Origin of the sequence: uncultured Negativibacillus sp., from assembly GCF_944388365.1 — a bacterium.
In the GTDB taxonomy this organism is placed as follows: domain Bacteria; phylum Bacillota; class Clostridia; order Oscillospirales; family Ruminococcaceae; genus Negativibacillus.
In genome coordinates this window covers 1-57,671 of sequence record NZ_CALXIN010000006.1, presented here as the reverse complement: position 1 = coordinate 57,671, position 57,671 = coordinate 1, and the positions used below count along the sequence as shown (strand labels likewise).

General features: G+C 51.7%; 50 protein-coding genes and 7 tRNA genes (1 of these 57 running past the window's edge). 43 read left to right on the top strand and 14 right to left on the bottom strand.

Features of this window, described 5'->3' with window-relative positions:
* The 18 genes from tig to Q0L39_RS01885 all read left to right on the top strand — a co-directional run.
* Positions 1-1,292 carry the 3' portion of a trigger factor gene (tig, locus tag Q0L39_RS01970; protein WP_296626661.1) on the top strand. It extends 73 nt beyond the left edge of the window, so only the last 1,292 of its 1,365 coding nucleotides appear in the window; the start codon falls outside the window, past its left edge; it ends in the stop codon at positions 1,290-1,292.
* Positions 1,293-1,592: 300 nt separating this feature from the next.
* A complete protein-coding gene (clpP, locus tag Q0L39_RS01965) occupies positions 1,593-2,174 on the top strand; it encodes an ATP-dependent Clp endopeptidase proteolytic subunit ClpP (RefSeq protein ID WP_296626660.1) in 582 nt (193 codons plus the stop codon).
* A gap of 17 nt (positions 2,175-2,191) precedes the next feature.
* A complete protein-coding gene (gene clpX / locus Q0L39_RS01960) occupies positions 2,192-3,523 on the top strand; it encodes an ATP-dependent Clp protease ATP-binding subunit ClpX (RefSeq protein ID WP_296626659.1) in 1,332 nt (443 codons plus the stop codon).
* A gap of 217 nt (positions 3,524-3,740) precedes the next feature.
* Complete coding sequence (lon, locus tag Q0L39_RS01955) at positions 3,741-6,185, top strand: endopeptidase La (RefSeq protein WP_296626658.1); 2,445 nt, start codon at positions 3,741-3,743, stop codon at positions 6,183-6,185.
* Between the two features lie 34 nt (positions 6,186-6,219).
* Positions 6,220-6,834: a ribosome biogenesis GTP-binding protein YihA/YsxC gene (gene yihA, locus Q0L39_RS01950; protein ID WP_296626657.1), complete on the top strand. Its 615-nt coding sequence runs from the start codon at positions 6,220-6,222 to the stop codon at positions 6,832-6,834.
* Between the two features lie 51 nt (positions 6,835-6,885).
* Positions 6,886-8,184, top strand: coding sequence for a diaminopimelate decarboxylase (gene lysA, locus Q0L39_RS01945; protein ID WP_296626656.1), 1,299 nt, complete (start codon positions 6,886-6,888; stop codon positions 8,182-8,184).
* A 190-nt stretch (positions 8,185-8,374) separates the two neighbouring features.
* The gene (locus Q0L39_RS01940) at positions 8,375-8,674 is read left to right on the top strand and encodes a YerC/YecD family TrpR-related protein (protein ID WP_296626655.1); all 300 of its coding nucleotides are present in this window, start codon (positions 8,375-8,377) and stop codon (positions 8,672-8,674) included.
* Entirely contained in the window at positions 8,664-9,461 is a 798-nt protein-coding gene (locus Q0L39_RS01935) for a class I SAM-dependent methyltransferase (RefSeq protein WP_296626654.1), read from the top strand. The genes Q0L39_RS01940 and Q0L39_RS01935 overlap by 11 nt, the downstream gene beginning before the upstream one ends.
* A gap of 37 nt (positions 9,462-9,498) precedes the next feature.
* Complete coding sequence (gene hslO / locus Q0L39_RS01930) at positions 9,499-10,389, top strand: Hsp33 family molecular chaperone HslO (RefSeq protein ID WP_296626653.1); 891 nt, start codon at positions 9,499-9,501, stop codon at positions 10,387-10,389.
* Between the two features lie 320 nt (positions 10,390-10,709).
* A tRNA-Val gene (locus tag Q0L39_RS01925) sits at positions 10,710-10,785 on the top strand.
* A gap of 5 nt (positions 10,786-10,790) precedes the next feature.
* Positions 10,791-10,867, top strand: a tRNA-Asp gene (locus Q0L39_RS01920).
* A 17-nt stretch (positions 10,868-10,884) separates the two neighbouring features.
* Positions 10,885-10,960, top strand: a tRNA-Phe gene (locus tag Q0L39_RS01915).
* A gap of 4 nt (positions 10,961-10,964) precedes the next feature.
* Positions 10,965-11,040 (top strand) — tRNA-Gly (locus Q0L39_RS01910).
* A 4-nt stretch (positions 11,041-11,044) separates the two neighbouring features.
* A tRNA-Cys gene (locus tag Q0L39_RS01905) sits at positions 11,045-11,119 on the top strand.
* 326 nt (positions 11,120-11,445) lie between these two features.
* Positions 11,446-12,225, top strand: a complete 780-nt coding sequence (gene spo0A / locus Q0L39_RS01900) for a sporulation transcription factor Spo0A (RefSeq protein WP_296626652.1) — start codon at positions 11,446-11,448, stop codon at positions 12,223-12,225.
* 207 nt (positions 12,226-12,432) lie between these two features.
* Entirely contained in the window at positions 12,433-13,356 is a 924-nt protein-coding gene (locus Q0L39_RS01895; protein ID WP_296626651.1) for a sugar phosphate nucleotidyltransferase, read from the top strand.
* 16 nt (positions 13,357-13,372) lie between these two features.
* Positions 13,373-14,467, top strand: a complete 1,095-nt coding sequence (locus Q0L39_RS01890) for an aminoglycoside phosphotransferase family protein (protein WP_296626650.1) — start codon at positions 13,373-13,375, stop codon at positions 14,465-14,467.
* Between the two features lie 60 nt (positions 14,468-14,527).
* Positions 14,528-15,421, top strand: a complete 894-nt coding sequence (locus Q0L39_RS01885) for a radical SAM protein (protein WP_296626649.1) — start codon at positions 14,528-14,530, stop codon at positions 15,419-15,421.
* A 75-nt stretch (positions 15,422-15,496) separates the two neighbouring features.
* Here the strand turns inward: Q0L39_RS01885 and Q0L39_RS01880 are convergent, their stop codons facing one another.
* Positions 15,497-16,867: an MATE family efflux transporter gene (locus tag Q0L39_RS01880; protein WP_296626648.1), complete on the bottom strand. Its 1,371-nt coding sequence runs from the start codon at positions 16,865-16,867 to the stop codon at positions 15,497-15,499.
* 272 nt (positions 16,868-17,139) lie between these two features.
* On the opposite strand from Q0L39_RS01880, the gene Q0L39_RS01875 reads away from it, so the two are divergent.
* Entirely contained in the window at positions 17,140-18,111 is a 972-nt protein-coding gene (locus tag Q0L39_RS01875; protein WP_296626647.1) for a transglutaminase domain-containing protein, read from the top strand.
* 24 nt (positions 18,112-18,135) lie between these two features.
* Complete coding sequence (locus Q0L39_RS01870) at positions 18,136-19,194, top strand: P1 family peptidase (protein WP_296626646.1); 1,059 nt, start codon at positions 18,136-18,138, stop codon at positions 19,192-19,194.
* Between the two features lie 59 nt (positions 19,195-19,253).
* On the opposite strand, the gene Q0L39_RS01865 is transcribed toward Q0L39_RS01870, so the two are convergent.
* Together Q0L39_RS01865 and Q0L39_RS01860 are read right to left on the bottom strand one after the other, a co-directional pair.
* A complete protein-coding gene (locus tag Q0L39_RS01865; protein ID WP_296626645.1) occupies positions 19,254-22,280 on the bottom strand; it encodes an FtsX-like permease family protein in 3,027 nt (1,008 codons plus the stop codon).
* Positions 22,281-22,309: 29 nt separating this feature from the next.
* Complete coding sequence (locus Q0L39_RS01860) at positions 22,310-23,011, bottom strand: ABC transporter ATP-binding protein (RefSeq protein ID WP_296626644.1); 702 nt, start codon at positions 23,009-23,011, stop codon at positions 22,310-22,312.
* 350 nt (positions 23,012-23,361) lie between these two features.
* On the opposite strand from Q0L39_RS01860, the gene murE reads away from it, so the two are divergent.
* Positions 23,362-24,885, top strand: a complete 1,524-nt coding sequence (murE, locus tag Q0L39_RS01855; protein ID WP_296626643.1) for a UDP-N-acetylmuramyl-tripeptide synthetase — start codon at positions 23,362-23,364, stop codon at positions 24,883-24,885.
* A 21-nt stretch (positions 24,886-24,906) separates the two neighbouring features.
* Positions 24,907-26,019: a peptidoglycan bridge formation glycyltransferase FemA/FemB family protein gene (locus Q0L39_RS01850; protein WP_296626642.1), complete on the top strand. Its 1,113-nt coding sequence runs from the start codon at positions 24,907-24,909 to the stop codon at positions 26,017-26,019.
* Between the two features lie 55 nt (positions 26,020-26,074).
* On the opposite strand, the gene Q0L39_RS01845 is transcribed toward Q0L39_RS01850, so the two are convergent.
* From Q0L39_RS01845 to Q0L39_RS01835, 3 genes are all read right to left on the bottom strand, one after another.
* A complete protein-coding gene (locus tag Q0L39_RS01845) occupies positions 26,075-26,929 on the bottom strand; it encodes a MurR/RpiR family transcriptional regulator (RefSeq protein ID WP_296626641.1) in 855 nt (284 codons plus the stop codon).
* 277 nt (positions 26,930-27,206) lie between these two features.
* Positions 27,207-28,301 (bottom strand): mechanosensitive ion channel family protein, encoded by a 1,095-nt coding sequence (locus tag Q0L39_RS01840; RefSeq protein ID WP_296626640.1) that lies wholly within the window; start codon positions 28,299-28,301, stop codon positions 27,207-27,209.
* 196 nt (positions 28,302-28,497) lie between these two features.
* Positions 28,498-29,523, bottom strand: coding sequence for a DUF4349 domain-containing protein (locus tag Q0L39_RS01835; RefSeq protein ID WP_296626639.1), 1,026 nt, complete (start codon positions 29,521-29,523; stop codon positions 28,498-28,500).
* Positions 29,524-29,915: 392 nt separating this feature from the next.
* Here Q0L39_RS01835 and malQ point away from each other — a divergent pair, with 392 nt between their 5' ends.
* From malQ to Q0L39_RS01810, 5 genes are all read left to right on the top strand, one after another.
* Positions 29,916-31,469 carry a 4-alpha-glucanotransferase gene (gene malQ / locus Q0L39_RS01830; protein ID WP_296626638.1) on the top strand — a complete coding sequence of 518 codons (1,554 nt, stop codon included), beginning with the start codon at positions 29,916-29,918 and terminating at the stop codon, positions 31,467-31,469.
* 6 nt (positions 31,470-31,475) lie between these two features.
* Positions 31,476-33,737 (top strand): glycogen/starch/alpha-glucan phosphorylase, encoded by a 2,262-nt coding sequence (locus tag Q0L39_RS01825; RefSeq protein ID WP_296626637.1) that lies wholly within the window; start codon positions 31,476-31,478, stop codon positions 33,735-33,737.
* Positions 33,738-33,873: 136 nt separating this feature from the next.
* Positions 33,874-34,149, top strand: a complete 276-nt coding sequence (locus tag Q0L39_RS01820; protein ID WP_296626636.1) for a DUF3343 domain-containing protein — start codon at positions 33,874-33,876, stop codon at positions 34,147-34,149.
* A gap of 492 nt (positions 34,150-34,641) precedes the next feature.
* Positions 34,642-36,504 carry an ABC transporter ATP-binding protein gene (locus Q0L39_RS01815; protein WP_296626635.1) on the top strand — a complete coding sequence of 621 codons (1,863 nt, stop codon included), beginning with the start codon at positions 34,642-34,644 and terminating at the stop codon, positions 36,502-36,504.
* Between the two features lie 4 nt (positions 36,505-36,508).
* The gene (locus Q0L39_RS01810; protein ID WP_296626634.1) at positions 36,509-38,353 is read left to right on the top strand and encodes an ABC transporter ATP-binding protein; all 1,845 of its coding nucleotides are present in this window, start codon (positions 36,509-36,511) and stop codon (positions 38,351-38,353) included.
* 47 nt (positions 38,354-38,400) lie between these two features.
* Here Q0L39_RS01810 and Q0L39_RS01805 read toward each other — a convergent pair whose 3' ends face one another.
* Entirely contained in the window at positions 38,401-40,020 is a 1,620-nt protein-coding gene (locus Q0L39_RS01805) for a hypothetical protein (RefSeq protein WP_296626633.1), read from the bottom strand.
* 256 nt (positions 40,021-40,276) lie between these two features.
* Between Q0L39_RS01805 and Q0L39_RS01800 the strand changes: the two genes are divergently transcribed.
* A complete protein-coding gene (locus tag Q0L39_RS01800) occupies positions 40,277-40,597 on the top strand; it encodes a DUF1540 domain-containing protein (RefSeq protein ID WP_296626632.1) in 321 nt (106 codons plus the stop codon).
* 42 nt (positions 40,598-40,639) lie between these two features.
* On the opposite strand, the gene Q0L39_RS01795 is transcribed toward Q0L39_RS01800, so the two are convergent.
* The 5 genes from Q0L39_RS01795 to Q0L39_RS01775 form a co-directional block, all read right to left on the bottom strand.
* Complete coding sequence (locus Q0L39_RS01795) at positions 40,640-41,143, bottom strand: GNAT family N-acetyltransferase (protein WP_296626631.1); 504 nt, start codon at positions 41,141-41,143, stop codon at positions 40,640-40,642.
* Between the two features lie 18 nt (positions 41,144-41,161).
* The gene (locus tag Q0L39_RS01790; RefSeq protein WP_296626630.1) at positions 41,162-41,773 is read right to left on the bottom strand and encodes an ImmA/IrrE family metallo-endopeptidase; all 612 of its coding nucleotides are present in this window, start codon (positions 41,771-41,773) and stop codon (positions 41,162-41,164) included.
* A gap of 41 nt (positions 41,774-41,814) precedes the next feature.
* Positions 41,815-42,195, bottom strand: coding sequence for a helix-turn-helix transcriptional regulator (locus Q0L39_RS01785; protein ID WP_296626629.1), 381 nt, complete (start codon positions 42,193-42,195; stop codon positions 41,815-41,817).
* A 208-nt stretch (positions 42,196-42,403) separates the two neighbouring features.
* Positions 42,404-42,844, bottom strand: a complete 441-nt coding sequence (locus tag Q0L39_RS01780) for a hypothetical protein (RefSeq protein WP_296626628.1) — start codon at positions 42,842-42,844, stop codon at positions 42,404-42,406.
* A 134-nt stretch (positions 42,845-42,978) separates the two neighbouring features.
* Positions 42,979-44,058 (bottom strand): ATP-dependent 6-phosphofructokinase, encoded by a 1,080-nt coding sequence (locus tag Q0L39_RS01775; protein ID WP_296626627.1) that lies wholly within the window; start codon positions 44,056-44,058, stop codon positions 42,979-42,981.
* Between the two features lie 240 nt (positions 44,059-44,298).
* Between Q0L39_RS01775 and sigG the strand changes: the two genes are divergently transcribed.
* The 5 genes from sigG (at position 44,299) to Q0L39_RS01750 (ending at position 48,327) form a co-directional block, all read left to right on the top strand.
* On the top strand, positions 44,299-45,078 hold the full coding sequence (gene sigG, locus Q0L39_RS01770) for an RNA polymerase sporulation sigma factor SigG (RefSeq protein WP_296626626.1): 780 nt from the start codon (positions 44,299-44,301) through the stop codon (positions 45,076-45,078).
* Between the two features lie 90 nt (positions 45,079-45,168).
* A complete protein-coding gene (locus Q0L39_RS01765) occupies positions 45,169-45,675 on the top strand; it encodes a GNAT family N-acetyltransferase (protein ID WP_296626625.1) in 507 nt (168 codons plus the stop codon).
* Between the two features lie 15 nt (positions 45,676-45,690).
* Positions 45,691-46,053 carry a DUF1232 domain-containing protein gene (locus tag Q0L39_RS01760; protein ID WP_296626624.1) on the top strand — a complete coding sequence of 121 codons (363 nt, stop codon included), beginning with the start codon at positions 45,691-45,693 and terminating at the stop codon, positions 46,051-46,053.
* A 15-nt stretch (positions 46,054-46,068) separates the two neighbouring features.
* The gene (locus Q0L39_RS01755) at positions 46,069-46,839 is read left to right on the top strand and encodes a DUF5131 family protein (RefSeq protein ID WP_296626623.1); all 771 of its coding nucleotides are present in this window, start codon (positions 46,069-46,071) and stop codon (positions 46,837-46,839) included.
* A gap of 222 nt (positions 46,840-47,061) precedes the next feature.
* Positions 47,062-48,327 carry an amidase domain-containing protein gene (locus Q0L39_RS01750; protein ID WP_296626622.1) on the top strand — a complete coding sequence of 422 codons (1,266 nt, stop codon included), beginning with the start codon at positions 47,062-47,064 and terminating at the stop codon, positions 48,325-48,327.
* Between the two features lie 69 nt (positions 48,328-48,396).
* On the opposite strand, the gene Q0L39_RS01745 is transcribed toward Q0L39_RS01750, so the two are convergent.
* Together Q0L39_RS01745 and Q0L39_RS01740 are read right to left on the bottom strand one after the other, a co-directional pair.
* On the bottom strand, positions 48,397-48,855 hold the full coding sequence (locus Q0L39_RS01745; protein ID WP_296626621.1) for a hypothetical protein: 459 nt from the start codon (positions 48,853-48,855) through the stop codon (positions 48,397-48,399).
* Between the two features lie 93 nt (positions 48,856-48,948).
* The gene (locus tag Q0L39_RS01740; protein WP_296626620.1) at positions 48,949-49,323 is read right to left on the bottom strand and encodes a YccF domain-containing protein; all 375 of its coding nucleotides are present in this window, start codon (positions 49,321-49,323) and stop codon (positions 48,949-48,951) included.
* Positions 49,324-49,541: 218 nt separating this feature from the next.
* Here Q0L39_RS01740 and Q0L39_RS01735 point away from each other — a divergent pair, with 218 nt between their 5' ends.
* The 10 genes from Q0L39_RS01735 to Q0L39_RS01690 all read left to right on the top strand — a co-directional run bounded on the left by Q0L39_RS01735 (position 49,542) and on the right by Q0L39_RS01690 (position 57,576).
* Entirely contained in the window at positions 49,542-50,786 is a 1,245-nt protein-coding gene (locus tag Q0L39_RS01735; RefSeq protein WP_296626619.1) for a M24 family metallopeptidase, read from the top strand.
* 109 nt (positions 50,787-50,895) lie between these two features.
* On the top strand, positions 50,896-51,516 hold the full coding sequence (locus Q0L39_RS01730; RefSeq protein ID WP_296626618.1) for an AAA family ATPase: 621 nt from the start codon (positions 50,896-50,898) through the stop codon (positions 51,514-51,516).
* Positions 51,517-51,641: 125 nt separating this feature from the next.
* Complete coding sequence (locus Q0L39_RS01725) at positions 51,642-51,935, top strand: autorepressor SdpR family transcription factor (protein ID WP_296626617.1); 294 nt, start codon at positions 51,642-51,644, stop codon at positions 51,933-51,935.
* A gap of 38 nt (positions 51,936-51,973) precedes the next feature.
* Positions 51,974-52,672: a DUF1648 domain-containing protein gene (locus tag Q0L39_RS01720; protein WP_296626616.1), complete on the top strand. Its 699-nt coding sequence runs from the start codon at positions 51,974-51,976 to the stop codon at positions 52,670-52,672.
* A gap of 120 nt (positions 52,673-52,792) precedes the next feature.
* Positions 52,793-53,779 (top strand): transglutaminase domain-containing protein, encoded by a 987-nt coding sequence (locus Q0L39_RS01715; RefSeq protein WP_296626615.1) that lies wholly within the window; start codon positions 52,793-52,795, stop codon positions 53,777-53,779.
* A 142-nt stretch (positions 53,780-53,921) separates the two neighbouring features.
* Positions 53,922-53,997 (top strand) — tRNA-Val (locus tag Q0L39_RS01710).
* Positions 53,998-54,073 (top strand) — tRNA-Lys (locus tag Q0L39_RS01705).
* 251 nt (positions 54,074-54,324) lie between these two features.
* The gene (locus Q0L39_RS01700) at positions 54,325-55,083 is read left to right on the top strand and encodes a class I SAM-dependent methyltransferase (protein WP_296626614.1); all 759 of its coding nucleotides are present in this window, start codon (positions 54,325-54,327) and stop codon (positions 55,081-55,083) included.
* 42 nt (positions 55,084-55,125) lie between these two features.
* Positions 55,126-55,926: a pyrroline-5-carboxylate reductase gene (gene proC, locus Q0L39_RS01695; protein ID WP_296626613.1), complete on the top strand. Its 801-nt coding sequence runs from the start codon at positions 55,126-55,128 to the stop codon at positions 55,924-55,926.
* Positions 55,927-56,193: 267 nt separating this feature from the next.
* A complete protein-coding gene (locus Q0L39_RS01690; RefSeq protein WP_296626612.1) occupies positions 56,194-57,576 on the top strand; it encodes an MATE family efflux transporter in 1,383 nt (460 codons plus the stop codon).
* Positions 57,577-57,671: the final 95 nt, after the last annotated feature.

The window sequence follows — 57,671 nt, the reverse complement described above, 5'->3', positions numbered from 1 at the left end:
TCCAGGATGCGCTGAACAAAGCGTATAAAAAGAAAGTAAAATCCATTGCTCTGCCAGGCTTCCGCAAAGGTAAAGCTCCAAAAGCAATGATCGAAAAAATGTACGGCAAAGAGTTCTTCTACGACGATGCTATCAACATGGTTTACCCATCTGCTTACGAAGCAGCTGTTGCAGAGGCAAATATCGAGCCAGTTGACCGTGCAAACGTTTCTGATCTGACCGTAGAGCAGGGCAAAGGCTTCAGCTTCAAAGCAACTGTTACCGTAAAACCAGACGTTACCGTTAAGAACTACAAAGGCATCAAAGCTGAAAAGAACATCGAGTCCATCATGGCTGCTGATGTAAAAGCTGAGCTGGAAAGAATGAGAGAGAGAAACGCTCGCATGACTACCATCGACAGCAGAGCTGCAAAGAACGGCGATACCGCTGTCATCGACTTTGAAGGCTTCAAAGAGGGCGTTGCATTCGAAGGCGGCAAAGGCGAAAACTTCCCACTGGTTCTCGGTTCCGGTCAGTTCATCCCTGGCTTTGAGGAGCAGGTTGTTGGCCACAACACCGGCGACGAGTTCGATGTAAACGTTACCTTCCCAGAAGATTACCATGCAGAGGACCTCAAAGGTCAGCCGGTTGTCTTTAAAGTAAAACTCAACACCATCCAGGAAAAAGAACTGCCAGCACTGGACGATGAGTTTGCAAAAGACGTCAGCGAGTTCGATACTCTGGATGAGCTGAAAAAAGACGTTAAAGAAAGACTCCAGAAGGAAGCAGACAAAAAAGCACAGGTTGACATGGAAAACAGCCTGATCACCACCGTTATCGAGAACATGGAAGGCGAAATTCCAGAGTGCATGTTCGAGAACAAGATCAACGAGATGGTTAACGACTTCACCTATCGTCTGCAGTCCCAGGGCATGAACCTCGACCTGTACCTGCACTACACCGGTTCCACTATGGAATCCTTCCGCGAGACCTTCAAAGAGTCCGCTGAGAGACAGGTAAAGATCAGACTGGCACTGGAGAAGATCGCTGAGGTTGAAAACCTGACTGCTACCCCAGAGGACATCGAGGCTGAGTACGAGAAGATCGCTAAGAACTACGGCATCGACGCACAGAAGGTCAAAGGTGTTCTGCCAGAGAAAGAGGTTATCAAGGACGTTACCGTTAACAAGGCAATCGACCTGGTAAGAGATTCTGCTGACGTTACCGAGAAGAAGATCAAAAAGACCGCTTCCAAGTCCAAGAAAAAAGCCGAAGGCGAAGCAACTGAGGAAGCAGCTTCCGAAGAAGAATAATTTTGCCTCAAAACAGGTTTGATTTTTAAAAAACGTTCATAGATTATACAAGAACTGTCGTACCGTTTCGTGTATAATGAAAGACGTTTAGAAACAGCCGTTTGCGGCCGGCAGGAATAGCCGGCCGCATTTTTTGCGTGCTGTCAAAGGATAAAAAAACCAGATGTCGGCGATTAAAAGAGAGTGACTCCGGCAAGGATACATCTGGTAAGTTTTTATACAGAAAAATCAAAGGGCCGGTCCACACCCGCCCGTGACAAACCGATTTTGTTTTGATGAAAGAAAGGGAGGTTTTGTCAAATGGCATTAGTACCTTATGTAGTAGAACAGACCAATCGCGGAGAACGTTCCTACGATATTTTCTCCCGCCTGCTCAACGACCGTATCATCATGCTCTGTGATGAGGTCAACGATACCACCGCCAGCCTGGTTGTCGCACAGCTTCTGTACCTGGAAGGTCAGGACCCGGACAAAGACATCAGCCTGTACATCAACAGCCCGGGCGGTTCGGTCACAGCCGGTCTTGCCATCTATGATACCATCAAGTATATCAAGTGTGATGTTTCCACCATCTGCATGGGTATGGCAGCTTCGATGGGCGCATTCCTGCTCTCCGCAGGCACCAAGGGCAAACGTCTTGCCCTGCCAAATTCCACCATCATGATTCATCAGCCATCCGGCGGCGCACAGGGTCAGGCGACCGATATGCGCATCCACACCGAATGGATTCTGGATACCAAGAAACGCCTCAATCAGATGCTTTCCGAAGCAACCGGTCAGCCGCTGGAGGTCATCGAGCGCGACACCGAGCGTGACAACTTTATGACCGCACAGCAGGCACTGGAATACGGACTGGTGGACAAAATTATTGATAAACGGTAAGGATTGGTGTTTGTTCCATGCCAAAGAATGATGATAAGATGTTAAGATGCTCGTTCTGTGGAAAATACCAGGACGAGGTAGAGCGCATGATCGCAGGCCCAGGGGTATGCATCTGCAACGAGTGCATCGAGCTGTGCCAGGAGGTGCTGGACGGAGAAACCCGTTCCAGCGAGCGCTCCAAACCCAAAAAGGCAGCATCGGCAGCCGAAACCATGCCGATGCCAAAGCCGCAGGACATTAAGCGCGTATTGGACGAATATGTCATCGGACAGGAACGTGCCAAGCGTGCGCTGAGTGTTGCAATCTATAACCATTACAAGAGAATATTTTTGAAGGACAACGATGACAGTGTCGAGATCACCAAGAGCAACGTTCTGCTGGTTGGTCCGACCGGCGTCGGTAAAACCATGCTGGCACAGACGCTGGCAAAGACGATGAATGTTCCGTTTGCCATCGCTGATGCTACCACCCTGACCGAAGCAGGCTATGTTGGTGAGGACGTTGAAAACATCCTGCTTCGTCTGATTCAGGCAGCGGACTGGGACATCGAGCGCGCCGAGACCGGCATTATCTACGTCGATGAGATCGACAAGATCGGCCGTAAATCGGAGAACACCTCGATCACCCGTGATGTCAGCGGCGAAGGTGTACAGCAGGCACTCTTAAAAATCGTGGAGGGAACCATCGCCAACGTTCCACCGAACGGTGGCAGAAAACATCCGAACCAGGAGTTTTTGCAGATCGACACCTCCAAGATCCTCTTTATCTGCGGCGGTGCCTTCGATGGCATCCAGAAAGCGATCGAGAGCCGTGTTGCCAAGTCCTCGCTGGGCTTCGGCGCACAGATTCAGGATAAAACCCTGTTGGAGCAGGATGTGCTGCTCTCTCAGATTACCCCACAGGACCTGGTCAAATTTGGCCTGATTCCGGAGCTGGTTGGCCGTCTGCCAATCATCGCTACCCTGACCGCTCTGGACAAGGAAACACTGGTCCGCATCCTGACCGAGCCGAAAAACTCGCTGGTCAAACAGTACAAAAAGCTGTTTGAGCTGGAGGGTGTGACCATCGACTTTGAGAAGGAAGCACTGGAGGCAATCGCAGAGCGCGCCATCGAGCGTAAAACCGGCGCCCGTGGTCTGCGTGCCATCATGGAGGAAGTACTGGACGGCGTGATGTTTGAATCTCCGTCCGACACCACCATCAGCCGCATTCTGGTCACCAAACAGAGCGTGGAGGACAAAAAGTCCTTTGTCTATGAACATGACCCGCTCAAAAAGCCGGTGCGCATGATGATTCCAGTCTCTCCGGACAAGGAAAAATCCCACAAAGGCCGCAAGACATTTGCTTAAACCGGAAACATACTTTTTTTGCAAAGGAACGTCCACTGCTTTACAGGGACGTTCCTTTGCTATATAATGAAATGACCAGACAGTTTTATTTGTTGGATATGGAGGCATCCCTGGGGAGAGGGAGACTTCCGAAAGAGGAAAACAACATCATTTTCAGATAGATGTATCTTTAGAAACGGCGGCTTTTTCCCGCCGGAAAAAGGAAAGGTGATTAGGAATGACCCAAGAACAGATTCAGGTAACTCACGTTCAGACCCTGCGCCTGCCGGCAATCGCCATCCGTGGGCTGGTCATGTTTCCAAAGATGGTGCTGCACTTTGATGTAGCACGCCAGAAATCCATCCTGGCGCTCAATCGCGCCATGCAGGGCAATCAGCGCATTTTTCTGATGACCCAGAAAAGCAGCAGAGTGGAAAATCCGACCAAAGACGATCTGTACACCGTCGGTGTGGTCGCCAAGGTTAAACAGATTCTCAAAGCACAGGGCGAGGTTGTCCGCGTTGTCGTGGAGGGTGTCTACCGTGCGCGGATGTGCGAGCTCATCGGCGACGACCCGTTCTACGAGGTAATGTGCGAGGAACTTCCGATGAACCCTGTGGAGGAAGGCAAGCAGATGACCATCGACGCGTATCTGCGGGTGGTCAAGGACCTGTTTGAGGAATACTGCTACTATGCACCAAAGATGCCAAAGGATTTGGTGGTCAATATCATCGGTGCAGAAGATCCGGTTTATGTCAGCGAATATCTGGCGCAGAATCTGGGCTTCTCGATTGAGGACAAGCAGATGATTCTGGAGGAATCCAGCATCCGCAAGCGTCTGGAATTGCTGAGCACGCTGCTGCGCCGCGAAAATGAGATTCTTTCGATCGAGCGCAGCATTGCCGAGCGCGTCAAAGAGCAGGTCGACCGCAACCAGAAGGAATACTACCTGCGTGAACAGCTCAAGGCTATCCATGCCGAATTGGGCGACGACGAGGACAGCGACAACGAGATTGAAAAGTATCGTCAGAAGCTCAAGGAGATTCACCCTGACGAGGAGACCGAGAAAAAACTGACCGAGGAGATCAATAAGCTCTCCAAGATGATGTACAACAGCCAGGAAGCAATGGTCTCCCGCAACTATCTGGACACCGTCTTTTCGCTGCCGTGGAACAAGATGACCGAGGACAAGCTGGATGTCAACGCTGCCAAGGAAAAACTGGATGCCGACCATTACGGTCTGCAGAAGGTCAAAGAGCGTATTCTGGAAATTCTGGCAGTGCGCAAGCTCGAACCGAACATCAAGGGCCAGATCATCTGTCTGGTAGGCCCTCCAGGTGTCGGCAAAACCTCGATTGCAAAATCTATCGCCGCTGCCATGGGCAGAAACTATGTCCGCATGAGTCTGGGCGGCGTGCGCGATGAAGCAGACATCCGCGGTCACCGCAAGACCTATATCGGTGCAATGCCTGGCCGCATTGTGTCCGCCATCAAACAGGCAGACAGCATGAACCCGCTGATGCTGCTGGATGAAATCGACAAGCTGGGCAGCGATTACAAGGGCGATCCGTCCTCGGCGCTGCTGGAGGTGCTTGACTCGGAGCAAAACTTTGCCTTCCGCGACCATTATCTGGAGATTCCACTGGACTTGAGCAATGTCCTGTTCTTTGCAACCGCTAACGATCCGTCCGGCATCCCTGGCCCGCTGTATGACCGTATGGAAATTATCGAGCTGTCCAGCTATACCCGCGAGGAAAAGTTCCAGATTGCAAAACGTCACCTCGTTCCAAAGCAGGTCAAACGCCATGGCTTGAATGGACGCACCTGCCGCTTCTATGATGATGCGGTTTATTCGCTGATCGACCACTATGTCCGTGAGGCTGGCGTGCGTACCCTCGAGCGTGAAATTGCTTCGCTGTGCCGCAAGAGCGCCAAGATGATTGTTGCAGGCGAGAAAAAGAGCTGCTATATCAGCTCCAAGATGCTGGAATCGCTGCTGGGCCCGCAGAAGTTTAAGGACGACGATCTGGAGAAGGAAGATCTGGTCGGCGTCGTCAACGGTCTGGCGTGGACCGCAGTAGGCGGAGAGATTCTGCAGGCGGAGGTCGCTGTCACCGACGGCAGCGGCAAGCTCGAGCTGACCGGCTCGCTGGGCGACGTTATGAAGGAGTCTGCCAAGGCAGCCATCACCTGTGTGCGCGGCCTGTGCCAGAACTATGGCATCGACAAGGATTTCTATACCAACAAGGATATTCACATTCATTTTCCAGAGGGCGCAGTTCCAAAGGACGGCCCATCGGCTGGTGTGACCATCACCACTGCACTGGTATCCGCTCTCAGCGGTATTCCGGTGCGCCACGATGTAGCAATGACCGGTGAAATCACCCTGCGCGGACGAGTTCTGCCGATCGGCGGTCTCAAGGAAAAGACAATGGCAGCTTACCGCAACGGCATCAAGACGGTCATCATTCCAAAGGCCAATGAGCCGGACCTGTATGAGGTCGATCCGGTGGTCAAGGAGAATGTGACCTTCGTACCGGTCAAAGAGATCAGCGCTGTACTGGAAAAGGCGCTGGTGCCGGTGCTGCCGCTGTGTACACCGGACAAAACTCCTCCGGTCAAAGAAGAGGCTGTTTCGGTGGTGAACAAGGTTTCTGCACCAAAACCGCGTCTGAACGCATAAACGATCCATGTACGACAGAAAGGAAACGGCACCCATGAACTACCATAACGTCGTTTTTGAAACCTCCTTTGGACGGGCAGACCAGCTGTTTGCCTCCGATCTGGTGGAGATTGCCTTTGCAGGCCGCTCCAATGTCGGCAAGTCCAGCCTGATTAACAAGATTTTCAACCGCAAGACGTTGGCTCGCGTCAGCGCTGTCCCAGGCAAAACGGCGACCATCAACTTTTTCCGCTTGGAGAATGTGCGCTTTGCCGACCTGCCAGGCTACGGCTATGCCAAGGTATCGCAGGGAGAAAAGAAGCGCTGGGCGGACCTGATCGAAACCTATTTCAATTCTGACCGCCGCATCGGGCTGGTGTTCCAGCTGATCGACATGCGCCATGCGCCCACCAAGGACGATTTGATGATGATCGACTTTTTGATTGAAAACGAGCTGCCCTTTGTCGTGGTACTGACCAAAAAGGACAAGCTCTCTGCAAAACAGCAGGCGGAACGTCTGGCTGCACTGCAGACCGAACTTCCCTGTGCTGACCAAATCCATATGGTGCCGTTTTCCGCTGTCAAGGGAGACGGTGTAGAACAGCTGCGCGAAATCATTGAGGAAATTGCGCAGGAAGCACAGAACGAGGATGAAGAAAATGCCCTCTAACTATCGGGAGAGCATGAAAAATAGAGGATAAAACAGAGAGGAAGATGTGTAATGAAACAATCCGAGCGTCTGGGTGTCAATCAGCAGGGACATCTGACCATCGGCGGCTGTGACACCGTAGAGCTGGCAGCCCAGTATGGCACACCACTTTATGTGATGGACGAGGACGGTATCCGTGCAGCCTGCCGCAGCTACCGCGATTCGATCGAACGCTACTACGATGGCAGAGGAATGGTCTGCTACGCCAGCAAGGCTTTCTGCTGCAAGGAAATCTGCCGCATCATGGACCAGGAACAGATGGGTCTGGATGTCGTTTCCGAAGGAGAGCTGTACACCGCATTGCAGGCAGGCTTTCCGGCAGAACGCATCTGCTTCCATGGCAACAACAAGACCGACCATGAGCTGCGCTATGCGCTGGAAACCGGTGTCGGACTGATAATCGTGGACAACGAATATGAGCTGGTACGTTTAAACCGTATGGCAGAGCAGATGGAGAAAACGGTCAATATCGCCTTCCGTATCAAGCCAGGTGTCGATGCACATACCCATGATTTTGTCCGCACCGGCCAGATCGACAGCAAGTTCGGCGTCGCACTGGAAAACGGCGAAGCGATGCAGATCATCCGTCAGGCGCTGACCATGAAGCATGTTGTGCTCAAGGGCGTTCATTGTCACATCGGCTCCCAGATTTTTGAGCTGGAACCGTTTGAACTGGCAGCACAGCGCATGATTGAGCTGATGGCACAGGTCAAAGAGGAAACAGGCCATGTGATCGAACAGCTCGACCTTGGCGGCGGCTTTGGCATCTGCTACACCGAAGAGGATCAGGCACTGCGCTACGACAGCTATATGGAAAAGGTATCTGAAGTGGTGAAAGACTGCTGTCATCGCCTTGGATTCCCACAGCCTTTTGTGATGCTGGAACCAGGACGTTCGATTGTCGGTCCATCCGGCATCACCCTGTATACCGCCGGCTCCATCAAGGAGATTCCGAATATCCGCACCTATGCAGCGGTGGACGGTGGCATGACCGATAACCCGCGCTATGCGCTGTATCAGTCGGTATATGAGGCGGTAGTTGCCAACAAAGCGGCACAACCAAAGGAGATGACCGTCACTCTGGCGGGCAAATGCTGCGAGAGCGGCGATCTGCTGGGAGAAAAGATGCTGGTACAGAAGATGGAGAGCGGCGACATTGTAGCGGTGCTTTCCACCGGTGCCTACAACTATTCGATGGCATCCAACTATAACCGCATCTGCCGTCCGGCTGTGGTCATGGTGCATGACGGAGCATCCCGCGTGATCGTCCGCAGAGAGAGTCTGGAAGATCTGACCCGCAACGATCTGTAAAAAGCAGCAAACAGAGGCCCTGAGCACAAAACCAGGGCCTCTATGCTACCTGCACAAAAACCAAAAGCATAGTCATGCTAACATGATAATAATTTTTTATCTTTTGTAAAATCTCTGGCTTTATTCTTTACTTTAGTGTTATAAAATGCTAAAATTAGTGTCGATATATAAGGCAGGAGGACATCGGAAAATGAATTCAAAACTCAAGGAACTCAACGTCGAGCTTTTGTTTCAGGCGATTCTAAAGCTGGAAACGATGGAAGAATGTTACAAATTTTTTGAGGACCTGTGCACTGTGCCGGAGCTAAGAGCGTTGTCACAGCGCCTTCTGGTTGCCAAGATGCTGGACGATCATCGGGTATACAGCGATATCGTAGCAGAAACAGGCGCCAGCACAGCGACCATCAGCCGTGTCAACCGTTCGCTCAACTACGGCTGTGACGGTTACCGCATTGTTTTTGAGAGGTTGGAAAAGGATCATGAGTTATAATACCTTTGCCAATTTTTATGATGAACTGACCGACAACATCTCCTATCCGGCGCGGGCAGCTTATTTTGACAGCATCATCCGACGCTTTAACCCTGACGCCTCCATTTTGTTGGATCTGGCGTGCGGCACCGGTTCGCTTTCCATCGAACTGGCAAAGCTGGGTTATGACGTGGTGGGCACCGATGCCTCCCAGGAGATGCTCTCCGAAGCCATGCAGAAAAAGGCACGGGCGCTGTATGGCGAGGACTTTGAACGCGAGGAGCCAAGCGACCCGCAGATCGAAAAGGTTCTGTTTTTGTGCCAGCCGATGCAGGAGCTGGATATGTACGGAACCATCGACGCGGCAGTGTGCGCGCTGGACAGCCTCAACCACATCACCGATGCCGCAGTGGTGCAGAAGGTGTTTGATCGGGTCAGCCTGTTTATGAACCCAGGAGCGGTGTTTGTCTTTGATGTCAACAGCGTCTATAAGCACCGCGAGGTGCTGGGCAATCAGGTGTTTGTGTTTGACCGCGAGGATGTGTACTGCGTCTGGCAGAACAGCTACTGTGAAGAAGGATTTCAGGTTCAGATGGACCTGGATTTTTTTGAGTACGATGCACAGATCGACCGCTATACCCGCACCAGCGAGAGCTTTTGTGAGCGGGCATATACCGACGAGGAGATTCAATCGTTTATCCGCAACAGCGGCCTGAAGCTGCTGGCCACCTACGCTGCGGACAGCTTTGATCCGGTGCAGCCGGACACCCAGCGCATCATCTATGTGGCACAGAAGCCGGCTAACTAACCACCGGCATACAAAAAGAGAAATACGAGGAACAATTATGGGAAAAATTGTCAGGACAATTTCCAGAGACGGAATGGTCATGTGCTGTGCAGTGGACAGCACCGACGCCATTGCCCGCATGGAACAGATCCACAAAACTTCCGCAGTAGTGACTGCGGCCGAGGGCAGACTGCTGACAGCTGCCTCGATCATGGGCACCATGCTCAAGAGCACCAAGGATTCGGTGACACTGCGCATGGAAGGCAAGGGCCCAGCTGGAATGCTGATCGCCGTATCGGACGGTACTGGCAACGTCAAGGGCTATGTAGGCAACCCTGTTGTTGAGATTCCGCTCAACAGCAAAGGAAAGCTGGACGTTGCAGGAGCAGTGGGCGACGACGGATTCCTGTATGTCATCAAGGACATGGGCATGAAGGAACCATACGTCGGACAGGTGCCGATCGTATCGGGAGAGATCGCCGAGGACATCACCAACTACTATGCGACCAGCGAACAGATTCCAACCGTCTGCGGTCTGGGCGTGCTGGTCAACCCTGACCTGAGTGTTGCGGCGGCAGGCGGCTATCTGCTGCAGCTGCTGCCAGGTGCAGATGAGGAGACCATCTCCCACGTGGAAGGGAACATCAAAAAGCTGCCGCCGGTATCGACCATGATCCGTCAGGGAATGACGCCGGAACAGATCGCCTTTGCAGCGATGGATGGCTTTGAGCCAAACATCATTGACGAGTATCAGATGGGATACGTCTGTGACTGCAGCCGTGCAAGGGTGGAGCGCGCACTCATCAGCCTGGGCACCAAGGAGCTGGAGGAGATTGAGCAGGAGGACAAGACCATTGAGGTTGGCTGTCAGTTCTGCGATAAAAAGTATGAGTTTACACCCAACGACATCCGAAATCTGATCAAAGTGATCCGGAGCAAAAAAGCATAGCTTGCAAAAATCCGCAGAAAAAATTTCTGCGGATTTTTTTGCTGTACAGGAAACTTTGGAACTTTGCCTGCATAAGATAGGAGTGTAAAGCAAAGGCAAGACCAATCAAAAAATATTCAATATTTTACGTAATAACCTCTGAAAACCAGCCTCCAAATGCTCTTAAAATGGCTTAGTTAAGCGGAAAATGAGACCTTTTGAAAAAATGGAAATTTTTTTCAAAAAAGTGTTGACATTTTCAAAATCTCATAGTATAATAATCTACGTTGTCAGGACAACAACGGCAAACGAAATGCCAAGGACCTGAGAACAGAAAATGTGGGAGCTTAGCTCAGCTGGGAGAGCATCTGCCTTACAAGCAGAGGGTCACAGGTTCGAGCCCTGTAGTTCCCACCAAATATGGCCTGGTAGTTCAGTTGGTTAGAACGCTAGCCTGTCACGCTAGAGGTCGTGGGTTCGAACCCCATCCAGGTCGCCAGCCTATTTTTAGGCTATGCCTTTGTAGCTCAGTTGGTAGAGCAGAGGACTGAAAATCCTCGTGTCGTTGGTTCGATTCCGACCGAAGGCACCAATTTGCGGGTTTAGCTCATCTGGTAGAGCGCCACCTTGCCAAGGTGGAGGTAGCGAGTTCGAGCCTCGTAACCCGCTCCAATATGGCGACATAGCCAAGTGGTAAGGCAGAGGTCTGCAAAACCTTTATTCCCCAGTTCAAATCTGGGTGTCGCCTCCAGAAATCCCGATCGCAATCGCGGTCGGGATTTTTTTTGTTGTCAAAACAAGGGCAGGTGCTTCTGCCTGTTTTTGACAATCCTAATGCTGACCTCGCCGAGGAAGCGGCGAAAACTTCTGCCATTTTTCCGGTAAATAGTTTTAAAAATGACAATTTTTTTGCGTGAACTTTTGTTAGAATAATAGTTTTTTTCAAAAAAACAGCCTCATCGGATAAAAAATCCATTTTCCGCTCTTGCAAAGGTCTGTAAAATATGATAATCTATTTCCAGAAATTTCCATTTATTGGAAAAGTATGGAAAATTATTAGAGTGGGAGGACTTATATATGGATTCTAAATTGAAAATTCTGATTTCTGACGATGATAAAGAATTTTGCGCAAAATGTACGGCAACACTTCGTGGATGTGGCTTTGAAACCACCGTTGCACCCAAGGACGGACAGCTGATGCTCGAGATGATCCGCGACTATCAGCCAAATGTGGTGCTGATGGATGTGTTCATGCCCTATCTGGATGCCATCGGTGTCATCAAGCAGGTGCGGGAAAACGGCAAAACCGTTCCTATCTTTATGGTTATCTCGACCTACAATAACCCGATTCTAGAAAGGGAGCTGGTTTCCTCCGGTGTAGCCTACTGCTTCCTCAAGCCGATCGATCCGCAGATGGTGGCAGAGCGCATCTTCCAGCTGACCGGACGTTCGGACAAGGACAAAGGCGATAACAATGTTCAGGGCGCAGCACGTCCAAACCTGGAGGTGATGGTGACCGAAATCATCCACCAGATCGGAGTGCCGGCGCACATCAAAGGCTATCACTATCTGCGCGACGGCATCGTGCTGGCAGTCAATGATCCCAATATGATCAATTCGGTGACAAAGCTCTTGTATCCGACCATCGCCAAGATGAACAATACCACATCCAGCCGTGTAGAACGTGCGATTCGCCACGCCATTGAGGTAGCATGGGACCGCGGCGACGTCGATGTTCTCAACTCTTACTTTGGTTACACCATCCGCAACAGCCGTGGAAAACCCACCAACTCCGAGTTTATTGCGATGATCGCGGACAACCTCAAACTTCAGCTCAAAAACAAGCAGGCCCTTTAATAAAAAGGTGACGGCAGTTTAAAAAACCTCTCTGTTCAAAAACAGAGAGGTTTTTGTATGCAGACGGCGGAAAAGTTAAGCGGAAGGTGTTTGATTGCTGGACAAACCCATCGAAAACGGCTATACTGAGACAAGTGATTTTTTATCAAACCAAAGATTTGCCTGCAAACAAGGCAAATCTTTGACACAAGATGGGAGAGAGAAGGCATGAACAAACCGGTTTTGGTTGTGCTGGCTGCGGGAATGGGCAGCCGTTATCATGGACTCAAACAGATCGACCCGATGGGAAAGCATGGGGAAAAGATTTTGGATTACTCGGTGTATGACGCAAAGCGCGCCGGATTTGAAACGGTGGTCTTTGTCATCAAGCCGGAGATGGAGCAGGCATTCGAGGAGGCGGTCGGCAGCCATCTGCGCGAGCATATTGAGGTTCGCTATGCCTACCAGACGCTGGACAACCTGCCGCAGGGATTTTCTGTTCCAGAAGGCAGGGAAAAACCCTGGGGCACCGGTCATGCAGTTTTGTGCGCGGCACAGGTGATCAACGCACCGTTTGCTGTCATCAATGCTGACGACTACTATGGTCCGCACGGATACAAGCTGCTGTTTGATCTGCTTTGCAGCGACGAGGAGCGCTGTGCAATGGTTGCTTATCCATTGAGCAGCACCGTCACCGAGAGCGGACATGTCTCCCGCGGTATCTGCAAGGTCAGCAGCGAGGGATTTTTGCAGGAGGTAACCGAACGCACCTGGATCGAAGCAGATGGACAGAACATCGGTTACAGCGAGGACGAGGGAAAAACCTTCACTGCTCTGGACCCGCAGGTGCCAGTGTCGATGAATTTCTGGGGATTTCCGCAGAGCTTCCTCAAACGGGCACAGGAAGGCTTCCCAGCCTTTTTGGAACAGGCGATGAAAGAAAACCCGCTCAAGGCCGAGTACTTCCTGCCGTCGATTGTCAGCCGGATGATCCACGAGGAAAACGCCAAGGTGCGCGTGCTGACCAGCTCCGACCGCTGGTACGGCGTGACCTATCAGCAGGACAAGGAGACGGTGGTTGCTGCCTTTGAGCGGATGAGCAAAGAGGGCCTGTATCCACAGCCTCTGTGGGCGCCGCAGCAGCAAAGATAGAAAGGACCGGAAGAGAATGCAGACATCAACACAATGGCAGGCACTGGCTGCCTGGGCCAGTCTGGGAGAGATCAAAGAGGCTGAACCCTTCGGCAGCGGCCATATCAACGATACCTATCGGGTAAAAACCGAGAAGAAGCAGTATATTTTGCAGCGCATCAACACCAACACCTTCCGCGACGTGGATGGTCTGATGGAGAATATCCTGCGCGTGACCGAATTTTTGCGCGAAAAGACCCGCGCGGCCGGCGGCGATGTCGACCGCGAAGCGATGCAGGTGATCCGCTGTGACGACGGTGGACTGTATGTGCGCCTGGACGACGGCAGCTGCTGGCGGATGCTGTCCTATATCGAGGACAATGTCTGCCTTCAGAAAGCCAGAAATGAGCAGGACCTGTACGAATGCGCCGCAGCATTTGGACGCTTTCAGCGGCTGCTGAGCGATTTTCCGGCGGAGCAGCTCAGTGAGACGATTCCACAATTTCACGACACGGTCAAACGCTATGGCGACTTTGAACGTGCAGTCGCTGAGGATAAACTGGGCAGAGCAGCCGCTGTGCAGGAGGAGATCGACTTTCTGCGTGCACGCAAAGCTGACTGCGCAGTGATGGTCGATCTGCAGAAACAGGGACAGCTGCCGCTGCGTGTCACCCACAACGACACCAAACTCAATAACGTCCTGTTGGACGCGCAGACGATGAAGGGTCTGTGCGTCATCGACCTGGACACCGTCATGCCGGGACTTGCCGCCAACGATTTTGGCGACACCGTCCGCTTTGGCGCCAATGACTGCCGCGAGGACGAGGAGGATCAGAGCAAGGTCCACTTCCTGCCGGAACTGTACAAGGTATGTGCGCAGGGATTTCTGGAGCAGGCAGGCCAGTCGCTGACCGAGAGAGAGATTCTCACACTGCCATGGGGCGCCAAGCTGATGACCCTCGAATGTGGTATGCGCTTTCTGACCGACTATTTGGAGGGCGACCACTATTTCAAGATCAGCCGTGAGCATCATAACCTTGACCGTGCCCGCACCCAGTTTACCCTGGTGCGCCAGATGGAACAGTGCTGGGAGCAGCTGGAGGAGATTTCCCGCACCTATCTTGCGCGCTGATACTTGTCGTCTGGACAAAAAAGGATTATACTGAAAGAAAATCGGAAAGAAGGTTTTTCTATGCGGTATGACCAGATCATCTATTATCCGCCGTTTGAGCGTCACTCGCTGCTATTGCAGGTGACCTGCGGCTGTTCGTATAACCAGTGTGCCTTCTGTAATATGTACAAGACGGTCGACTTTGAAGTCATCCCGATGCGCCAGATTATTGCGGACCTTCGGGATGCTGCCGGCTACAACCCTTACACCGAACGGGTTTTTTTGGTGGGCGGTGAACCTCTGTGTCTGCCGTTTGAGCAGATGAAGGAGATTCTGGTGCAGATCAAAAAATATCTGCCTTACTGCGCGTGTGTGTCGATGTATGCGTCGATCAAGAATCTGCGCGATAAGAGCGTCGAACAGCTCAAGGAGCTGCACCGGCTGGGACTGGGCTTTTTGTACATCGGACTGGAAAGCGGCAGCGACCGCATCCTGAAACTGATGAAAAAGGGACACACTGCCGCCGAAGCGGTCGAGCAGTTAAAAAAGCTCAACGAGGCAAACATCCCCTTTAATTCCATCCTGATTTATGGATTGGGCGGCCATGGCTGCGGAGAGGAAAACGCCATTGCCAGCGCCGAGATGCTCAATCAGGTGCGTTCGTCCAACATTATCATGATGAATCTGACGGTATTTCCTGATACCGAGCTGGAAACCTGGTGCAAAGAAGGCAGCTTTCTGCAGGCAAATGGTCGTGAACGAATCGAGGAGCTTGCCTGTCTGCTGGAACACCTGGAGCTTTCCACTCCCACCGGATTTTCCACCAGCCATGTGACCAATCCGGTGATGGTCACCGGCACGCTGCCCTATGACAAGGAAAAGATGCTGGAAGGTATCTACCAGATGCTTGGCACCGGCAAAGAAAGTGATCTGCACGGCATCGTGTCGATCAGCGATGCGGCAGTAGAACGATAATTACATCACAATAAGCAGGAGCCACACTGAATGATCATTCAGTGTGGCTCCTGTTGTTTTAGAACTTCTTTTCTGTTATGCCTGGACGGCTTGTTTTTCACGCTTTTGACCAGGACGGCGTTCCCAGCGATGGAACTGATACATCACCTGTCCTACTACGCAGGTACAGAGATTGCTGAGCACCATGGACCACCAGATGCCGGTCGGACCAAATCCAAGGAAGCGGAACAGGTAGATCATCGGGATACGACAACCCCAGAGACGGAATACCGACAGGCACAGGGTATAGGCGGTATGGCCTGAGCCGTTGAATACACCGTTGAGCAGGCTGTACCAGCCCATGAAAAAGACGGTTGCCACCGAATAGAAGGTGTATTCGTTTGCCATGGTCAGCAGTTCCTGAGAGGCGTTGTTGACAAAGAAGGGGATAATATGCGGCGCACAGATCCATCCGAAGATCGTAGTGACCACCGAAATCCATGCACAGATAATCATCGACTTGTGGTAGCATGAGCGGGTACGTGGAATGTCACCTGCGCCCAGATTCTGACCGATGAAAGCAGACAGCGCGCCGCCCAAACCATTGACTGGGATGTAAAAGAGGTTGGCAATCTTGCTGCCCAGTCCGTAGGCGGACATTGCAATCGAGCCGTAATAGATGATGGCCTTGTTCATCAGGATAAAGCCGAAGGCGGTGAAGAACTGTCCCACCGAAGCAGGGATGGTGACCACCATAATCTCCTTGACCGAGCGCAGTGTGAGAGGATAGGCGCGGATGTTGACACGGCTGACGTTGTGGTCGTGGTAGAGCTGCCAGCACATCAGAGGCAACACAAGTACTTTGGACAGGGTAGTGGCGATTGCTGCACCCAGTGTGCCCATGCCCAGCACAAAGATGAAGATTGGGTCGAGGATCATGTTCAGGATGGCTGCAATGCTGTTTAAACGCACACCGCTTTTGCTGTCGCCGTTTGCCTGATGGATGGCATGAAATACCGACAGCAGAAACATTCCTGCATAGTCAAACGAGATACCAAACAGATAGCTGCGGCTGTCGTTGTAGATTTCTTCAGGGGTTTTCAGCCACGCCAGAATGCCATCCATCGCCACCAGTGTAACGATGGTCATGACTGCGCCGATGATGACGGACAGCAGAATCAGATGGGTGGCAAGTTCGTTTGATTTCTCGTGGTCGGAGGCGCCGACTGCGCGGGAGATCAGCGCCAGTGCCGCTGCACTCAAACCGGTAGCAAAGGCGACCGCGCAGTTCATGATCGGATTGACCAGCGATACCGCGCCTACCTGTAATTCACCGATCTGTCCGACGAAAAAGGTGTCCACAATGTTGTAAAAGGAATTGATGAGATTGAGCAGCATCAGCGGCAGCGCCATCTGAATCAGTCCGCGTATAATATTGCCGCTGCGCATATCGGTTGTTTGTACCATCTTCTTACCCTCCTGCCGGCATTGAGCCGAACGCTTTATGATTCTTATATTTTATCACGCTATCAGTATAAAGTACATAACCCAACATACTTTTGTCAATTTTTAAATTTGTAAATTTCTGTAAAAACAATCCCTCTCTCTGGAATTAGCGGAAAAATCATGGTATACTGGCACTATCCGGCAAAAAGGGAAAGACAGTCAGAGCGCCGACATCGTATCGCCGGAGGTTCGCTCTTGAGGTTTACCGGATCTTCTAAGGAAGGAATGTTTTCATGCACACAAATCATTTTACCAGACAACTCAAAAAAATGCTGTGTATTGCACTGGCAGCAGCAGCTGTCTCCGCACTGCCGCTGCAGGCGTCCGCCGTTCGGGTGGAGCCTGTCAAACAGGAGGGTGTAGTCACTCGTTTTTTCGGACAGACAGAGTTAGAGATGCAGATTTATCGCCAGCTGAGTCAGGCGATTCTTTCGGGACAGACCAGCCTGGATTTAACCATTGAAAATCCTGTCAAGGACAAGGATACCTTCATTGAGCTGTGCCGTCGGGCGCTGTATCAGGTTCGTCGGGACTATCCAGAGAGCTTTTTGAGCAATCAGACCGAGTTTGTGTACTACTCCAATCAGGACGGATACTACCGTGCAGTCTACCGTCTGGAGTATCTCGACCTCACCGGACAGCAGAAACAGGCGATGTTTGACGAAGTGGACCGCATCGTCGAGCAAGGTAAGCAGCAGACAAATTCCACCGTCGAGCTGCTGCAATATTTTCAGGAGACGCTGGTGGACCGCGTAGAGTATGACACTCAGGCGGCGCAGAGCGACTCGACCAAATATCCAACCGCCTTCCATGCCTATGGTGCTTTGATGGAGGGAAAGGCGGTCTGTCAGGGCTATGCCTACGCTTTCAAGCTGCTGTGCGATAAGGCACAGATCCCCTGTTGGATCGTCACCGGCTATTATAAGGAGCCGCACGCCTGGAACTATGTGTGGCTGGACGGCAACTACTATATGGTCGATCTGACCTGGGATGACGGCAACCAGCGCGCCAGCGACGCGCCGACCTTCCTGGCGGGCAAAAAGTATGCGGTCGACTATTACGTTGAGGACAACAGTGCTCCGGGAGTGCTGGCGGAACGCTCCTACTTTGAGACAACATCCAGCAGCAAAAAGGCAGCATCCACCCAGCAGGAAGAGACTAAAACGGAGCAAAACAGCACAAAGAGCCTGAAACGACAGGGTTAAGGACAGCAAAGAGGGGGTTTTGACATGAAAAGTAAGCGTATCAGAGATTATGGAATCATCGTGGGAGAACTTCCACCTGGCCACTATAACAAAATTACCGATGTTGCCGGCGTCAGGGTAGGACACTGTACCATCGACACTGACCAGCATAAGACCGGCGTCACCGTAATTCTGCCGTGTGAGCAGAACATCTTTGCAGAAAAGCTGCCGGCGGCCTGCTTTGTCTGGAACGGCTTTGGCAAGACCACCGGACTGGTGCAGGTCAAGGAGCTGGGTACGCTGGAAACCCCAATCGCGCTGACCAATACGCTGAATGTGGGACTGATGCAGGATGCCCTGGTGGAATACATGGTGCAGCGCTGCCGGAAGGACGGCGTCGTGATGAAGAGCATCAATCCAGTGGTCGGCGAGTGCAACGACAGCCGCCTCAATGACATCTGCCACCGTGCCGTACATCAGGAGCATCTGTTTGCAGCGATTGAGTGGGCACAGAAGGATTTTGCACTGGGCGATATTGGTGCGGGCAAGGGAACCATCTGCCATGGACTCAAAGGCGGCATCGGTTCGGCTTCCCGACTGATCGAAATTGACGGCAAGATCTACACCATCGGCCTGCTGGTGCAATCCAACCACGGCCGCATGGCAGACCTGACCATCGCAGGAGAAAACATCGGCAGGGTCATCGCACAGCAGACCCAGACCGAAGCGGCGATGCAGCAGGCTTCGGACAAGGGCAGCATCATGATGATTGCCGCCACCGACCTTCCGGTCAGCGAGCGGCAGCTGGAGCGCATCCTCAAGCGTGCCAGCGTAGGACTGGCACGGCTTGGTAGCTTTGTGGGTCACGGCAGCGGAGAGATCATGATCGGCTTTTCCACGGCAAGACGCATCCGCTACGATGAACAGGCGGTGTGCAGCATGGAAGTGATGCCGGAAAATAAGATCGACCTTGCATTCCGCGCCATGGCAGAATGTGCCGAGGAGGCCGTGCTGGACAGCATGTGCTGTGCCGATGCAGTCACCGGCTTTGAAGGACACCACGTCGACTGCCTGTCCGACTGGCTGGAGCGTTTGAAGAAATAACTGGATAATCACCGTAAAAAAGGACGAACAGAAAATCTCTGTTCGTCCTTTTTGTATGTTTATTCGATGGATTTGAGCGATTCTGCCATGTTGATCTTTTCCAGCTTGGAGAACATCACCAGGTTGACGATGCAGGCAAAGACAAAGGTCAGGATGATGCTGTAAAGGTAGCTGGTCGGCAGGATGATCTTGTCAAAGCTGACCAGATCGACCTTGATCTGCTCCATGACAAACCAGTGCAGCGCCTTGCCCAGACCCAGTCCAACGGCGCCGCCGATGGCGGTGAGGAAGATGTTTTCACGGAAAACATAGGAGGCCGTTTCTGACGGGTAGAAGCCGAGCACCTTGATGGTTGCAATCTCACGGATGCGCTCGGTGATATTGATGTTGGTCAGGTTGTAAAGAACAATGAAGGCCAGCGAGCCTGCACAGATGATAATCAGGATGACAATGTAGTCCAGACTCTGCATCATGTTGTTGAATTTTTCCAGTGTATCCGCATTGACGGTGACGCTGCTCATCGCGTCAAAGTTCATCAGCTGTGCCAGAACGGTGTGTTCATCCTGTACACCCTCGGTGTTGACATAGATGGTTCGGAAGTCAGCGGCTTCGCCGGTCTGATTTTCCCAGCTTTCCGGCGACAGATACAGATAGTTGTAGATGTAGTTTTCGCTCAATGCTGTGACACGAAGCTGTAGCTCGTGTCCGTCCTCGTCGGTCAGTGTCAATACCTGTCCGATGTCGATGCCGTTGCGGCGGGCAAATTCCCGATTGAGGACCGCTTCGCCCTCCTGAGGATAAGCGATTGGATTGCCATCCTGATCGTGCAGATCCCAGTAGTCGTCGATGCGGGAAACATCCTCGGGAATGACCAGGGTGATCGACTTGGAGCCGCCGTCAGCCAGGGAAACATCCATCGAACGTTCGGAGACAAGCGCATAGCCGGAGGTTTCCTCCTGCAGATATTCTTTGATCTCCTCCCATTCTCCCTGCGTATAGTTTTCCTTCATCAAGGCACTGATGCCGTAGGTCTGGATGTTGACAAACTGCTGTTCGGCGACGTTTGCAATCGAGTTTTTGATGCCAAAGCCGGTGACCAGCAGCGCTGTACAGCCGCCGATACCCAGCACCATCATGAAGAAGCGCTTTTTATAGCGCAGTACATTTCGAATCGAAACCTTGACCAGGAAGGACAGGTTGTTCCATAAAAACGGAATGTATTCCAGCAGGATTCGTTTGCCGGCCTTGGGCGCTTTTGGACGGATCAGCTGTGCAGGAACGCTGATCAGCTCGTAGCGGCAGCTGAGGAAGGTGGTTCCCATCGAACACAGCATGGCGGCGACCAGCGAAATCAGCGCCAGTTTGGGATCAAGTACAAACTGGATGTCGCCCATGGTGTACATGATCTTATAGGCCTGCCAGATGACCAACGGGAAGATGTACGACCCGCCGAAGAACCCGAACAGGCAGCCTAATCCGGCAGCGCTGCCCGAATAGAACAGATATTTTCCCATGATGCTGCCTTCGCTGTATCCCAGCGCCTTGAGCACACCGATCTGGGTGCGCTGTTCCTCGACCATGCGGTTCATGGTGGTGACGCATACCAGTGCAGCGACCAGGAAGAAGAAGATAGGGAAGACGTTGGCGATAGCATCTACAATGGAGGAGTCATTGTCAAAGCTGGCGTAGCCGATGTTAGTGTTGCGGTCCAGCACGTAGACGTCCGGCTCCTCCATGTCGTCGATCTCCTCCTGCGCGTCGTCCAGCTCCTCCTGCGCATCCTCTGTGCTTTGGTTTAGCTCCTCGACGCCCTGCTGATAATCCTTCTGACCGGCGTCATATTCGCGCTGTGCCGCTTCCAGCTGCATCTGTGAGTCGCGCAGCTCGGCTTCCTTTGTAATTAACTCGGTTTTCTGCTGCTGAATCTGCTGCAGACCGGATTCGATCTCGATCAGTCCCGCCTCAATCTGGCTGAGGCTTGCCTGCAGCTGCTGTTCCTGGCTGAGTGCCTGCGCATAGGAGGTCGAGTCCAGGCTGGCAGTCTGTGCTTTGGCGGCTGCCACCTGGGAGAGCCCGTTGAGCACCGATTGCTTTTGCAGCAGCAGTTCGGTTTTCTGCTGCTGCAGCTCCTGTTCCTGCTGCTGAAGCTGTGCTTTTCCGCTTTCCAGCTCGGATTTTCCACTCTGAAACTGCGCCTTTCCGCTTTCCAGCTCCACCTGTGCGCTGGAAAGCTGGGCGGAAGCGTCGTTTAGCTCCAGCTCTCCCTTGGAGGTTTCGTTGGTCAGCTGCTGCTGTGCGACGTAGAGTTCCTCCTGTGCCTCGGCTTTCAGGCGTTCGTAGCGCTGGTCTGCCTGCTCCTGTGCATAGTCCTCCAGCCAGTCCTCCACCTCGTCGATGGAATCATCATATTCATCCGAGTAGATGGCAGCGCCGCCGGTGTTGACCCGCAGAAAGATTTCGGTGTCGTAGTCACAGTCGAAGGCTTCTCTGTCCACCATCATAAAGCCCTGAATGGTGCCGTTGCCCAGCGAAGTGGTGCCGCGCTCATAGTTTGCATAGTAGGAGGAGTTGACCGTGCCGACGATGCGGAAGCTCTTCTGAGCGAACATCTCGTCGGTATCCTCGTCGTTGTTGCTCGATAAGGTCAGCGTTGTGCCGATGGCGTCCTCACCGAAGGCAAGTGCGTCCACGACACACTCGTCGGCAGACTGCGGCATCCGGCCGTGGACAACGACCGGCAGGTTTTGCTGTTCCATCAGGCTGTGCACCTTCAGGACGGTTTCTTCGCCCTCATTGTTCTGCATCAGGACATCCACCGAGATAGCACCCTCTGCGTCGAGGATACGCTCTCTGCGGGAGAGCTGTTTGGCGGTGTCGGTGTCAAAGCCGACGGTGGACACCAGCCGAAGATCGTATAGATTGGTTTGGTCAAAATACAGCTGTGCACTGCTGACCATGGCACTTCTGGTTACTTTCAGGCCGGAAAACAGACCGACACCCAGCGCGACGATCGCAACGATGGCAAAGTATCTGCCAAAGCTCTGACGGATCTCGCGCAGTGTGGTTTTCCTCATCGAAGATCCCATCACTTCACCCCTTTTTGTTCAGGACAAAATTACCACTCGATCTGTTCAACCGGCACGATGTTCGGGTTCAGAACCTCGCTGACAACGGTGCCGCTCTTGACGGTAATAATGCGGTCGGCCATCGCGGTGATGGCCTGGTTGTGGGTGATGACGATGACGGTGACGCCGCTTTGGCGGCAGGTGTCCTGCAGCAGCTTCAGGACGGCTTTGCCGGTGTTGTAGTCGAGCGCACCGGTTGGCTCGTCGCACAGCAGCAGCTTGGGGTTTTTGGCAAGCGCTCTTGCGATGGCGACACGCTGCTGTTCACCGCCGGAGAGCTGTGCCGGAAAGTTGCCCATGCGGTCTTTGAGTCCGACTTCCTCCAGGACGGTGGCAGCCGGCAGCGGATTTTTGCAGATCTGTGCGGCAAGCTCGACGTTTTCCAGTGCAGTCAGATTCTGGACAAGGTTGTAAAACTGAAAGACAAAGCCGATGTCGTAGCGGCGATATTCGGTCAGTTGGCGGGATGTGTAGGCGGAGATCTCCTTGCCATCGAGCCACACCGAGCCTTCACTGAGGGTGTCCATTCCGCCGAGGATGTTCAGAATGGTGGTTTTTCCGGCGCCGGAAGCACCGACAACGACACAGAACTCTCCCTTTTCTACGCTGAAGTTAACATCATTGAGGGCGTTGATGGTGATTTCTCCCATGTGATAGACCTTTTTGACATCGTGAAATTCTACAAAAGACATCCTGTATTCCCTCCCTGCTTTTTCCCGTGATTTGATCGGGGTACAAAATTACCAGCAAAATTCCCGATTTTTCTATTTATTAAACAATTATAGCACCGAAATCGACTTTCTTCCAGAGCTGCCGCGCAGGAAATGTAAGGTTTTTGTATTGATTTTGTATACAGAACATGTCTTGTGGGGAAGAATCAGAAAAACCTGTTACAGCTTATGCGCTGCCGGATACACAAAGACAACAAAACGGTCATATCCTTTGCAGTTTCTTTTAACAAGCTGGGTCTTGTTTTGAGGTAAGAACATGATATAATAAGAAAGACATACTGATATTATCACAGGAAAGGACATTTTTGACGATGAATGACTCCATTACCATCCAGCAGGTTGTCGATCTTTTGAACAAGGACAACCTGCTTGTTGAATATTCCTGCCCGCAGGAGCTGCTGAATCATCCTTTTGATTACCTCTCGTACAGCTCTGCGGACGTACAGCCAAACACCTTTTTCATCTGCAAGGGCGCTTCCTTCAAGGAAGCCTACCTTCAGGACGCCATCTCCAAGGGCGCAGGTGTCTATCTTGCGCAGCAGCGCTACGATGTCCAGCTGCCTTGCATCATCACCAGTGACATTCGCAAGGCAATGAGCCTGGTGGCGATCGAATTTTATCATCACGCCTACCAGTCCTTCCGTCTGGTGGGACTGACCGGCACCAAGGGAAAGACTACCACCACCTATTTCATGAAGAACATTCTGGACACCTTCTGCAAGAGCCATCCTGAGCTGTGCGGCGTTCCAAAGAGTGCGGTGCTCTCCACCGTCGAGGTGGATACCGGCGTCGAGCAGCATGAGGCGCACCTGACCACGCCGGAATCGCCCGATCTCCAGCGCTATTTTGCGCAGACCCGCGACAGCGGCATCTCCTTTTTGACGATGGAGGTTTCGTCGCAGGCGTACAAATTAAACCGTGTCTACGGGGTGGAATATGACCTGGGCATGTTTTTGAACATCGGCGAGGACCACATCGGTCCGCTGGAACACACCGACTTCGAGGACTATTTCTCCTGCAAGCTGCAATTTATGGAGCACTGCAAGACCGCAGTCATCAACCGCGACATGGACCATGCACAGCGGGTGCTCGACCGTGCACGCGCCCATGCTAAACGGGTCATCACCTTCGGTACACTGGCAACTGCCGACCTCGACGACGAGGACTGCTGGGTGCTGCGTGACATCCGCAAGGAGGATGTCGGCTTTACCTTCACTACCAGTCATGGCATGAAGGAGCAGGAGTGGCGCATCCACATGGCAGGACGCTTCAATGTGGAGAATGCGCTGGCTGCCATCGCCTCGGCGACAGCGCTGGGTGTGGACGAACAGTCGATCCGCGAAGGTCTGCTCAAAAACGAGGTGCAGGGCCGCATGAACCTTTTTGAGAAGGACGGCATTACCGTGCTGGTCGATTATGCACACAACTACCTCAGCTTCAAAAAGCTGTATGAATCGCTCAAGGCGGACTATCCAGGCCGCAGAATTGTGGTTGTCGTCGGCTGTCCTGGCGGCAAAGCCTTCCTGCGCCGCCGCGACATCGGCACACTCTCCGGACAGAATGCCGACTACCTCTATCTGACCGCTGAGGACCCGCAGTTTGAGGATGTGCGCACCATCTGCGAGGAGATTGCCTCCTTTGTAGAACCGTATCATACTCCTTATGAGATCATCGAGGACCGCGCACAGGCAGTGGAAAAAGCAATCACCACCGCCCAGCCTGGGGATGTCATTGTGCTGGCAGCCAAGGGCGAGGAGGTATATCAGAAGGTCAGGGGAGAATATGTATATTATGAATCCGACCTGGCAATCGCCAAGCGGTTGCTTTCGATATGATAGAACAGGGGTGAACAACAGATGCCGATTTTAAATCACAGCGACCTGAAAAAGGTCGAGGAATATCAAAACTTTGTGCGGACCTCCCCCTATGCCAATGCGACACAGGACCTGGCCTGGGAAAAGGTCAAAGATGGATGGATCGGAGAGCAGGTATATCTGGAGGAAGATGGAAAGATCATTGCAGCGATGTCACTGATTATCCGAAAGATTCTGGGTGGATTTTCGATGATGTACGCGCCGCGTGCACCGATCTGTGACCTTCACGATACTGCACTGGTCATGCGGCTGATCGACGAAGCAAAGCCGCTGGCAAAGAAATACCATGCCTTTATGCTGCGCTTTGACCCAGAGCTGCCCAGAATGCCCGAGCTGGAACAGGAATACCGCAAACTGGGACTGCAGGTGCGCAACGATGGCTGCGACAAGTACGACCTGATTCAGCCGCGTTATAACATGATTCTCAATCTGGATGAACCGTCCTTTGATGAGCTGATGCCGCACTTCAGCGAAAAGACCCGTTACAATATCCGTCTTTCTGCCCGCAAGGGAGTGACGGTACGCTGGTCGAGAAGTGAGGAGGACCTCAAAAAATTCTTTAATCTGTACGAAATCACTGCCATCCGCGATAAAATTGGTCATCGTCCGTATGAGTACTTCCGTCGGATGCTGCAGGCTTATGAGGGCAGCGACCTTCTGCGCGTCTATCTGGCAGAGCACGAGGGAGAGGCGCTTTCCGGCGCCATCTGTATCCACTACGGCCACAAGACCTGGTATATCTACGGTGCAAGCTCGAACAACAAGCGCAATCTGATGCCAAACTATGCGATGCAGGCGGAGATGATCCGCTGGGGCTATGAAAATGGCTCGAAAATCTATGACTTTGGCGGAGTCTTTATTCTGGATAAAACCAATGGTCTGTATAAGTTTAAAGAGGGCTTCTGCCGCCGCGAAGGCGCGACCGAGTTTATCGGCGAGTTTGACAAGGTATATAACCCGCTCATTTACGCAGGCTTTGCAAAGCTGCTGCCAAAGCTGCAGCGCATGAAGGCAAAGAAAAACCACCACGACCAGCCTCGTCAGGCAGCACAGCCGCCAAAGGAAACACAGGAAACCAAAGAAGAACACAAGTAAATGCAAAACCGGCGCCTTCCAAACGGAAGGCGCCGGTTGCTGTTTTATCGGATATTTACTTTGCAGAAGGAGAGGAAGGCGCATTGCTGAGATCGCGGCTGCGATAATCCGGTCCCAGGTCGATGACCAGATAGGACAGCAGCAGGTTTGCCAGAGCCATTGGCAGATTGAGCGAGTTATAAAAGACGCGGGTAGCGGTATGGCACAGCAGAATGTGCTTGCTGTACTGCACCGTCGGAGAGGAGATGCTGTCGGTGATGGTCAGGATCACCGAGCCATGGGAGAAGGCATTTTTGGCGATGCTGCTCAGCGGGTAGTAATACTTTGGAAAGGCGATGAAGATGACCAGATCGTCCGGTGTCAGCTTGTCCAGCTTGTCCTCGGTGTCGCTAAGGTCGCCAAGCTCGATGAGGTAAGCATCAAAGTAGAGCAGCTTGAGCCTTGCCAGCAGAAACTCCGCCAGAATATGGGAAATATCGTGGGCGCAGATGAAGATGCGCTTTGCCTTGCGGACAGCTTCTGCTGCCGAGATGATCGAAAGAAGGTCCAGCGAGGAGAAAAACTCTCGGCTGGCATCCGCTTCCTCGCGGCAGATCTGACGCAGCAGCTCGGATTTTCCGTCGGCATCGGTGATGGTGGTGTCGGGAACAAAGTACTGCGGCGACGAGAGGAGCTTGACCATGTTCTGTGTGTACTCACGAAAGGCATTTTTCAGCTCCAGGAAGTTGGGATAGCCTACCTTCTGGCAGAAGCGAAGCAGGGTCAGCTCCGACGAGGAGGTGGCGCGGCTGAGCTGTGCCAGGGTGATATAGGAGATATCCTCAGGAAACTCCAGGAGATAATCGGCAATGCTTTTCTGCTTTTTTGTCATCTCGGGATAAAGGCTGTGAATTCTTTGAATAACGTCCATGCTTTTTGTCCTGTCCTTTGTAGAATAATGTTGAATGAGGAGCTGTTCCTGTGGTAAAGCAAGGGATATGGAACAGATAACGATCATTTTATACTACAAATTGTACAGGAAAAAAATCAGAATGTAAAGTGCTCTTTAAAAAAGAATCTATTTTTCTGTAAAAAAATATCAGAAAGTAAAACAAACACTTTTATTTTTGCAAAAAAAGTAAAGTAAAAATAGAAATGGAGACAGAAAATAATTTTTCTGTCTCCAAAAGAGGTTAAAAAGTAAAGTTTTAATTTTGAGAAGCTTCGGAAGAATTTACATACAGTGTGCGGGTTGGGAAGGCAAAGCTCAGTCCCTCTTCCTCCACAATCTGCATGATACCGTAGTTGACCGCCTCTTTGATGCGCTGGAAGTCTGCATAACCGGTTGGACGGGTGAAAAAGACCAGCGAGATGTTCAGGCTGCTGTCGGCAAAGGTATCAAAACGAACAACGGTATCCGATGGAATAACCTCTGGATTCTGGTTGACCATCTCGGTGATGCGGGCAACGCAGGTCTGCATCTTCTCCATCGGGGTATCATAGGTCAGACCAATCGAGAAGGAGGCACGGCGCTTGTTCATCTTGGACCAGTTGGTGATAGGAGAAGAAACTAAGCTGGAGTTTGGAACGATGACCAGCGAGTTAGGGAAGGTGCGGATACGGGTGGAGCGCAGGTTGATGTCCTCCACCACACCTTCGATCGAGGAGGTGGAGATCCAATCGTCCACCGAGAATGGCTTGTCGAACAGGATGACCAGACCGCCGAACAGATTCTGTGCGGTGTCCTGTGCAGCCAGCGCGAAGGTCAGACCGCCGAGTCCGATACCGGTGATGACGGTGGTGACATTGATGCCGGTTTCACTCAGCACAGCAATTCCTGCTACGATCAGGATAAGCACCTTGACGATCTTTTTGAGCAGAGTGATGATGGTTTTGTCGAGGCTGACATCCAGCTGTTCGTCCAGCTTCCGGTTAAAATGGAACAGACTGTCCGAGGTGCATTCGCACAGACGGAGCAGAATCCAGGTGATCACAATGATAAAGCTGATGCGGTAAGCCTTCAGCCAGAAGCTGTCGAATCCGTTGCCAAGATCCAGATTGATCAGCGCCAGATAGATACCGCTGGCAGCAAGCAGCGTTTTGAGTGGTGTAAGGACGAAGGTCAGGGTGGCATGGTCAGCGATCTGACGTTTGCGGTTGAGAACTTTGTCCAAACCCTTGACCACCAGTTTGGTAATCAGGGCCTTGAAGCACCAGAAAGCCAGAAAGATGGCGATAGAAGCGAGAAGTCGGAACAACCAGAGATTGCTGGCGATGATGTCAGAGAACAGATTGATAAACAAACATATCACGTCCTTTCGGTAATGTTGGCCGAAGAATGACACAGACAAGCTCGACCATTATTTAATGAGTGTACCATGTTTTGACTGCGTTTGCAAATGAAATTCAATTGAAATGACCAGATTCAGGGGACCGGAAGCTTTCCGGTCCCCTGAATAAACCAATATTGTCAGAGATGGAAATGATTGTCAGAACAAATCAATCGTTCTGTTTGTCCTCCGTTTTCTGTTCGGATGGATTGATGTCCGGCAGCGATTTCGCAGCTTCCTTTTTGCGTGCACTGCGGCGAAGGGCACGCAGGACGAGCAGTGCGATGATAACGACAACAGCAATGATGAGGAAGATCGGAATGTTGACAACGACAAAGACGATCAGGTCTTCAAAGAATACCTGGAGGTTGTACAGCGTCTCCGAGAAGCCGTTGCTGATGCGTTCGCCGATGGTGACGGCATTGGTGCCGGTGATGTTGCGTACTTCCTGGATGTTCAGATAGACGGTGGAATAATCGACCAGATTGTCATAGGTGCGCAGCTGGGAGGAGAGAGAATCCAGCTGCAGACGAACCTCGGACAGGCGCGACTCGATGGTAACCACCGCGTCGATGCTTTCGGCCTGTGCCATCAGTTCAAGCAGTCGGTCGTATTCGGTTTCCAGCGCTTTTTTGCGCGCTTCGGTGTCGGCATATTGCAGCGAGATGTTTTTGCTGGAGAGATCCTGACTGGTGATGGTTCCGCAGTCGTTGAGCTGTCCTATAAAGCCGTCCAGCTTTTCGGAAGGAATCCGAAGGGTGAAGTAAGCATACTTGTTGATGTAGTTGCCGCGGCTGTCCGAGCCGCCCGAGGTGGAGGAGGACTCCACAAAGCCGCCAAGTTCGCTGACCAGCGCGTTGATGTCCTGGATGCTCTGGTCAAATTCGAGCGTTTCCATCGAGACGTTTGCCGTCCAGATCAGCTTGAGGTTGAGATCTTCCGGCATTTGGGTCTGGCTGATGCTGCTCAGGGCGCCGTTTTCTCCAGCAGTGGAGGTTGTATCCGCTGACATGGCTTCTTCGGTGACTCCGGTTTCTTCCTCGTAGGCGGCGTCGTAAGCGTAGGAAGCGGAGTTTTGCATCATGCTTTCGGTTTTGCTGCCGCCGCTGCTTGCGCCGCAGGCTGCAAAGCTCCATGCAACAGCGATGGTGGTCAGAATGCAGAGGATCTGTCGCATCCGATGATTTTTCTTCATAGTTCATGCTCCTTTCTGGTGGCAGATGCCGGAATGATTTTATAAGAAAAGTGGTTTGATGTTGCAGTGTTTCTCCTTTCTGCCTTTAAAGTGGAGGAAAGAGCAGGAATTTGTTGCAGCAAAAAGAAAGTTTTTAAAATTTTTGGTAAATCGTTCAGAAAAACCAAGATGGATTGGTGATATTTTCTTACGGATGCGACCGGAAAAGGACAGAAACTTGTTCCGGCGTCCAATTTGTCTGTTGGAGAGGGATAAAATGCAGCGGAGCTGTTCTATACAAAGCAGCGGTTTTGCGGTAAAATAAAACAGAAAATACCGATATTTACCAGCAGAACCAAGGCGAAAGTCGGTTCTGCCAAAAATAGAACATCACCGGTAAAGGGGAGAACATGATGAAGCGAAGCAGCGGTGTTTTAATGCATATCACAAGCCTGCCAGGACGATACGGCATCGGTACTCTGGGAGCCAGTGCCAGACGGTTTGCGGATTTTTGCCACAGGGCTGGTTTAAGCTGGTGGCAGATTCTGCCCATCGGGCCGACCGGCTATGGCAATTCACCCTATCAGAGCGATTCGACCTTTGCGGGAAATCCTCTGCTCATCGACCTGGAGGAGCTGATCGGTCAGGGCCTGCTGACGTGCGAAGAATGTGAACAGAGAAGCTGGGCGGCGCTTGATAAAAAGGGAAGACCGCAGACCGAGCGGGTGGATTTTGACAGAGTGAGGGAGCAGAAAACAGCGCTGCTGCATCTTGCTTTCCAGCGTGCCAGACAGGACAGCGGTCTCTGGGCGCGTGCAGAGCAGTTTTTTGACAAGGAGGCATGGTGGTTGGATGACTATGCACTCTATCTTGCGGTCAAAGAACAGCAGGGTCAGAAGCCCTGGCAGCAGTGGGAGGAGGACATCCGTTTGCGCCGTCCACAGGCGATGCAGTCCTATCGCACGCTGCTCAAAGAGGAAATCGACTACCACCGTTTTGTCCAGTTTTTGTTCTATGACCAGTGGGAGCGTTTTCGCAGCTATTGCCACTGTAAGGGTGTCAAGCTCATCGGGGATATTCCCATCTATGTTGCACCTGACAGCAGCGATACCTGGGCAAATACCCGCCTGTTTGAATATGATGCCGACTGCCGCCCGCTGCGGGTAGCGGGATGTCCGCCCGACTATTTTTCCAAGACCGGTCAGCTCTGGGGCAATCCGCTCTACCGCTGGGATGTGATGGAGCAGGAAGGATTTGCATGGTGGATTTCACGCATTGCGGCGATGAGCCGGCTGTTTGACCTCACCCGCATCGACCACTTCCGCGGCTTTGCCGGCTACTACGCCATCGACGCAAAAGCCGAAACAGCGGTGGATGGCGTGTGGGAAAAGGGACCTGGCATGAAGCTGTTTTCTGCGGTGCGCCGTCAGCTTCCAAAGGTATCGCTGATCGCCGAAGACCTCGGCTTTATCACCGAGGACGTCGAACAGCTGCGCGACCGGTGCGGCTTCCCTGGGATGAAGGTGCTGCAGTTTGCCTTTTCTCCTGAGGAGGAGAGCGGTTATCTGCCGCACAACTGTCCAAAACGAGCGGTGATTTACACCGGCACCCACGACAACGATACCACCCGTGGATGGGCACACACCGCAGGCAAGCAGGAACGGGAAGCTGCTGCCGCTTATCTTGGTGTATCGCATAAAAAGCAGTTTGCCTGGGGCATGATTCGCGCTGCATGGACCAGTCCCTGTGAGCTGGCGATTGCGCCGATGCAGGATTTTCTCAATCTGGGAACCGACTGCCGGATGAACCTGCCGTCCACTGTGGGCGGCAACTGGGAGTGGAGGATGCGTGAGGGCGCCGCAGACAAAAAGCTCGCCGAGCGCATCCGCAGGCTCACACAGGCCAGCTGGAGACTGCCCAATTACCGCAGCGGTCTGCGCGCGGTGCAGCAAACAAAGGAGGACTGACAACAGATGGAACACTATCTGACAGAATATTTGGCAAAACAGAAAACCACACTGGACGACTGCACCGATGAGCAGCTGTATGCGGCGATGCTCTCGTTTGTCAAGGAGCAGACTGCCCGCCTTGTAAAGAAGGACGACAAGGGACGCAAGGTATACTACCTGTCCGCCGAGTTTTTGATTGGGCGGCTGCTGAGCAACAATCTGCTCAATCTGGGATTGTATGAACAGGCAAATCAGCTGCTTGCAGCGCACGGCAGAAGCCTTGCCGCCCTCGAGGAGGTCGAGCCGGAGCCGGCACTGGGCAACGGCGGCCTGGGACGGCTTGCCGCCTGCTTCCTCGATTCGATTGCTACTCTAAATCTAAATGGAGAAGGCATTGGACTTTGCTACCACTTCGGTTTGTTCCGGCAGAAATTTGAACATAACAGCCAGCATGAGTATCCTGACCATTGGCTGGAAAAGGAAGGCTGGCTGCGCAAAACCGACACCGTCTTTCCGGTCAACTTTGGGGAGACACAGGTCAAGGCCAGAATGTTTGAGCTGGATGTCACCGGCTACGGCGCCGACCATGTCATTCCGCTGCGACTGTTCGACCTGGAGCAGGTGGACGAGGAACTGGTCAGCGAGGGCATCTCGTTTGACAAAAAGGACATCCGCCACAATCTGACGCTGTTTCTCTATCCCGACGACAGCGACGAGCAGGGACGGCTGCTGCGCATCTATCAGCAGTATTTTCTGGTCAGCGCCGCCGCCCAGCAGATTTTGCAGGATACCCTGCGCCGCGGCTATTCGCTCGACCAGCTGGCAGAAGCAGCGGTCATCCAGATTAACGACACCCATCCGACCATGATTATTCCAGAGCTTATTCGCCTGCTGGTTGAGTCGGGAATTGGATTGGACGATGCGGTGCGCATCGTTTCCAAGACCTGTGCCTATACTAATCACACCATCCTCGCCGAAGCGCTGGAAACCTGGCCGCTTGCCTATCTGGAGCAGGTGGTGCCGCAGCTCATCCCAATTATCGAACATCTGGATAAGCGGGTCAAAGCCGCTTTTTCTGATCCTGCGGTCGCCATCATCGACGAGCGGGAACAGGTACACATGGCACACATCGACATCCACTATGGATTTTCGGTCAACGGTGTGGCAAAGCTGCACACCGACATCCTCAAGGAGAGCGAGCTTGCACCGTTCTATCATCTCTATCCTGAGCGGTTCCACAACGAAACCAACGGCATCACCTTCCGCCGCTGGCTGATGCTGTGCAATCCGAAGCTCAACGATTATATCAGCTCGCTGATTGGCGACGGCTTTAAGAAGGACGCCATGCAGCTAAAAAAACTTTCTGCTTTTGCCGATGACCCAGCGGTGCTGCAAACGCTGCTGGAACTCAAACATCAAAACAAGGCGGCACTTGCACAGGAGATTTTGCAGCGGGAGGGAGTCCGCATCGACCCTGATTCGGTCTATGATATCCAGATCAAGCGCCTGCACGAGTATAAACGCCAGCAGATGAACGCGCTGTACGCCATCTGGAAGTATTTCCAGATCAAGCAGGGCATTCTGCCAAAGCGCCCCATCACCATGATTTTCGGCGCCAAGGCTGCGCCGGCCTACACCATCGCCAAGGACATCATCCATCTGATCCTGTGTTTGCAGCAGCTGTTTGCCTCCGACCCAGAGGTTGACCCGTATCTCAAGATTGTGATGGTGGAGAACTACAACGTCAGCTACGCCGAAAAGCTGATTCCCGCCTGCGACATCTCCGAGCAGATTTCGCTTGCATCCAAGGAGGCAAGCGGTACCGGCAACATGAAACTGATGCTCAACGGCGCAGTCACGCTGGGAACGATGGACGGCGCAAACGTCGAGATTCACGACCTGGTGGGTGAGCAGAATATCTACATCTTCGGTGCATCCAGCGATGAGGTCATCAAGCTGTATGCACAAAAGAGCTATCACGCAGGAAAACTGTACGACAGCAATCCCGAGATCGAAAAGCTGGTCGATTTTATCATCGACAAAAAGCTGCTGCGCATCGGTGACGTGCTGCCGCTGTGCCGCCTGTACAAAGAGATCGTGGGCAAGCACTGGTTCAAGACTTTGCTGGATCTCAAGGACTACATCAAAGTCAAGGAGCGGATGCTCAGTGACTATGAGGACCGCACCGCCTGGAGCAAAAAGATGCTCTACAACATTGCAGGCGCAGGATATTTTTCCTCCGACCGCACCATCGCACAATACAACCACGACATCTGGAAACTGTAAAGAAAGCGAGGAGCAAATAGATTTTATCTATTTGCTCCTCGCTTCTTATCGCAAAAAACAATTTGACGGCTGCAAAGTTCCTGTGACACAATGGACTGGACTAAAAAAACCTTTTGAATTGTTGGGAGAGAAAACGATGGAACAAAACGTCTACTATGCGATGTCCTTTTATAATACGACCGATACCATGCAGACCGAAAAGAAGGCAAGGGAGCAGTTTGAAATCCGCATCATGCCGACACCTCGTGCGATTTCCACCAGCTGCGGGCTGGCAATTCGCTTTGAAGGGATGGATGAACAGGCCTACTGTGCGTTTGCAAAGGAGCAGACCGTGCCGCTGGGACTGTACCGCATCGAAACGCCTGTGCAGGGAGATGCAAAAGCGGAAGCCATTTTTATTCGCAAGCCATAAAAATGACGATGAAATCCACAGAAGGTGCTATATGATGAAATTAAAGTGATGATGAGGAAAAAATTTTGTTGTTTTTGATGAAAATGCCTTGACAATCTGTCTGTGGATGGAGTATACTGATAGCGGCTTTAGAAGCCGAAAACGATCGACGAAGGAGGATAAGAATATGACTAATCAGATGGGTATGAACCGCAAGGATCAACAAAAGAAGATGGGAATGTTTTTACAGCCTTCGATTCGAAAGTATTGTTGATACCGAACAGGTACGTTCGGTCTGCTTTGGGTCAAGGTGCGCCAAAGCAGCAAAGAAAATGTGTCTAAAAAGCATTCCTGTCAACGCAGGGATGCTTTTTTTTATTGATGTCCATAAGGTCAAATCGGGAAAAGGACCTTGTGGCGTCCCGTCAAATGCTGTGCAGACAAGGGGGAAAGAAGCGGCAGCCTTTGAAGGGGAGGAAGGAGTTTTTTGATAAGGACAGGAGAGTGATTTACTTGCAAAGCAACAACCTCAAGCCAAAAGCCTCCGCAGTCGTTTTTCGCTTTGTGCGAAAAAATTTGTGGCTGTTCGGACTGGGCCTGCTGTGTTCGGTGCTCAATACGGCATTTAACTCGCTGACACCGCAGATTATCCGTATGACGGTGGACTCGGTCATCGGTTCCTCGGAGCTTCCGCAATGGATTCAGAGGACGGGGATTGCGCAGTTTGCCGCCGATAATACCAAAGCCATGCTGCTGCTGGCAGCGGTCGCAGTGCTGATTACCGCTATTTTGTCCGGTGTATTCAGCTTTTTTGCGCGCCTGAACACGGCAAAAGCCTCGGAAAGTTCCATCAAGGCGCTGCGCGACGAGCTGTTTGGACATATCCAGAAGCTGCCGTTTTCCTGGCACACTGCCCACCAGACCGGTGAGATCATCCAGCGATGCACCTCGGACGTCGAGGTTATCCGCAACTTTATCAGTGCGCAGATGGTCGAGGTATTCCGCATCAGCTTTCTGATTGTCATGACCATGACCATCATGTTCACCATGAATGTCAAAATCTCGCTGGTAGCGGTCATCTTTGTGCCGATGGTTATGTTTTATTCGTTTTTCTTTAATTCCAAGATCTCCAAACGCTTTATGAGCGCGGACGTCGCCGAAGGCGTTCTGTCCTCGGTGGTCCAGGAAAATCTGACCGGTGTCCGTGTCGTCCGCGCCTTCGGACGCGAACAGTTTGAGATCGACCGCTTTGATGAGAAGAACATCGCCTTCTCGGAGCTGTGGATTCGACTGGGTCACATGATGACCGCCTACTGGAGCACCGGCGACCTGATTATGGCGCTGCAGGTGCTGTGCGTCATCGCTGTGGGAACGGTCAGCGCTGTCCACGGGGAAATTACCCTGGGAGAATTTCTGGCGTTTGTCTCCTACAATGCCACACTGACCTGGCCGGTGCGTTCGCTGGGCAAGATCCTTTCGGAGATGAGCAAGACCGGCGTCTCGATCGAACGTGTCAGCTATATCCTGCAATCCGAGCCGGAACACGACCCACCACAGGCGCTGACACCGCCAATGGACGGCGACATCGTGTTTGACCATGTCACCTTCGGCTATGAAAATCAAAAGCCTGTGCTGGATGACGTGTCCTTCACCATTCCGGCGGGCAGCACCTTTGCCATTCTGGGCGGTACCGGTTCGGGCAAAACGACCCTGATGCATCTGCTCAACCGTCTGTACGATTTGGAGGACGGAAAGGGAACCATCACCATCGGTGGAGTGGATATCAACCAGATCAGCCGCGCACATCTGCGCAAAAATGTGTCGATCGTTTTGCAGGAGCCGTTTTTGTTCTCCCGCACTATCGGTGAAAATATCGGCATTGCCTGCGAAAGCAAGGGCCGCGAGGAAATGATGGAGTATGTGCGCGGTGCAGCGCGGTCGGCCTGTGTCGATGAGGCAATCGAGAACTTTGCCAACGGCTATGATACCATTGTCGGCGAACGCGGCGTCACCTTGTCGGGCGGTCAGAAGCAGCGTGTCGCCATTGCACGAATGCTGACCCAGAATGCACCGGTCATGATTTTCGACGACTCGCTGTCGGCGGTGGATGCCGAGACCGACGCCAAGATCCGCCACGAGCTCAAGGAGAAGATGGGCAATACAACCACCATCCTCATCTCCCACCGCATCACCACTCTGATGCAGGCGGATCGAATTCTGGTGCTGGATAACGGCAGAGTGGCGGATATCGGCACCCATGAGGAGCTGATCTCCAGAAAAGGAATCTACCAGGATATTTATCAGATACAGATGAACAACGCCGACCGTGAACTGCTGCAGCAGGTGAGCGCCGGCGACTCGACAGAAAGCAGGTGATTGCATGGGAAATCCAAATCGTGACGAAGATTTGCAGAGCAACAAGTCCTTTCAGCTTTCCATCTGGAAGCGGCTGTTTCCTTTTGCGAAACCCTATCGCTGGCTGCTTTTGCTCATCATCGTCACCAACATCATTATCTCGATTGTAGACGTACTGCTGCCGCTGTTTCAGCGCTATGTCGTCAATAACTTTATTGAAAAGGGAACACTGGACGGATTCAATACCTTTATTGCAGCTTACATCAGTGTGATTGTTCTGCAGGTGCTCAGCTTCGTATTCTATACACTCAGCGCCATGAAGGTGGAGATGCGCATGGGACGCGACCTCAAACGCGCCTGCTTTGTCCATCTGCAGACGCTGTCCTTTTCCTACTACAACGTGACGCCGGTCGGCTATATTCTGGCGCGTGTCATGAGCGATACCAACCGTATTGCCGCCATCACCGCCTGGGATTTGATCGACATCCTCTGGGCATTGAGCTATGTGCTGTGTGCCTTTGTGTCGATGGCAATGCTCGACCTTCGGCTGGCGCTGATGGTCATGATTATTGTGCCGGTTATCGCGGTGCTGACCACCTACTTCCAGAAGCGGATTCTGTTCTGGAACCGCAAGGTGCGTTCGATCAACTCCCGCATCACCGGCGCCTTCAACGAGGGCATCATGGGTGCAAAGACCTCCAAGACGCTGGTCATCGAGGACAAAAATACCCACGAATTTGCAGATCTGACCGAAGAAATGCGCAGTGCATCGGTACATGCAGCGGGACTCAATGCGCTGTATATCCCGCTGGTCATGCTGGCAAGCTCGGCAGCGACCGCCATCGTGCTCTATCGCGGCGGCGAGATGGTGCTGGAATATGGCATGCTCATCGGTACGCTGTCGGCGTTCACCACCTATGCGGTGTCCATCTTTGAGCCGATTCAGCAGATGGCAAGGGTGCTTGCAAACATCATCGCTGTCCAGCCAAACATCGAGCGTGTCATGGGACTGCTCGACCAGAAGCCAAACATCGTCGATTCTCCGGAAGTTGTTGCAAAATACGGCGACAGCTTCCATCCAAAGAAGGAAAACTGGGAGCCGATCAAGGGTGACATCGAATTTGACGATGTGTCCTTCCGTTATCCCGACGGCGAGGAGGAAGTGCTCAGCCACTTTAGCCTGAAGATTCCAGCGGGAACAAACGTCGCTATCGTCGGCGAGACCGGCGCAGGAAAATCTACCCTGGTCAACCTTGCCTGCCGCTTCTTTGAACCGACCGGCGGCCGTATCCTGATCGACGGCGTGGACTACCGCGAACGCAGTCAGCTCTGGCTGCACAGTCGGCTGGGCTATGTGCTGCAAAACCCGCATCTGTTTTCGGGAACGGTCATGGAAAATATCCGTTATGGCAGACTGGATGCCACCGATGAGGAGGTCAAGGAGGCTGCGAAAGCGGTTTCCGCTGATACCGTAGTAGAACATCTGGAAAATGGATATGACAGCGATGTCGGCGAAGGCGGCGATAAGCTCTCCACCGGTGAAAAACAGCTGATCTCCTTTGCAAGGGCAGTATTGGCTGACCCAGCCATCTTTGTGCTGGATGAGGCGACCAGCTCGATCGACACACAGACCGAGCAGCTCATCCAAAACGCAACGCTGCGCCTGTTGGAAGGAAGAACTTCCTTCCTGATTGCACACCGTCTGTCCACCATCCGCCAGGCAGACCTGATTTTGGTGGTCAAGGATGGAAAAATCATCGAGCAGGGCAAACACGAGGAGCTGCTGCGCAAGGGTGGTTATTACCACGATCTCTACTCCAAGCAGTTCCAGGCGGAGGAGATGCATTCCAAGCTCAATACAGCATGCTAACCATAAAAAAACACATCCCAATCAGGGATGTGTTTTTTTATGGTGTATTATCGTTTGCGATTGTTGGAGCGAGGTGGTTCTCTTCGCTGTGGTGAGGAACCCTGCTGCAGTTGTCGACGCCGTGCCTGAGCAGCTTTTTTGCGGGCGATGCGCTTTTTATATTTGCGCTTGTTGCGGATGCGGATGATCAGCAGCAGAATCACCAGACCCAGGAAGATAAAGAAGATGATTTTGACGACATTGAAAATCTTGTTAAACAATTCCTGCCGTTCTGCCTTTTTCTGCGCTTCAATCTCGCTGAAGGTCACCACGTTGACCTGTAATTTCAGAGCAGCCATGGTGGGCACCATATACTGAGAAGCATTCTGTGCACTGGCACTGTTCATCGAGAAGGTCAGCGTGGAAGGCATGTCCTCGTTTTGATAGTAACGTCCCGGGATATCTGCACTCACGCTGATGTCCTCTTTGGAGAAGTTTTTGTGAACCAGGACGGTGAAATCTCCGTCGGTGGAGAAGGTAGCGGTGCCGATCATCTGGCTGCCTTCGCCGCGCTGATCGTAAACAGGGGTCTTGAAGCCTTCCGGAGCAAGCTCTGCTGCGGTGTAGGTGACCGGTACAAAGTTATTGTAGCAGTAGTCCAGCAGATTGGTCATGTCGTTTTGGATGACGTAGGAGTTGCTTCCGGTGCAGTTGAGAGCAACGCAGATCAGTCGGATGCCGTCGCGCTCTACCACCGATACAGCAGTGTGGTTGCTCTGGGTTTCATAGCCGAGCTCAACGCCCAGAGTGCCTTCGTAGTAGTTGTCGCTGCCGCTGAGCATCATTCCTTCGCGGGAACGTTTCCAGTTGCGCGGCAAGGACTGCTTATTGGTGGAAGCCATGGTATATTCGGTCTGGCTGAAGTACTGCAGGAAGTTGGTGGTCTGCAGCGCGTAGCGGGTAATCAGCGCCATATCATAGGCGGTAGTGTACTGGTTTTCATTGTACAGGCCGTGTGGATTCATGAAGTTGGAGTTGACGCAGCCCAGCGACTTGGCTTTTTCATTCATCATTTCGACAAAGCCTGCCGTATAGCTGGTGGAGCCGTCGGACAGTGCAACCGAGCGGTTGGCTGCCTTTGCAGCACAGTCAGCAAGAGCGTTGGCGGTGTCGTCCGCAGACTGAAGGATGGTACCATAGATCAGGTCGAGCACCTTGACGTTTTCGTCCTGTGTGATGGCAACATAGGTGCTGTCGCTGAATCGGTAGGACTCAGGATAGGTAGGAAAGACGTCCTCGGTGGTGACGGTATATTCTCCTTCGGGATCAACATATTCCAGAGCCAGCGCGGTGGTCAAAATCTTGGTGATGCTGGAAGGATACTGCTTTTTGTCCGGATTTTTGGAGATCAGCACCTGACCGGTGTCAGCGTTCATAACGATATAGGAATCGGATGTGATGGTCGGAAGGGCAGTGACCTCGGTGCTTCCAGTGGTGGAAGTTCCTTCGGACTGTGTTGTGTCAGTTGTACCGGTTTCACCGGATTGCTCGGTGCTGTCCGTGGTCTGGCCTTCCTGTGTTGTGGTATCGGTGGTTGTCTGTGAGGTGGTGCCGGTTTGAGCAAAGACAGGCAGCGCCACCTGGCAGGCAAGAACCACTCCCATCAACAGGGAAATGATCTTTTTCAAGAGAGAAACCTCCTTGGCTATGTAAAATTCATAACAGACAATGTTATCTTCTGCTTTATCTTAACATATTTTATCGGAAAATAGAAGGACTAGGAGGGAGTTTTTCCAATTTTAAGGTACAAAAATAGAAAAAGTGCGGTACAGAAAGCGGCAATTTGCATAAAACAGCACCGGTCGAGCCAGAATATAGAACGAAAAAAGCGAAGATAAAACGCTCTTTTTACAAACCCTAAATGGAAAGAAAGAAGGATGAAAGATGACCAAACTGACCTGTCATGTAACCTCCTGTGCAAGCAACTGCGACAGCTGCTGCTGCCGCCCATCCATCAAAGTGCAGGGCAAAGGCGCCTGCAAATGCAGCGAGACCGAGTGCCAGAGCTTTGAGAGAAAGGGACTGATCGAGATGTTTAACGGCGTAGGCGCCGGCGCAGCAAATCCGTCCTGTGAGGTGCGTTGTACCGCAGATAACTGCCGCCACAACTCCCACGGCAGCTGTACCGCAGCTCACATCGACATCGAAGGCATGGGTGCCGATGTCCGCAGTCAGACCAACTGCAGCAGCTTCCAGGCAAGATAATAAAAAGAGGTTCCGAAGTTTGTGCTTCGGAACCTCTTTTTATTATCGGACATTGTACCTGCAAAAAATTGCTTCGTCCTGCTCCATGCTAAGATAATGGAAGCCCAGCTTTTGCAGCAGAGCGATGGAAGCAGTGTTCTGCGGCAAAGCACCCGCTTTTACAGTTAAAATCCCCTGTGCAAATAACCGCTGAATCAGTCCTTCCACGGCCTCAAAGCCGTATCCCTGACGGGCATAGTCAGGGGAGATGGTGTAGCCAATCCAGCAGCAATCCTTCTCCTGCCGCAGATAGAGGTCTCCGAGCAGGATGTCGGTCTGTCGGTCAGCGACGGCAAGCTGAATCCCTTCGGACAGCGGGTGCGGCTGCAAAAGTTCTTGCCGATACTGTTCCAGCGTAAGACCTTTAAAGCCCTGATACTGCATCCAGGAAAGGTTGTTGCGGTACTGGATGAAGCGCTCAAGGTCCTTTTCCTGAAACAGGCGGATGTGGCACCGGTTTGTAAAAAGATTATCTATCGACAGGGAGAGGGCTTTGATCTGCATCATCGGATTCCTCCTTCCTTTTTACAGAAGCAGTGGAGAATGTTCGAAGGAACGGTGATACGGCAGGTCGATGATCGGACCATGCAGCTGTTCCTCGATGGCTGGACGGTAGCGCAGCAGCAGCTCCTGTTCCAGCTGGCTTGGTTGATAATCCAGCAGCAGAGGAAACTTGTACTGGGCTGCCTGCATCGAAACGCCGAACAGAGCGCACAGATCCTCGGCGCGCCGCAGATAGCCTTTCTGCAAAAACTCCCGTGCCACCACCGATGGGATCAGCAGCGAGGAGGCAAAGGCGTTTGCCTGCATCTCCTGTGCAGGTCCGTCGCAGTCGTGCCGGCAGCAGATGTGTCCAATCTCATGGGCGACCGACCACCGTTTGCGCGAGGAGGAGAGGATGTCGCGGTTGTACAAAATCAGATGCAGGCGGGGCATCTGCAGCACAACACAGTCGCGGCTGTTCTGAGCCAAGAAATCCTCCGGCTGTGCTCCCACACAGTGCGCATAGTGCTGGATGGAGTCCACCAGAATGGTGCCGCTGCAATCCAGATGAAAGGGATCGGTTCGCACCGACCGAATCTGCTGGCGCAGCAGGAGTTTGACGGCGAGCAGATTGGCCCGCTCCGTAGGTGACATGTACACATCGCCTGCCTTTTTCCTCAATTTTGTGGCTGCTGTTATTCCTGCTCGTCCTCTTCGATGCCGATGGCACGCAGATAAACGTCAATGGTGTCGCGGAAATTGCGCAGAATTCGGCTGCGGTCCGCCTCCGGAATCTTTTGTGTATGGCGGGCAAAGATCAAAAACTCCGGATCATCCAGCAGCTGCTGCATCTCCTTTGTTTCGTCCTGGCGCACGTCGGTTTTTCCGCGGAGGTAGTCCTCCGAAACATTGTAAAATTCTGCGATTTTAGGCAGATATTTGAGATAGGAACGGTTGCTGCCGTTTTTCCAGTTGGTGATAACATTGCCGGAAATGCCAAGAAAATCAGCCAATTCCTTGCCGGCTCCGTGTTTGGTTCCCATACATTCCAAAATTCTTGTAAGGACGATATCCATCCTCCGACCTCCTTTGATCTGCACAGTGTCGAGTCAGTTTCTGTGCGAATTTGTTCAAAAGATGAATCATATATCTATCATTATCCTCTGTCATGGATGATGATACCTCATTTTTTGAAAAAAAACAAGGGTAAAATCACACAAAATTCGACATAATCATTTGATTTTCGACGAAACATGGAATAATAACAAACAAGATCGCAGGAAATTACTCTTTTTCGTTGTTCTGAGAAAGATAGCGTTCGATCGCTTCATCCGAGTAGGAGAGCAGATGACCATACTCCACAGCAATCTGGCGGCGTGCCTCACCACAGTAGGCTCCCTGCTCGATCAGCTGCTGTTTGCGCTGCTTGAGTTCCAGATACAGCTGGATGTCCTTTTCGTCGCGGTAGTAGATAATGTTAAATTTTCCCTTGTTCATCGAAATCGGAAACAGGTCGGTCAGCAGCGGACTTTCGTCGAAGTAGAAGTGGTTGCCATATTTTTGACAGATTTCCTCCGAGAAAGGGATCAACGCCTGCGCTTCCTCTCTGGTGTCGGTGGGATGACTGAGCGCAATGCGTTTGACACCGGCTTTGACCACTTCGTTGAAGGCGTCGATGACGCCGCACTGGTAGGAAAATTGATCGAGAGATGAAAATTGACTCATAAACAACGCTCCTTTGCTTTTTTAAAAATTATAGCATTAGGCACAGTACAAAGGCAATCTTTTTTAAAAAGTGAACATACCGGAAAGAAAAACCGTCCGCCGGTTTTCCAGCGAACGGTTTGTTTAAATAGCTCCTAGATACCCATCGAGATACCCAGCGCTTTGGCGGCGCGGATCTCGTCACAGTCGGGAGAAACGGTCTTGAGCTTGCCGGCGACCTCCTCCAGCGGCACCGAGGTGATCTCGTTGTTGTGGATGGCGACCATCCGACCGAACTGCTTGTTGGCAATCATTTCGGCGGCTGCGGTACCAAAGCGGGTGGTCAGGATGCGGTCGTAAGCACAGGGCGAACCGCCCCTCTGGAAATGGCCAGGGATGGTGACGCGGATCTCCTGACCGGTGCGCTCGGTGATCTCGTTTGCCAGGCGGTAGGAGATGGAAGGCTCCTTCATGCTGGCGCGGGCAGCCTTGAACTCTTTCTTGCTCATGGCTGCTTCCTCCTTGGACATCGCACCTTCAGCAACAGCGAGGATGGAAAAGGCTTTGCCGTTTTTCTTGCGCTTCTGCAGTACCGAGCAAACCTTGTCCACATCGTAAGGAATTTCAGGGATGAGGATAACATCTGCACCGCCCGAGATGCCGGCATGCAGCGTCAGCCAGCCGACCTTGTGACCCATAACCTCGACGATGAACACTCTGCCGTGGGAGGTAGCTGTCGAGTGGATGCAGTCGATGACGTTGGTGGCGATGTCTACGGCGCTCTGGAAGCCAAAGGTCATATCGGTGCCCCAAAGGTCGTTGTCGATGGTTTTCGGGAGACTGACGACATTGATGCCGTTCTGTGCCAGAAGGTTGGCGGTTTTGTGGGTGCCGTTGCCGCCCAGAATGACCAGGCAGTCGAATTTATATTTTTTACAGGTTTCCAGCATTTTGTCAAGCTTGGTTTTTCCGCCGAATTCTTCCAGTGGGGTGCACATGGTCTTAAACGACTGGCGGGAGGTGCCCAGAATGGTGCCGCCCAGTGTGAGGATACCGGAAAAATCTTTGGGGTTCATTTTCTGGATGTCTCCGTAGATCAGACCGCGGTAACCGTCGCGGATGCCGTAGATCTCCACATCCTTGCCGAAACGATAATACAGTGCCTTGGCAACACCGCGCAGCGCAGAGTTTAATCCCTGACAGTCGCCGCCGCTTGTCAACATACCGATTTTCATACAAATACCCCCTGTTTTTGAAAACATCTTAAAAACAAAATCTATAATATTTTTAGTATAAATCCTCGACCGTTAAAATACAACAAAGGAAAAACAAAAAGTTTGTAAAGTGCTGGTAATTGCATTGTAAAAGAAAAGACATCGAGGACAGATTACGCATCTGTCCAGAAGATTTTTACAGGAATAAACGGCACAAAACTTCCCAGACTACTGTCAGAAAAACAGATGGGAAGTGGATGTGTGTACTTCAATAAAGTGGAGATCTGCGGAGTCAATACCGCCAAACTGCCGGTGCTGAAGGAACAGGAAAAGACAGAGCTGCTGCGCAGGTGCAAATCCGGCGACAAGCAGGCAAGAGAAGAGCTGATCCAGGGCAATCTTCGTCTGGTGCTCAGCGTGGTGCAGAAGTTTTCCAACCGCGGCGAAAATCTGGACGATCTGTTTCAGGTGGGATGTATCGGACTGATGAAGGCGATCGACAACTTTAATCCTGACCTCGATGTGCGGTTTTCCACCTATGGAGTGCCGATGATTATCGGGGAGATCCGACGCTTTCTGCGGGACAACAATGCCATCCGCGTCAGCCGTTCGATGCGCGATATGGCCTACCGTGCCATGCAGGCCAAGGAGAGCTTCATTCATGAGATGGGACGCGAGCCGACGGTCGAGGAGATTGCCCAGCGGCTGGAGTGCAAAAAAGAGGATGTGGTGCTGGCGCTCGAGTCGGTGGTCGATCCGGTGTCGCTGTATGAGCCGGTCTATTCGGACGGCGGAGATACCATCTTTGTGATGGATCAGGTGGGAGATCACAGCGATGACCGCGACTGGCTGGAGGAGATCAGCATGCGCGATGCCATCCGCTCGCTGGGAGAGCGGGAAAAACGTATTTTGACACTGCGCTTTCTGGCAGGACGGACACAGACCGAGGTGGCGCGGGAAATTGGTATCTCTCAGGCACAGGTGTCCCGCTTGGAGAAGAGCGCCCTGGACCGCATCAAAGGTCAGATGCGGGAGGACTAGATACAAGCCCTGCGACGTTTTCACAGCAGTTGAAAACGTCGCAGGGCTTGTGCTACAATGGGAAAAACAGAAATGGAGGAGGATGACAGGATGGAACTGACCATTTGCGAAGCAGAACCGAAGGATGCGCAGGAGATTTTGGATTTTACCAAACGGGTGGGAGCACAGACAGAGAATCTCAGCTTTGGCGCAGAAGGGATTGGCTGTACACTGGAAGGAGAACAGGCTTTTCTGACCTCCTGTGCTGCCTCGGATAACAGCCTGTTTCTGATAGCGCGTCAGGATGGAAAGCTGGTTGGCACAGCAAATCTTTCCGGCTTTGCCCGTGCACGGATGCATCATCGCGGCGAGATTGGAATTTCGGTTGACAAACAGGTGTGGGGACAGGGCATTGGAAGAATGCTGATGCAGACGCTCCTTGGATTTGCAAAGGACAGCGGTTTTCGTGTCCTGTCGCTGGAGGTGCGCAGCGACAATGCGCGCGCTATCCACCTGTATGAATCGTTTGGCTTTGTCAAATATGGAACCTTCCCGGGATTTTTTGAGATTAACGGGCAGCTCATCGACGTTGACTGCATGGTTCTGCATCTAAAATAAGGAGTAGGAATGACAATGGACTTAAAACAGAGGGCAAAGCAGCTGACCGCCGATATTCCTGCACTGGCGCTGGCACTGAAAGACCGGCGCACACCACTGTTGGCGAAGGTATTGGCAGGTCTGGCGGTGGCTTATGCGCTGTCTCCTATCGACCTGATCCCCGACTTTTTGCCGGTGATCGGCTATCTGGACGATGTGCTGCTGCTTCCGGTGCTGGTGGCATGGAGCGTCAAAATGATTCCACCGCAGGTATTTGCCGAGCACCGTGCCAATGCAGCCCAGATGTGGCAGAAGGGACAGAAGCACTGGTATTATGCGCTGCCGGTGGTGGCCATCTGGGCGCTGGTGCTGCTGGTTGTATTGCTGGCGCTGCTGTAAAGAGGAGGGAAAACGGTGGCAAACTGGAATCCATGGCATGGCTGCCGTAAATACAGCGAAGGCTGTCAGCACTGCTATGTCTACCGCATCGACGCGGCTCACGGCAAGGATGCCTCGCAGGTGTACAAAAACAAGGAGTTTGACCTGCCTATGCGCCGAAAGCGCGACCGAACCTATCAGCTGGCGCCCGGGACGTTTGTTTACACCTGCTTCAGCTCGGATTTCTTTCTGGAGGAGGCCGACAGCTGGCGGCAGAGCGCCTGGGAGATGATCCGCTGGCGCAGCGACCTTACCTTTTTTATCATTACTAAGCGGATCACCCGCTTTGACGAGTGCCTGCCGCCGGACTGGGGAGAAGGGTATGAGAATGTCCATATCTGCTGTACGGTGGAAAATCAGCGGCAGGCCGACATCCGTCTGCCGGTTTATCAAAAGGCACCGATTCGCCATAAGAGCATCATCTGTTCGCCGCTATTGAGCGCCATCGACCTGCGTCCTTATCTGGGTGACTGGGTCGAGGAGGTGGTGGTCGGAGGCGAATCAGGACCGGAAGCCCGTCCATGCGATTATAATTGGGTGTTGGATCTGCGGGAGCAGTGTGTACAGGCCGGTGTGCCGTTTCACTTTATGCAGACCGGTGCAAGGCTAATCAAAGATGGAAAGTGCTACCGAATTCCCCGAAAATATCAGCACAGTCAGGCCAAAGCCGCCCAAATCAACTTTGTGCCGGCAAACAGAACAGCACCTTGGGAGAAGGCTCCGGTGATGGGAGAGGAAAATGAATAAACATACAAAAAGCAGGGTACAAAACACCCTACTTTTTTGTGTTTTTCTAGCTGTAATTTCCACGAATGCGAAACCTGAAGAATTGTTTACAAGGTTTACAAAAAGTTTATGGGGGAAAATCTTGACCGGAGTGGGCATGGTTGTTGTATACTAAAAGCGAAAATGAATGTATAAATATAATTTTCATGCAACAAAATGGACGAAAACAAGGTAGGGGATGCAATGAAACGTTATCTTGCAGCAATCATGTGTATCGGTGTGTTGTGTGCGACAGGCTGCAGTCAGCAGGAGGAAACAACTGCGGAGACAGTGCAGCCGATTGTATCGACGGAAATGTCGGTTCAGCAGGAGGAACAGGAACAGAAGGAGGTGGAAGTGCAGGGAAGCGTCTCCTTTGCAGATGCCGGAGAGCTGGACAGCGGACAGCAGCAGCTTATCACCGATTTTCTGGATCGTTATTATCGGTCGCTGGCCAAATTTTCGATGGTTGATTTTGAAGAACTGTTTCTGGATGATGCCCTTGCACAGATCGAATTGGAACGGCAGATCTGGAATTATCAGATCACCGTGCGTTCGATGCAGAATACCGATCTGCATCTGAACGGATACTCCTCCAGATTGTGGGTGGATTCGATGGAGGAACAGGAAGATCAGTCGGTGCAGCTCCGACTGTCGGAGTACAGCGTACAAAACTTTGTGCAGTATCCAGATGTGGAGGCAAAGACCGATGATCTGACCCACATTTTTACCTTGAAGCAGGAGGACGGCAGCTGGAAGATTGTCAGCCATATGACCTATGACCGGCTGTACTGGTCGCTGCCGGAAGATTTCCGACAGCTGATGCAGAGCGCAACCGATGATGCACAGATCATCGCCAATATCCAGCAGAATATCGAGCAGATCACCGCCGACCTGGAGGAGAATCTGACGCAGCGGGAGCAGGATACAGTTTTGACGCTGCCACAAGCGACGCACAGCTACGACCGAGAAGCAGCGGTGGCATATGCGCGCCAGTGGGCAGCTGACCGCAATGAGCAGTGGGCGGACTATTCGATGAATGGCGGAAACTGCCAAAACTTTGTGTCCCAGTGTCTGTATGCGGGCGGTATCCCAATGGATATCCAAGGGGATTATGTGTGGAAGTGGTACGGAGATACTCCGGACAGCTCAGCTAGAGCGACCGGACGTTCCGCCTCCTGGTCGGGCGTCAACGAATTTTCGGAATATGTACAGAACAACACCGGCAGCGGAATGGTCGCAGTAGCCGATGCACCCTATGACAGCGGAGAAGTGGGCGACGTGCTGCTGCTTGGATTTAATGAGGAAAACTTCTATCATGCCGTCATTATTACCGATGTTATCACCGATGAGGATGGACAGGTGATCGACTATCTGATCCACTCCAACACCATCAACGAGGAGGACTATCCGGTCAGTGCCTACGGCTATACTTGTCAGCTTCTGGTAAAGATCTGCGGATGGAACTAGCCTTTTTACGCCAACAGCCCGCACGGAATTATCCATGCGGGCTGTTGGCTTTCATTGGGGATTCTCTGTCTATTGCTTGGAAAATGTGAAGGTGTCGGTAATTGTTTTGCGCTCAGAGGCAAATTGGTCGATCACTTTGGCGTCGTCGCTGTCCGGTTCATAGGGATTGGACTGCAGCGGATACATCACCACAGTGATGCCTTCGTCGGAGGTACCCAGCTCCACCGGCAGTGGACCGCCCTCCTCCTGCATTTTTGTCCAGCTGTCCGAACTCATCTGTTCAAAGGTGACCAAATTGCTGTCGCCGCTCTCGCCCTGATAGACGGCATGAACGACCTGAATCTTTTCGCCGTTGTATTCCCGTTCCTCCAGATCGTAGCGGATGCGGTCGCTGACGCAGTCAGGCAGCTGCACTGTGAAAGCGAGCGACGAAGGAAAATCGGAGACTGCTTTGCCGGAGGAACAAGCGGTCAGCAGCAGTGCAAGGGTAAGCAGTGCACACAACAGCATACATAAGTTTTTCTTCATACAGATCCTCTCCTTTATGGATGATGGCAGAAGGATTCTTCCTTCTGCTTGTAATATCCCGCAGAGCTGCAAAAAGCTGCAAATGGAGAGAGATTACATCGCATAGCTGACCGCTACATCCGAGCCGAAAGGAGTGAGTGCCAGCCGTGCAAACTTAAAGCACTGCATTCCAAACGGGATGCCCACGATGGTCACACAAAACAGGATGCCATGGATGGCGGAAGAAACAGCCAGTGCAAACCCGCCGAAGATCAGCCACAGGATATTGAGCAGCAGAGAAGATGCTCCGCCGCCGTAGACGATCACCTTTCCAAAGGGGAAAAAGGCAAGGTGTGCAAACTTAAAGCACTGGATGCCCACCGGAATGCCGATGATACTGATGCACCAGCATAATCCCACCAGCGTCCAGCCCAGACCCATCCACAGGCCGCCAAAAAGAAACCAAATCAGATTGCCGATTGTTTTCATCGTTTTGCTCCTTTTAAATAATGAATAGATTATCAAAAATTGTGTTTAGTCTCTCTGTGAAATGAAACGGGAGTCAGCGTGCATGTTCTTCAAAAAGAAGGCTCTATTTTGTGAATAATCTGAAAATAAGATGACAGATAGCTGCATTTTTCAATTCCTGATTTAAAAAGCAGAAGATGGGTGATATAATGAAAGAAAAAACAGAAAGGGGCGTTTTTATGACGCGGCAGACCGTTTCACTCAAAAAACAATTTGAAGTATTTGACAACTCCCTGCGCTATCGCATCCATAACCTGCTTCCACAGCTGATGGAGGAGACCGGCTATGATATGTGGATCATCCTGTGCAGAGAGTACAACGAGGACCCTGTATTTACCACTATGATTCCGTCGCTGTGTCTGACCGCGCGGCGCCTGTCCTGTCTGGTTTTTGTAAAGCAGGGAGATCACTTCGGCGCCTATAATTTTGGCCGTCCAGATGAGCGGCTGGCGACCGTCTATACCCAGGCATACACCGACATCAAAAAGGATCAGATGGAGGAGCTGTCCGCCTTTGTCCGCAAATGGAATCCGCAGAAGATCGGTATCAACTGCTCCGCTACCTTCGCGCTGTGCGACGGACTTTCTAAGGAGCTGTATGATAAGCTGTCTGCGGCACTGGATGAGCAGGATCGTGCAAAGCTGTGCAGTGCAGCTCCGCTGGCAATCCGCTGGATTGAGGCGCGCACCGAGGAGGAGCTTTCCCGCTATCGCACCATCTACGGTCTGGCAATGGACATCTGTGAGGAGGCATTCTCCCGCAGCGTAATCGTTCCAGGTGTCACCACGACCACTGAGGTGGAGGAATGGATTGCACAGGAGATCAACCGTCTGGGCCTGCGCTTTTGGTTCAGTCCTCATGTTGATGTACAGCGTCAGGGACTGGAAGGTCTGGGCAGCTGCGGAGAGATCATCCGCCACGGCGACCTGCTGCACTACGACGTCGGCATCTGCTACTTTGGCCTGTGCTCGGACAGCCAGCGTCTGGGCTATGTGCTGCGCGAAGGCGAGACCGAGGTCCCGCAGGAGCTGCAGCAGGGCTTTGCCCGCACCAGCCGTTTCCAGGACATTGTTGCACAGGAGCATCTGACCGGACGCACCGGCAATGAAATTCTGAAATACAGCCTGGACCGCGCCAAAGAGGAGGGCATCGAGGCTTCGCTCTACTGCCATCCGATCGGTTTCTTTGGACACAGTGCGGGCACGGTCGTCGGACTGTGGGATATGCAGAACGGCATCGGCGCCTACGGCGATGTCCCGCTGCACAAAAACACCTGTTATGCACTGGAACTGAATACACAGAGCAACATTGCTATGTGGGGCGGACAGAAGGTGCGCTTCTGTGCTGAGGAAACGGTCGCCTTCACCGAGGACGGCGTGCTGACCTACCTCTATCCAGGTCGAGACAAAATCTACGCCATCTAAGTTTTGTCAGAATCGGCAATATCACTTGAAATTCGGAGGGATTCGTTTTATAATAAACGGAAAGTGCGATTTAGCACTTTAGAGTGATAATATGAAAGGGCGGTATTGCATGGAAAATTACGTTATTACCATCGCCAGAGAATACGGAAGCGGCGGAAAAACCATCGGAAAGATGCTGGCTGACCATCTGGGAATCCCATGCTACGACATGGAGATTCTGCGCATGGCGTCGGATGACAGCGGAATCAGCGAGCAGCTGTTTGCAGAGTCGGACGAACAGCTCAAGCGTCCCATCTTTTTCAAACCCTCCAAGAGCGTTTACACCGACGAGCTGATTCCGCCAGGAAGCAAAAACTTTGTTTCGGAGCAGAACCTGTTTAACTATCAGGCAAAGATCATCAAGATGCTGGCAGACAAGGAGTCTTGCGTCATCATCGGACGCTGTGCAGATTTTGTGCTGAAGGATCGTCCGAATGTGCTGAAGGTCTATGTTCATGCACCGTTTGAAAACTGCGTCAAGACCACCATGGAGATCCGCAACCTGGATCAGGCGGAAGCAGAAAAATTTGTCCGCAAGGTCGATAAGCGCCGCGGCGACTACTATCGTTACTTTGCCGGCCGCGACTGGAAGGATGCGGATAACTACGATCTGTGTCTGGACAGTGCTACACTGGGCTGGGAAAAATGTATGCAGATCGTCAAAGCCTATCTGGACATTAAGATGAGCTGATACAGATTTTGATTGAAAGCAACACCTATTTAGATTTTTTTCTAAATAGGTGTTGCTTTTTCTATGTTGCGATGCTATAATCTATTTAGAAAATTTTCTAAATACTTTTTAAGGGAGTGAGGATTGTGGGATTGGCAGAAACGTTCAAAGCTCTTTCCGATCCGGTAAGGAGAGAGATTCTGCTGCTTTTACGAAAAGGAAAAATGTCCGCGGGAGAGATTGGAGCACATTTTGATATGACAGGAGCGACCGTTTCCTATCATCTGTCTCAACTGAAAAAAGCGGAACTGATTGTGGAAGAAAAAAAGAAAAACTACATTTATTATCAGCTGAATACCAGCGTGTTTGAGGAAATCATGATGTGGATTGCACAGTTTTCCCATCAGGATGACAAGGATGATGAAAAGGAAAATCCATAATCAAAAGATTTTTCACTGTCTGGAAAAGAGGGATTATGATGAAAAATACAAACGAAAGGACAATCAAAAATATTCGTTTTTGGAGAGTAGCGGTCGTGCTTCTAATGTTGATTCCGATGCTGGAGGTTCTGGTTCTGCTCCCATTCCTGCCGGATACAGTGGCAGTGCACTGGGGCATCGGTGGAACACCGGACCGATACGGAAGCAGGTATGAGCTGTTGATACCATCCGTGGTTGTTATTTTAGTGGGAAGTCTGCTGCTCAAGGAGTCCTTTGGCAGACAGCCCAAAGGGTTTCGGGCGGGAGGATTGCTGACATTGGTTATCTTCAATATTATCCAGCCGATGATTTTGTATGTGACAGTCCATCCTCAAGTCAATATTTTGGATATTTCTTTTGGAAGAGTGGTTTGTGGACTGATGTCCCTTGTGATTATCGTGACAGGAAATTATCTGCCGAAAGTTTCGTGGGAATACAGGCTTAAAAGAAAGCACGGATTCCGCACGCGCTATGCGCTTTCGGATGAGAATGTCTGGGCACATACACAGCGCTTTGCTGGATATGCCTACATTACAGCCGGATTGATTGGGGCTGTTGCAGCAGTGTTTTTGTCGGATTTTGTCTGTGTACTTGTACTGCTGTTGAGTATGATTTTAGCCACGATTCTCATTTATTACTATTCCTGGACCATCTGGAAGGAAATGCAGGAAAATGAGGAAAATCTCAGACAAAAATAAAAATATTTACAAAAATTGTCTTTACGAGGTCCAAAATCTGCGTTATAATAAGGACAATTCAAGGTTTTCATTGTTTGTGATAATGGAACCATTATGAAAATTCGATTCAGGAGGAAACTTATGTTCAAGAAAATTCTTTCCGCTGCTCTTGCTATGGCAATGGTTTTGAGCATGACAGTTGCAGGTTCCGCAGCGTCGCTCACACTCAGTGGCAAAAAGAGCTCCACAACCTCGGACAAAACAACATCTTCGACAACCACCACCACAACAACTACAACGACAACCTCGTCTGATGAAGCATATGATTTTTGCCAGACACAGCTGAAAAACGATAAACTGGCGCTGGCAATGCACAACGCCTTTGTCAACGGACTGCGTTCGTACAAAAACAAAATTACCATCAGTGTCAAAGGCTATACCTATGACCAGATTGAGGCTGCGTTCAAACTTTCTTTCCAGATGATTCTGGACGAGCATCCAGAGCTGTTCTGGCTGGATACCATGCAGAACATCGCTGTCAGCGCTGATCTGAGCACCATCACCTTCTATCCACGTCCGGCAGCAGGCTATGGTACAGCAAGCAAGGACGGGCTGTCCGCTTCCACCATCAATACCACTGCAATCAAAAACACCACCACCAAGATGAACAATGCTGTGGCAAAGATGACTGGTTCCGGCTATGAGCTGATTAAAAACATTCACGATACCATCATCAGCAATACCAAGTATCCTGCAAACCCTGAGAATGCAACCCACAACCAGCATCAGGCAGTTGGCCCGCTGGTAGAAGGTCAGGCAGTTTGCGACGGTTATGCAAAAGCATTTAAGTATGCCTGCGACCAGAAGGGAATTGATTGTCTGATCGTCGTTGGTCAGGCAACCAACAATGTGGGCGATACCGGCTCCCATGCATGGAACTATGTGAAACTCAACGGCAAATGGTATCAGGTCGACACCGACTGGGATGACCCACAGGTCAAAGGAGACAGCACCAAGAGCTACCTCATCTACGATTACTTCATGACCGGCACTGTTAAGAACGACAGCCGCCGCGTAGATGCGTCGATGAACTACCCAACTCTCTCCAGCACAAGCTATGGCAAATAAACAAAATCACCGATAAGAAACGCCGGACTTTTTGTCCGGCGTTCTTTTTATAAAATTTAGAGAAAAAATATGTAAAAAATGCTTGACAAATAAAATGAGGCATAGTATAATATAAAACGTTGTCACGGTACGACACAAAAATGGGAGCTTAGCTCAGCTGGGAGAGCATCTGCCTTACAAGCAGAGGGTCACAGGTTCGAGCCCTGTAGTTCCCACCAGACTTATTAGCTCAGTCGGTAGAGCACCTGACTTTTAATCAGGGTGTCCGGAGTTCGAGTCTCCGATAGGTCACCAGAAAAAAGCGACTTGTTGAAAAACAAGTCGCTTTTTTGTTGTTCAAAAATCTTTAGCACCTCATCGCTGATTGGAAAATATCAAATCCAACGTTTTCCACCAGCTTTTTTGTCTATTATTTCACAAATTTACGGTTGCCCTGTAGATAGAATTTATAGTATAATAGGAAACAGAAAGAATGTATGCAATAAAAATGAATTTATAACATAAATATTTCTTTAAAATGAAATTATGAACAGGGGAACGGATAGATGGAGTCAAACTATACAGAACACAATTCCAAAACGATTGACCAATGGGTCAAAGAAGGCTGGGAGTGGGGACAGGAGATCGACCATGCCACCTGGGAAAAGGCAAAACAGGGCGAATGGTCGGTGCTGCTGACACCGACCAAGCCGGTTCCGAAGGATTGGTTTTGTCCGATGCAGGGAGCAAAAATTCTGGGACTTGCCAGCGGCGGAGGTCAGCAGATGCCCATCTTTACAGCACTGGGAGCAGAATGTACCGTACTGGACTACTCGCAGGAACAGCTCAACAAGGAAAAACTGGTGGCACAACGGGAAGGGTACCACATCACCACGGTGCGGGCAGATATGACGAAGCCGCTTCCATTTGCAGATGAGAGCTTCGACCAGATCTTTCATCCGGTGTCCAACTGTTATGTCAGGGAAGTCAGACCGATTTGGAAGGAGTGCTTCCGCGTATTAAAAAAAGGCGGCATCCTGCTTGCCGGTTTCGACAACGGATTTAACTACCTGTTTGCCGGCGATGATGAGACCACCATTCATTACGCGCTGCCGTTTGATCCGTTGCAGAATCAGGAACAGTATGAAGATTGTGTCGAGCACGACGATGGATTTCAGTTTTCCCACACGATCGAGGAACAGATCGGCGGACAGCTGGAAGCGGGATTCCTGCTGCAGGGAATCTATCAGGACACCAACGGAACAGGGTTTTTGCACGAAATGAATGTGCCAACCTTTTATGCGACAAAGGCAATCAAGCCATAAAATAAATACTAGAGAATATTGTAGAACAGATGGGGGAAAATCATGAAGAAAATTGGATTTATCGGATGCGGTAATATGGCAGGGGCGATTATCGGAGGCATCATCTCTTCCAAACTGCTGAAGAAAGAGGAAATCGTGGCGGCGGAGATTATGGAAGCAGCCAGAAAGAATGCAGAACAGAAGTTTGGAATTGAAACCACCAGCGACAACAAGAAGGTCGCCACTGAAAGTGAAATTATCGTGCTGTCGGTCAAGCCGCAATTTTATCAGGAGGTCATCGAGGAAATTCGTCCGATCATCTCCAGAGATACCATTGTGCTGACCATCGCTCCTGGTTTTACCCTGGAAAAACTGGCGAGCTTGTTTGCAAAAGGACAGAAGATCGTCCGCGCGATGCCAAATACACCGGCATTGATCGGAGAAGGAATGACCGCAGTTTGCCCGAATAAAAACATCACCACGGCAGAGCTGGACTGGATCAAAAAGCTGCTGAGAAGCTGTGGCATGGTGGAGGTCATCAAAGAATATATGATGGATGCAGTGGTTTCCGCTTCGGGCAGTGCACCGGCGTACGTATATATGATGATCGAAGCGATGGCGGATGCTGCCGTGATGGATGGAATGCCGCGCGCCAAAGCCTATCAGTTTGCAGCACAGGCGGTAGCAGGTTCCGCAAAGATGGTGCTGGAAACCGGCAAACACCCGGGCGAGCTCAAAGACGCTGTTTGCTCGCCGGCAGGAACCACCATTGAGGCAGTCCGTGTGCTGGAGGAAAAGGGATTCCGCAGCGCAATCATCGAAGCAATGCGGGCCTGTGCAGATAAATCCCGCCACATGGCATAAAAGGAAAATTACAATAAAAAGAGGAAAGGGTTTGTCCTTTCCTCTTTTTTGTATCCTTGGATCACTCGACCGATGTTGACAAAGTCGACGGAAAAACTTCATCAGGAATGCTGCTTTTGTATTTTTCAACGAAAGTAAAGCAGAGCATTTTTTATGGCAAAAAAATCGTTGACATGAAAATAAGACAGGAGTAAACTATATCCCGTGTGAAAAAGGGCAGGATATCCTGCGGTGAAAATATTTTGCCCCGAAAAAGGAGGAAGAACATTGCGCAAACAAAACGACCTTGGTAAGGACGATATCAAGCAGCTGGTCAGGAGACTTGCAATCCCCTCGATGCTGGCGCAGTTTGTCAATGTGCTGTACAGCATTGTTGACCGTATGTACATAGGAAACATCCCTGAGGTAGGAGAAGTTGCTCTGGCAGGTGCCGGTGTGTGCGGACCGATCGTGACGCTGATCTCCTCCTTTGCCTTTCTGGTAGGTATCGGCGGTGCGCCGCTGATGGCGATTCGTATGGGAGAGGAAAACCAGGAAGGTGCAGAAAAGATACTGGCAAACTGCTTTGTCATGCTGCTGGGATTGTCAGCGATGCTGACCGGTGCAGCGATTGCCTTTCGAGAGCCGATGCTGATGTTCTTCGGAGCAAGCGAACAAACCTTCCCTTATGCCTACGATTATTTGACCTTTTATGTGACAGGTACGGTCTTTGCCATTCTGACGGCGGGCCTTAACCAGTTTATCACCTGTCAGGGCTTTGCCAATGAGGCGATGCTGACCACCATCATCGGTGCAGTGATGAATATTGTGCTCGACCCGATCTTTATTTTTGTGCTGGGCATGGGTGTCCGCGGTGCAGCGGTTGCAACGGTTCTTTCGCAGGCTTGTTCCTGTGCGTTTGTCCTATGGTTTTTGTTTGGATACCGTGCCCATGTTCGAATCACGCTGGGTGGTTATTCTGCCAGGGTGATGCTGCGGGTGCTGACCTTCGGCTTCTGCCCGTTCATCATCATCGCCGGCGACAGCGTGCTGATTATCGCGCTCAATACCGTGCTGCAGCGCTACGGTGAAAATGGCAGCGGCGATATGCTCATCGCCTGTGCGACCATTGTCCAGAGCTATATGCAGATTGTCACCCTGCCTCTGGGTGGCATCACCAGTGGTACCCAGCCGATTTTGAGCTTTAACTACGGCGCCAAAAACACCGACCGCATCCGCAAAGGCGAGAAGGAGATTGTCAAGCTGGCATTTCTGTTCTGCCTGATTATGTTCATCATCTCACAGACGGTGTCGAGCGTCTTTGTTCGCTTGTTCACACAGAACGAACAGTACATTCAGCTTTCGGTCTGGGCCATCAAGGTCTTTACCTTCGGCATTATTCCGCTGGCGCTGCAGTATGCGTTCGTAGATGGATTGACGGCACTGGGCATTGTCAGGGTGTCGGTATCCTTGTCGGTGTTCCGTAAGGTTGCGTTCCTGGTGCTGACATTGCTGATTCCGGCCTACTTTGGTGCGACGGCAGCGTTCTATGCCGAGCCAATCGTGGACATCTTCTGCGGATTGTTCAGCACAGCGATATTCCTGTCGCTGATTGGGCGCATCCTGCGCAAACGTGAGCAGATGCCCGACGGACAGTCGCTGTATTCCTAAGTGAAAAATAAAAGAAAACGCGGGCGGTTCCTCTTGAGAGGAACTGCCCGCGTTGTTGTTATAGCGTAGGTATCAAGGAATCCTTTTATTGAAGA

Coding starts and splice junctions, on each gene's coding strand:
- Q0L39_RS01825 (WP_296626637.1), top strand. CDS start 31,476: ATGGAACACTATCTGACAGAATATTTGGCAAAACAGAAAACCACACTG.
- Q0L39_RS01835 (WP_296626639.1), bottom strand. CDS start 29,523: ATGAAGAAAAATCATCGGATGCGACAGATCCTCTGCATTCTGACCACC.
- Q0L39_RS01700 (WP_296626614.1), top strand. CDS start 54,325: ATGGAGTCAAACTATACAGAACACAATTCCAAAACGATTGACCAATGG.
- Q0L39_RS01765 (WP_296626625.1), top strand. CDS start 45,169: ATGGAACTGACCATTTGCGAAGCAGAACCGAAGGATGCGCAGGAGATT.
- Q0L39_RS01745 (WP_296626621.1), bottom strand. CDS start 48,855: ATGAAGAAAAACTTATGTATGCTGTTGTGTGCACTGCTTACCCTTGCA.
- Q0L39_RS01735 (WP_296626619.1), top strand. CDS start 49,542: ATGACGCGGCAGACCGTTTCACTCAAAAAACAATTTGAAGTATTTGAC.
- yihA (WP_296626657.1), top strand. CDS start 6,220: ATGAACTACCATAACGTCGTTTTTGAAACCTCCTTTGGACGGGCAGAC.
- Q0L39_RS01795 (WP_296626631.1), bottom strand. CDS start 41,143: ATGATGCAGATCAAAGCCCTCTCCCTGTCGATAGATAATCTTTTTACA.
- hslO (WP_296626653.1), top strand. CDS start 9,499: ATGGGAAAAATTGTCAGGACAATTTCCAGAGACGGAATGGTCATGTGC.
- Q0L39_RS01865 (WP_296626645.1), bottom strand. CDS start 22,280: ATGGGATCTTCGATGAGGAAAACCACACTGCGCGAGATCCGTCAGAGC.
- Q0L39_RS01860 (WP_296626644.1), bottom strand. CDS start 23,011: ATGTCTTTTGTAGAATTTCACGATGTCAAAAAGGTCTATCACATGGGA.
- Q0L39_RS01800 (WP_296626632.1), top strand. CDS start 40,277: ATGACCAAACTGACCTGTCATGTAACCTCCTGTGCAAGCAACTGCGAC.
- Q0L39_RS01880 (WP_296626648.1), bottom strand. CDS start 16,867: ATGGTACAAACAACCGATATGCGCAGCGGCAATATTATACGCGGACTG.
- spo0A (WP_296626652.1), top strand. CDS start 11,446: ATGGATTCTAAATTGAAAATTCTGATTTCTGACGATGATAAAGAATTT.
- lysA (WP_296626656.1), top strand. CDS start 6,886: ATGAAACAATCCGAGCGTCTGGGTGTCAATCAGCAGGGACATCTGACC.
- murE (WP_296626643.1), top strand. CDS start 23,362: ATGAATGACTCCATTACCATCCAGCAGGTTGTCGATCTTTTGAACAAG.
- malQ (WP_296626638.1), top strand. CDS start 29,916: ATGAAGCGAAGCAGCGGTGTTTTAATGCATATCACAAGCCTGCCAGGA.
- Q0L39_RS01750 (WP_296626622.1), top strand. CDS start 47,062: ATGAAACGTTATCTTGCAGCAATCATGTGTATCGGTGTGTTGTGTGCG.
- Q0L39_RS01785 (WP_296626629.1), bottom strand. CDS start 42,195: ATGGATATCGTCCTTACAAGAATTTTGGAATGTATGGGAACCAAACAC.
- clpX (WP_296626659.1), top strand. CDS start 2,192: ATGCCAAAGAATGATGATAAGATGTTAAGATGCTCGTTCTGTGGAAAA.
- Q0L39_RS01935 (WP_296626654.1), top strand. CDS start 8,664: ATGAGTTATAATACCTTTGCCAATTTTTATGATGAACTGACCGACAAC.
- Q0L39_RS01760 (WP_296626624.1), top strand. CDS start 45,691: ATGGACTTAAAACAGAGGGCAAAGCAGCTGACCGCCGATATTCCTGCA.
- Q0L39_RS01730 (WP_296626618.1), top strand. CDS start 50,896: ATGGAAAATTACGTTATTACCATCGCCAGAGAATACGGAAGCGGCGGA.
- Q0L39_RS01940 (WP_296626655.1), top strand. CDS start 8,375: ATGAATTCAAAACTCAAGGAACTCAACGTCGAGCTTTTGTTTCAGGCG.
- Q0L39_RS01875 (WP_296626647.1), top strand. CDS start 17,140: ATGCACACAAATCATTTTACCAGACAACTCAAAAAAATGCTGTGTATT.
- Q0L39_RS01720 (WP_296626616.1), top strand. CDS start 51,974: ATGAAAAATACAAACGAAAGGACAATCAAAAATATTCGTTTTTGGAGA.
- Q0L39_RS01740 (WP_296626620.1), bottom strand. CDS start 49,323: ATGAAAACAATCGGCAATCTGATTTGGTTTCTTTTTGGCGGCCTGTGG.
- Q0L39_RS01715 (WP_296626615.1), top strand. CDS start 52,793: ATGTTCAAGAAAATTCTTTCCGCTGCTCTTGCTATGGCAATGGTTTTG.
- Q0L39_RS01780 (WP_296626628.1), bottom strand. CDS start 42,844: ATGAGTCAATTTTCATCTCTCGATCAATTTTCCTACCAGTGCGGCGTC.
- Q0L39_RS01850 (WP_296626642.1), top strand. CDS start 24,907: ATGCCGATTTTAAATCACAGCGACCTGAAAAAGGTCGAGGAATATCAA.
- lon (WP_296626658.1), top strand. CDS start 3,741: ATGACCCAAGAACAGATTCAGGTAACTCACGTTCAGACCCTGCGCCTG.
- Q0L39_RS01885 (WP_296626649.1), top strand. CDS start 14,528: ATGCGGTATGACCAGATCATCTATTATCCGCCGTTTGAGCGTCACTCG.
- Q0L39_RS01810 (WP_296626634.1), top strand. CDS start 36,509: ATGGGAAATCCAAATCGTGACGAAGATTTGCAGAGCAACAAGTCCTTT.
- clpP (WP_296626660.1), top strand. CDS start 1,593: ATGGCATTAGTACCTTATGTAGTAGAACAGACCAATCGCGGAGAACGT.
- Q0L39_RS01790 (WP_296626630.1), bottom strand. CDS start 41,773: ATGTCACCTACGGAGCGGGCCAATCTGCTCGCCGTCAAACTCCTGCTG.
- Q0L39_RS01895 (WP_296626651.1), top strand. CDS start 12,433: ATGAACAAACCGGTTTTGGTTGTGCTGGCTGCGGGAATGGGCAGCCGT.
- Q0L39_RS01845 (WP_296626641.1), bottom strand. CDS start 26,929: ATGGACGTTATTCAAAGAATTCACAGCCTTTATCCCGAGATGACAAAA.
- Q0L39_RS01775 (WP_296626627.1), bottom strand. CDS start 44,058: ATGAAAATCGGTATGTTGACAAGCGGCGGCGACTGTCAGGGATTAAAC.
- proC (WP_296626613.1), top strand. CDS start 55,126: ATGAAGAAAATTGGATTTATCGGATGCGGTAATATGGCAGGGGCGATT.
- Q0L39_RS01890 (WP_296626650.1), top strand. CDS start 13,373: ATGCAGACATCAACACAATGGCAGGCACTGGCTGCCTGGGCCAGTCTG.
- Q0L39_RS01820 (WP_296626636.1), top strand. CDS start 33,874: ATGGAACAAAACGTCTACTATGCGATGTCCTTTTATAATACGACCGAT.
- Q0L39_RS01870 (WP_296626646.1), top strand. CDS start 18,136: ATGAAAAGTAAGCGTATCAGAGATTATGGAATCATCGTGGGAGAACTT.